Origin of the sequence: Cysteiniphilum sp. JM-1 (assembly GCF_008711525.1) — a bacterium.
Taxonomy (GTDB): Bacteria; Pseudomonadota; Gammaproteobacteria; order Francisellales; family Francisellaceae; genus Caedibacter.
On the sequence record NZ_VXKS01000024.1, the window covers coordinates 1 to 40,799 of the forward strand.

Consider the following 40,799-nt stretch of genomic DNA (forward strand, 5'->3'; position numbering starts at 1 on the left):
TCTTTTAATCGAGCATTTTCACGCTCAAGCGTGTCGATTCTAGCCAATAGCTCTTGAATCATTTTTTCTAGTTTCATATCCATCGATCAAATTACGCCATATTTATTTGCAAATGAAAATATCAAATCTGGAAAAATTTCCAAAAATTACTGTTTATCAAAATCTAACCTGCTGGGTAGTTACAGGAGAAACAGAGATGTCTACTCGACAAAAATCATCGTGTACAGAGCGTGACTGTTTATTTTTGCGGGAACTTGGTCTAAAGTGACTCTGTGATAAGGATAATAGAATGAGTATTTAGAAATAATCATGTTAAAGTCAGCAGTTTCAATAAAATGGCTAAGAAGCTTTTATGCATTGGTCTACTATAAGAGTATGACATTAACCGCAAAGCATCTTGGGATGTCGCAATCTTCTATAAGTTATCATATTTCAGAGCTTGAAAGAGAATTAAGTGTTGAATTGCTGCAACGTTACAATTCAGGGGTTGCACTAACTGAAGATGGCAAGATTTTGTTTGAGCAAGTCAATCGTTTTATAAAACTGGATAGCTTAACAAAACATTTTACTAAAGCTGAGCCTAAAGTTTTGACTGCTTGCGTATTACATGACTCATTGGTGGATTTTGTAGTGTGCAATAATAACAGAAAAGATAAGCTAAATATTGAGTTTCACCCAATGTTTGCTGATAAGGATATTTTTGATGGACTCGAGGGCAGTAAATTTGACTTTGTGGTCACGCCTTATATTAGGACAGCTCAAAGGTTTAAACAGGTGAAAATATGCAAGGCAGATTACTATCTTGTTGCTTCAAAATGTATTGATATTGATACGTTAGCACTCGAGGATATTGCAGAAAACTATCCATACATCAAGTATTATTGTAGGAAACCTTTTCAAAGAGAAATAGCCACATTATTTAAAGAGTCTCTCGAATGTATAGCGACTGTAGCAGATAAGTATCAAGCGCTTATGCTATGTGAGCAAAGTAATGCTTGGACAGTTTTTGCTATTCCTGATGGGCTTAAGCATTTTAAACAAAAAATAGCTCAATATACGCATATCAAGAAGCTAGATTTGGTGGCAGTTGATTATTATATGGTTTGCCAGTCAGACCTTGAACAAAATGTCTATAATAATATCTATCAGTTAGTGCATGATTGTTATGGTTTATAAGGTAATAATATGAATAGCATAGAAAAAAAATTGCAGATTTTAGAGCAGTTACCTCAAATTGACTCGATGAATATTTATATGGAATTCTGTGCATGTCAGGGTGATAAAAATGAAATCTTAAGACGTCTGGATATCGAATGGTCTACCGTGCAATACCATCTTAAGAAGCTTGCAAAATTCCAAGGAGGAGATTTATTTGTATCTCAAGGGAAGTTTTCACTAACAAATTTAGGCTTAGATACGTTGCGATTATGTCAGATGTTTGCTCAGACATTTACCATGCTAAGGCGCAAAAAAAATACGGAATTGCACTTTAGGGTTGGGAGTATTGAAAGTGTTTTAACTAAGCTCATTGATGCCATGGATGTGATAAAAAACCAGCAGTATGTCAGCATGGACTTAAAGTTTGCATCATTGGACAAGCTGTTGCAGGAATTAGAAAATAACTCTCTTGACTATGTAATTTCCCCTTATTCATCTTACCAGGTTAGAAATCAGTTTAAAGAGGGGCTTTTAGGTTTTTATCATTTTGTTTGTTTGTACCACCCTCGATGGGCGGGAGCTAGCTTGCAAAATTTAGCTAAAAAAGCACCGTTTATTGCATTTGATTATGATGGTGCGAAGCAGATGGTAAAACGATTTTCATTGAGTAATAACCTAAGTTTTAACACTGTTTTAACCTGTAATAACTTTCATATTTTCCTTCGTGGATTGTTCACGCTAGAAGGTTGGGGCATTATACCAATGCATGATATTCCAGGTGGCGTTTTAGAGGATTATCTTCAGTCGGATAAGTTACGTTTTTTTAAATTGGAAGACATAGATGCTCAGCCTTTTTTCCTTTACGCTAGGAAAACAACTTCAGATCAAATTTTTTCTAATGCTCTTAAAATTTTTAAAGACATATTTAGTTAACTAGTTAAAAGAAATGCTTGGATTTATTTTAACCAAATTAACTTTAAATAGTTCTGTACCTTTTTGTTTATTCAGGTACAATGTCGCCTTGAATTTATCAACAACATACTCGTCGCGTATCGTTTGTAGTCGTTTAAAACGCAGAAGGGGCAGTGATGGGTATCATAACTTTTGGGTTTTAAATCACTATGAGTACCGAGAATAATGAATCTCAAGAATTAAGCTTTCATAATTTGGGCTTAAACGACAAGATATTGTCAGCTATTGAAGCAATGGGTTACCAAACACCCACACCGATCCAAGCAAATACGATTCCTTTTGTATTGCAAGGTCGTGATGTATTAGGACAAGCGCAAACTGGAACCGGTAAAACCGCAGCATTTGCATTGCCACTTCTAAATAACATGGATTTATCTGGCAAAGAACGTATGCCACAAGTATTGGTGTTAACCCCAACACGTGAGCTTGCGATCCAAGTGGCTGAAGCATTTGAATCTTTTTCTAAAAATATTGCCAAGCTTGAAGTTGCTTCTATTTATGGTGGTCAAGAATATGGTCGTCAAATTCAGGCATTACGTCGTGGTGTGCAGGTTGTCGTTGGTACCGCAGGTCGTGTAATGGATCACATGCGTAAGGGCACATTAAAGCTAGATGCATTAAAAGCATTAGTATTAGATGAAGCGGATGAAATGTTACGTATGGGCTTTATTGATGATGTTAAATGGGTATTGTCACACACGCCGGAAGCATGTCAGCGTTTGCTGTTCTCAGCAACCATGCCGCGTGATGTGTTGGATATTGTTAATGAATATCTACGTGAACCATGTAAAGTACAGATCAAAACAAAAGCAGCAACCGCTAAGACAATTCATCAACGCTTTTTAGTGGTCAAAGGTTTATCTAAATTAGATGCGCTTGATCGCGTATTAGAAGTTGAAGATACCGATGGTGTAATGGTGTTTGTTAAAACCAAAACATCAACCATCGAAGTAGCTGATGGCTTAAAAGCGCGTGGTCACTTGGCTGCAGCGATTAATGGTGATATGCAACAAAACCAACGTGAATATATAATTGACCAGTTGAAAGCCTCTAAAATTAATATTCTTGTGGCAACAGATGTTGTGGCACGTGGTTTGGATGTCGAGCGTATTAGTCACGTGATTAACTATGATTTACCACAAGATAATGAAGCATATGTACACCGTATTGGTCGCACGGGGCGTGCTGGACGTGAGGGTGATGCAATTTCATTGATTTACACCAGAGATTTGCGTCAACTACGTATGCTTGAGCGTGTTATTCGTCATACTTTGGAAGAGATGCAGTTACCAAGTGCTAAAGAAATTACTGAAAAGCGTGTTACGCGCTTTAAGCATGAAACAGCTGAGATTATCCGTCATAAGGACTTAAGTAAGTTTAAAGAGTTAATGCAAGAATTTGCGACTGAATATGGTGCTGAAGCCGATGATATGGTGGCAGCACTTGCCTTTTTAGCGCAAGGCGACAAAAAGCTTTTTGTTAAAGAAATTCAGGTTCAAGAGTCAAGAAGGTCAGAAAGATCTGATCGTTTTGATCGCTCAGAGCGTGGCGGACGTGGTGATCGTGATGGTCGTAGAAATGATCGTGATAGCAGATTTTCACAACGTCGTGATGAGCGTGGCGGACGTGGTGATCGTGATAGAGGATCGCGTCGCTCACCAGATATGGATATGACTACTTATCGCATCGAAGTGGGTCGTAGTGATGGTGTTGAGCCGCGCAATATCGTTGGTGCTATCGCCAACGAAGCGGGTATTAATAGCCGTAATATTGGACATATCAAATTATTTGATCAATTCAGTACCGTTGATTTACCAAGCGATACCCCGAAGAATGTTATCGAGCATTTAAAGAAAGTGTGGGTAGCTGGTAAGAAGCTTGAAATCAAAGAAGATAAAAGATAATTGTTAAGACATAGGGCATATGCAATACGTGGGCGTATGCCATACGCCCCCACGGAAGCGTTGGCTGAGCGTTAGTTGAAGCCAGAGTACGCAAAGTAACTCTTCTTCTAGTTTGTAGAATAATTTCCTCTTTAAAATAATTTCAATATTTTTTCACCTTTTCCGTTGTGATCTGGATGCAAACCCAGCCAAGCTATGCTATGTTAACGCCACTTAAACGGGGTGCTTCCTGTATATACTTAACATAATTCAGTGAGTTACTATCTGGAGTATTCCGTTTTGTATTGATTTTTCATTATGTCTATGCCCACCTTCAATTATTTGATGATGGGTGTTGCAGCAGCAAGGAGATTGGAATGAGTAAAATGGATATAACGACAAATCCAGCGGGAACACGTGGATTTAGTTTCTTGGAATTTGTCAGCACAACGCCGCAAAAAATGCGTGATTTATTTAGCCTTTTGGGTTTCACTTTGGTTGGACAGCATAAAACTAAAACCATTGAACTATGGCAACAAAATGATATTTTCTTTTTGTTGAACAATGAATCACAAGGTTTTGCTAAAGCGTTTAAAGAAACGCATCAATCGGGCGCATGTGGTATGGGCTTTGTGGTTGAAAATGTTGAGCATGCCTTAGCTCACTGCATTAAAAAAGGTGCCAAATTGAAAAAACACAATACGGATGATTGGCATGGTCAAAGTATCGAGGTCATCCATGGTATTGCTGACACAAAGCTTTATTTGACGGATTATTCGTCAATTATTGACAGTGGGTTGTTTGAGATGATTCCTGATGCGAAAGCTCAGATGCAAGACAATGAGTGTGGCTTATTATATATCGATCATCTGACACATAATGTCTTTCGCGGCAATATGGATAAATGGGCAAATTACTATATTGATCTATTTAACTTTCGCCAAATTCGTTACTTTGATATCGAGGGTAAACTCACGGGATTGCTGAGTCGCGCGATGACGAGTCCGTGCTTGAAAATTAAAATTCCAATCAATGAATCTGCCGATGATCATTCGCAAATCGAAGAGTTTTTACGTGAATTTAATGGTGAAGGGATTCAGCATATTGCTTTGGAAAGTCAGGATATCTTTGCAACGGTCGAAAAGCTCAAAGATTCAGGTGTTGAGTTTATGCATACGCCTGATAGCTATTACATCAAGACGCATGAACGCCTGCCGTATCATCCCGAGTCCGTTGAGCGCATGCACAAAAATCGTATTTTAATCGATGGCGCACCAACTAAAGATGGTGGTTATTTATTGCAGATTTTCACCAATACTGTGATTGGTCCGGTATTTTTTGAAATCATTCAACGTAAAGGGGATGATGGGTTTGGTGAGGGTAACTTCCAAGCCCTGTTTGACTCCATTGAGCTTGATCAAATCGAGCGTGGTGTGTTAAGTACGCAAGAGCATAAATAAGTAGCCGAATACTTTTTTAGTACTAATGGATATTCGGGGCAAGCCAGAATATGACGATTTGTTGTCATTCTCGGACTTGATCCGAGAATCCAAGAAATGCCGGAGAATATTTGCATAATAACCAAACTTAAGGAAATGAGATGATTTTATATGATTATTTTCGTTCATCCGCAAGCTTTCGCGTGCGCATTGCTTTGCAACTTAAAAAAATAAGTTATGAATCAAAAGAGATTCACTTAATTAATCATGGTGGCGAGCAATTCTCAAGCGCCTATAAAGCGATTAATCCGCAATCACGCGTGCCCGCGCTACAAGATGGTAATGTCATTATCACGCAATCTTTGGCGATGATTGATTATTTAGAAGATAAGTATCCTAAGCATTCAATCTACCCAATTGATCCTGTATTAAAGGCTAAGGTTAAAGCTTTTGCTTTGACGATAGCTTGTGATATTCATCCACTGAACAACTCAGGCACACTTAATTTTTTGAAATCTGAGTTTGCCGCAAATGAGGCACATATTAATAAATGGTACGCACATTGGGTGCAATTAGGCTTTTCAGCCTTGGAGCAAACTCTACAGCAAACGGCGGGCATGTATTGTTTTGGTAATGAGATTACCTTGGCAGATATCTGCCTTATTCCACAAGTGTTTAATGCCAAGCGTTTTAATGTTGATATTAGTGCTTTTCCTGTGGTTCAGAGAATCTATGAGCATGCCATGAAGCATCCAGCATTTTTCAATGCCTCACCCGAGCAAGTCATGCTAAAGGAGCATGAATAAAATGGTGGATTATCAGCTAGGGTTTCATAGTTATTTTGCAAGTGAAGCGCTTAAAGGTGCATTACCTAAAGATCGTAACTCACCACAAGTAGCGCCCTTTGGCTTATACGCTGAGCAAGTCAATAACAGTGCGTTTACTGCGCCACGCGCGCAAAATTTTAAAGCATGGCAATATCGTATTCGCCCATCGGTGTTGCATAGCCCAAAATTTTCATTGATTAAAGAGAGTTTATTGCGTAATCACTACCATCAAGATGATGTGTTGACGCCTCCTGAGCAGATGCGTTGGAGTGCTTTAGCTACGCCACATGAGAAAACAGATCTCATACAAGGGCTTGTGACCATGATGTATAATGAGGCAGCAGCAGTGCACCTGTATGCGATTAATCAATCGATGAAGAATCGTTATTTTTACAGTGCGGATGGTGATTGGCTGTATGTATTGCAACAAGGGCGCTTGCGCTTCAAAACAGAATATGGCGTGATTGAGGCAAGACCACATGAGGTGGTCGTTATTCCACGCGGTGTACGTTATGCTGTTGAACTACTTGATGAGCACGCACGTGGTTATATTTGTGAATCTAATTCAAGTACGTTTTATTTACCAGAGCGAGGACCTATAGGTGCGAATGGTTTAGCAGAAGAGCGTCATTTCTTAACCCCTGTTGCCTCATTTGAGGATAAGACACAAAGCGCCTTATTATATTGCCAATATCAAGGGCGATTGTGGCAAGGTCAGATTAACTACTCCCCTTTAGATGTCGTTGCATGGCATGGCAATTTATATCCGTATAAATACGACCTTGATTTATTTTGCCCTGTGAATACCGTGCTTAAAGATCATGCCGATCCAAGTATCTTTACAGTACTTACCGCGCCATCATTAAATACCGGCACGGCAAATGTTGATTTTGTCATTTTTCCACCGCGCTGGGTGGTTGGCGAGGATACCTTTAGACCACCTTATTATCATCGCAATATCATGAGCGAATGCATGGGATTATTAACGGGTGTTTATGATTCTAAAGGTGAAGGGTTTCAGCCAGGAGGTATCAGTGTACATAATCCGATGTCAGCGCATGGTCCTGATTATGATACATTTACTCATGCATCAGAGATGACACTTAATCCTGTACGTTATCAAAACACCATGGCATTTATGTTTGAATCACGCCTGCCATGGCAATTAACCGAATTTGCATTAATGAGTGAGCTGCGTCAGCCGAATTATCTGAATTGCTGGTCATCATTAAAAGCAAATTTTACAAAAGAGGTCACTGAATAATGTTAACAATCAAAGCAAATAACCCTAACTTAAAATCATTTATTGCAGTTGATAAAGACTGTCATTTTCCCATTCAAAATTTGCCTTTTGGCATTTTTAGCAAAACGGGCGAAGATAAAAGTAAAAAGCGTATTGGTGTTGCAATTGGACAATATATTTTAGATGTAAAGGCAGCTTATAACGAGGGCTTGTTACATGAGTTTACTGTGGACTTAGCACAAATGAGCGCTTTAAATGATCTGTTTCAACATGGGCGCGAAAAGGTGCGTGAATTAAGACAGATCATCAGTGATTTACTCAATAGCGAGACAGCAACCTTACGTGATAACAAGTCATTAAAAGATAAAGTGTTAATAAAGCAAAGTGATTGCACACTTTATTTGCCGATTGAGGTTAAAGGCTTTACGGATTTTTATTCCTCACGCGAGCACGCTGAGAATGTCGGTAAGATGTTTCGTGATAAAGATAATCCATTACTGCCCAACTGGTTACACTTACCGGTTGCCTATGATGGACGAGCAGGAAGCGTTGTTGTTAGTGGCACAGAAGTCGTGCGCCCAAAAGGTCAAATTAAACCAAATCCTGATGAAGCACCGATCTTTAGTCCATCTAAAGCCTTAGATGTTGAGGTGGAAATGGGTGCGATTATTGGCATGCCTTCGCAACATGGCCAACCGGTTACTATTGATCGAGCGCCTGAACATGTAATCGGTATGGTATTGGTCAATGACTGGAGTGCGCGTGATATTCAAAAATGGGAATATCAGCCATTAGGACCTTTTTTATCGAAAAATTTTGCTACCTCTATTTCAGCTTGGGTTGTGACCTTGGATGCGCTAGAGCCATTTCGTGTACCATCACCAAAACAGGAGACTGAAGTCTTAAATTATCTTAAACGTAAAGAACATTGGGCAGTGGATGTTGAGCTGCAATTATCGATTAAACCCGCTAAAGAGCCAAATTATGAAGTCATCTCAACCACCAATTATAAATACATGTATTGGGATATGATGCAGCAGCTAGCACATCACAGTGTCAATGGTTGCCCGATGATGACGGGAGACATCTTGGCATCAGGAACCATAAGTGGCAAAACAAAAGATAGCTTGGGCTGTTTCTTAGAAATTACCGAAGGTGGTAAGCACCCAGTTGTCTTGAAAAATGGCGATAAGCGCGTGTTTTTACAAGATGGTGACGTTGCACGTATAGCAGGATTTTGCCAAGGACAAGGGTATAAAGTCGGTTTTGGCGAGCTGACTGGCGAAATTGTGCCATTTTCAGCTACACTTACAAACAACAACGCTCAAAGGGAGAATGAGCATGAAAACAAACAGCAAGTATGTTTCTAAAAAGCCAGATTATCGTGGGTTTGTTGTCTATGATGAGATAGAGAACAACACGTGGCAAACACTCATGGAAGCGCAACTTAAGATTATTCAAGGGCGAGCTTGTGATGAGTATTTAAAGGGCTTGGAATTTCTTAATTTTCCAGTTAATCGTATTCCACAGATCCCTGATGTTAATGAAAAACTGCAGAAGGTCACGGGGTGGGCTGTGGAGCCAGTACCTGCATTGATTGGCTTTGATCGCTTTTTTAAATTATTATCTGAGCGTAAATTTCCGTGTGCAACCTTTATTCGCATGCCAGAGGAGCTTAAATATTTACAAGAGCCTGATATATTTCATGAGCTATTTGGTCATTGTCCAATGTTGGCTCATCCGGTTTATGCTGACTTTATGCAGCGTTATGGAGAACTAGGTGTTGGGCAAACACCGGATGTTCAAAGATTGTTGGCGCGCTTTTATTGGTTTACTGTTGAGTTTGGTTTGATTAATACCCCAGAGGGATTGCGTTGTTATGGCGGTGGGATTTTATCATCAATGGGTGAGACGGTTTATGCGTTGGAAGACCCTAAGGTGCGTTATGAGCGATTTGATGCTTTAAATATATTAAGAACGCCATATCGCATTGATATTTATCAACCGGTTTATTATATCGTCCACTCTTATGAGAGTATTTATAACGTACTAAAGGACGATTTTATTGATTTAATTAAAAAATCGCAGAGCTTGCCTGAATTTAGAGCGCTGTTTCCCAAAAAGGAAAAGCCTTTGGAAAATGAAGGACTTGAGTTGATTGAATAACTCCAGTGAGTAAAAGGCGCTAGGTAGTTGATGTGAGGGCGTATGCAATACGCCCCTACGATTTTTGAAAGGTTAAGGAAATGTTATGGAAAATTTACTAGATAAGAAATGCCAAGTTTGTGAGTATGGTGACTTTACACCATTTACAAAAGTTGAAGCACAAAGCTACTTACAGAAGTTGCCATTATGGCAGTTAAGTGTATGTGGCAAGAAAATAACACGCATATTTGAATTTAAAGGCTTTTATAAAACCATGGCATTTGTCAATGCCGTGGCATGGGTTGCCAATAGTGAAGGGCATCACCCAGATCTAGAGGTCAGTTTCAATCGTTGTGTGGTGCATTTTACAACACATGCCGTTGATGGCTTGACGGAAAATGATTTTATTTGTGCCGCTAAAGTTGATGCTCTGCTAGTTTAATTGCTGAATATGTAATGAATCAAGAATAAGTTGCAATGCCTGGCACCTCTCCCCTTGTGGGATTGCTCGTGCAGCTTAAGCTGCGCGGGTGAGGGGTAGTTGAAGTTTAACTTATCTTTGCATTATTACTACATGTCTGAGGGTGTATAGATACAAGGGCGTATGCAATACGCCTCCTACGGTTAGAAAAGGAAATTTTAGTAAAGTTTAAAAAGCAAAAGGAATAAAGGGAATAAAAATGAATTTAACGGATTTTCAAAATAGTGTGGTTGATCGTTTACAGCATTTCTCACAACAGGAACCAGAGATTACTTTTCAGTGGAAAGACAAGCGATCTACGGCACGTGGGTTTTTAGTGATTAACTCGTTGCGTGGCAATGCCGCAGGTGGTGGCACACGCGTGCATGAGCACATTACTTTAGAAGAGGTGACGACATTAGCTAAAATCATGGAGATTAAATTTGCGCTATCAGGACCGGCAATTGGCGGGGCTAAAACAGGTATTCGTATCGACCCAGATCACCCTGAGAAATATGCGATTCTTGAGCGCTGGTATGAAGCCATTCGCCCACTATTGACGGAGTATTATGGCACCGGTAGTGATTTAAATACTGATATTCATAAGATTAACCATTTGCTGCGTGGTTTGGGGATTGATAACTCGCAGCAAGGAATTATTCATGCCTTTTGTCAAGGGGATCACTTTAGAACGCAAGAAGCTTATCACAATATGCATTTGCTAAATGCCAGTGTTAAAGTGGGGCAGGCAGATATTAAACTTGCTGAAATGGTCACAGGTTTTGGTGTGGCGCAAACGGCTATTGCTTATTATCATGCGCGCAATGAAAGTATTCAGAATAAACGTATTTATATTCAAGGTGCGGGCAATGTAGGTGCAGCTGCTGCTTTTTATTTGCATCAGGCAGGCGCTCTAATTATTGCTATGACTGATCGAGATGCAGGGGTGATTCGTGATAAAGGGTTAAGCGAGCAGGAAATTAATCAAGTTGTTAAAAGCCGCAGAGTGCTTAATGTATTAACCGATAATCTGACGCATCAACAGTTTAACCAACAACTAGTATCCGCGAATATTGATGTATTAATCCCTGCAGCTGGATCTAATATTATTGATAAAAATTTCATTGATCAAATGCAAAAATCAGGACTTGAGCTTATTGCATGTGGTGCAAACCATCCGTTTGTTGAAAGTGAATATTGTTATGGGCTTTGCTCGCAATACTTGGATGGTAAACTTGCAGTGGTGCCTGATTTCCTTGCCAATATGGGTATGGCGCGAACCTTTTATACGATGATGTCAACGCCTGAAGATAAAATATCAGTTGATTATATTTTTGAAGATATAAAAGCCATTATGCATAATGCGATAGACAAAGCGTTTACGATGACTGGTGGACGCTTACTCACCGCGAGCCTTTATGATCTTGCGTTAACGAATATTGATTTACCAGATAAAACAGCTAATTTCCTAAAGCAGTCGGCTAAGAAAAACCAAGACAACCACACACCAGGCATTGCAATCCTTTAGTCGTCTAATCCACTTCCTAAAACCCATAATTAAGCTGATGCTCGCAAGCATAAGCATTGGCAAGACGCTTGATGAGTAACAGGTTTCTAAAGGTGGTTTCAACAAGGTTCATATCGAGTTTTTTATCAATACACCACTGTTTAAAGACCTCACCATCATTCAGTCCAAGGTTTAAACGAATGATATTAAGTGAACGCATAAAGCCAAGATCGGTTAATGCGATGCCTGTATGCTTTAATTGACGTAGTGCAAACTCACAGATATTGATTGACCAATGCGTAAGCTTGTGAAGTTCTTGCGCTTCATGAGAAACCTTTAAATCAGAATGTTTAAGATAATCTTTATCCTGCATTTCCTGCATTTCTTGCAAAACAAATAAAAGAGCGGCAAATTCACCACTGCAAAAGGTGTCTTGTTTTAGTTTGTTAAGTGGAATAGTTGATGGCGTTGTAAACGATGTAATCTCTTGTATTTTTGCCTTATTGATAATGTCAGCTAATTGCGTAATACACTGATAGGCATCGTTATATTTTGCATTAACATAATGCGTTTTAAGCAGGTTAAAGGCATCAGCGGTTAACGTGCTTTGTAAAGCCTGCCAAGTGCGACGTTTATAAAAGATATTATGTGTACTATTAAAAAGCTCATGAGCAGCTTGCTGTGTGCATAATTCATTTTTGATAAGAGCATCACAGGTTGCGCGAATATTAATGCTGGGAATCGTTTGTATCATGTTATCACCCAATCGATAGTAGTTTATTGCGACCTCACTATCATCATCGGTGATATTGTTTTTATAACATTCATAGGCAAAGCCAAAGCCAATCATGCCAAACACATCAAGCTCAGCAGCACGCAAAGCACCCATTGATGAGGCACCAATAACGGTAATCCCTTTCTCAAGTGCACAAAGGATTTCTTTATGCCAAACTGAGTTGGTGAAATCAAAATTGCCATCAATAAGAATAATCATGTTACTCTCTGGAATGACGCGCAATATATCGCCTGTTTTTGCCGAAGTGTGTAGGCGTGCATGTGGCAGGTTCGTTTTAATCTCAGCATGCGTGATGCTTGTCTCAGCAAAAATATCGATCTGAAGTTTGGTTAGATCAAGCATTATCAAGCACCTCCTGTTTGACCAAAATGGATTTTAAAAAGGTGAGTTTCTCGCTGTGGTAAACATGAATAAGCGCATCTTGTTGGGCTTTGTGAAGAGCGTCCTTAAGTAGCGCTAGTGCCTCAGTTATGCTGTTGGTGTTATGCTCAGAGATTTCATTAAAGCTGATTTCATAAGCGTCCGAGTTAAGCTTAAGGTTTGATTTTTCGTAAGCATGTTTAAATAAATCATCACGAGACCCGGCAATGGTGGTAACTTTGGATTGGATGGCTTCAGTCAGTGCACGATTAAGAGCTATCTCTTTGTTAAGATGTGCGCCATAGCCTGAGAAAACCATTTGATTGGCTGTTTTATCTTTGCTTTGGATTAAGCAACCAATGACGGGGATGCCATAAGGGTTCGGATAATACTTTAATTCAACATGATGAAGTAGGGCGATTTTGTCATAAAAGATATGCTCAATATCAAGTTTGAATTGTTGATTCTTTAAAGCAGTGCTTTTGCGTTCAATGCACTCCAGTAAGCTGTGCACTAGAGCCTCATCATAACTATTACCTGATGCAATGCCTGTGGTGTCCGTGGCTTGAATCACAACATCGGGGTGCCCCGAGTCAATCGATATGAATTGAAAGGGAACATAATAGTTTTGATTGCTTAGAAAGCTTTTACTTTGGCACCAGTTATGCTCTTTATCGTCTTGGTAAACAATATTGCTAGAGAGTTGATTGGGTGAAATAAAGTGATTGTTTTGCTCAAATCGCTTGTCATATAACTCAGCCTTAACTTCTTCAGCAAAGTATAGCTCTAGTGCTTCCATATAAGCGCTGACTTTTGCAGCGTCATGTGAAAATGACTTGCCTTGACTGGTTGATAACGATTTACCTAATGGGCGAATGGAGGTGTATACAGGGATTTTGCTATCATCAAGATCAGTTAAATTAGCCAGACGGGTAATCTTTGCTTGCGGTAAATAAGCTTTAATGACTGCAAGGGTCTCGCTAGGTGTTTTAATGCGTAGTGCGCTATCTAAAGTCGACATATTATGCGTGTCTTTCACTATATTAAGAAGTGATCATTATACATGAGTTATAAACAACCTTTATAACTAAACTGGCAAAAGCTTGAAGTTAGTTGTTTTATAAGGGTTTGGTAAATGTTGAAAATATGAAAAAATGGTTGGAGTTCAACGCTGATCCTTGCCGTGTATTCCGTTGCTTGCTAACTGGGGGAGGGGCAGTTTCGCGGCAGATTGATTGGGGATCAATCTCATTCGCTGAACTCATGACTCGAGTATAACGATCATTAATGTCTAAACAAGCAAAAAGTTGCAGAAAGACCTTAAATACCAGTAAAAAAAGTGAATATGATCGTAATCTAATCTTTTTTGCATTGATTGTTGATCGTTTTGCAGTCTGTATTATATTGCACCGCAAAATAAAAATACAAACGACTATCAGCATTCCTATGTTGATAGTCATTCGCGAACACTGCCCCCAGTGTTATTGCCCCCACGCTAATTTTTAAAATCTAGCAAGCAAGTTTCTTGGTGAAGAAACAAAGATAAACGGATGGTAGCATGCAATTTCATTTATGGCAATAAAGTTATCTGATAAATCTCATTTTAATTTTAATTCAATCAGCTACTTATCGCTCTTATGCTTTAATTACTCGTGTTATTTGAGAGTGGTTGAGTGATAAGCCAATCGTTCAGTGCTTTAGATAAATCTGCAGCAAGCTCGTTAGTGGCGTTAGCAAAGCTCTTGGCATTTGCCTCAGCTGATTTGTTTAAAGTAAATGTCTTAATGGCAACAGCTTGACCACTATTGGCATTTGTTAGCGTGAAGCTCACAGATAGAATGACATTGCTTTCATTGGCTTTGATGACTTGAGTGAGTTGGTTTAGGTTACCTGTTAATCGATAATCAGCGTACCCAATAAAATTACTCGAAACGATATTCTTAAAACTTTGATAGCCTTGCAGGCTTTGCAGTAAATTTTTACTAAGCATCTGCTCAGGATCAGCTGCCCATAAGTTATGTGTGTAGCTTGCCAATTCATAATTATTTTCACGATAGTACATTTGGGTTGAGTTGTATGGCTGATCTGCCGTTAAAGGCGCGATAAACAGTGTCAAATCAAATCGTTTTTCAGTTTTTTGAATTGTTGATTCAGTGCCGGTGGCATTACGTGTCATTTGTAAGTTTGGTGCAATAATCTCATATTGTTTAACTTCAGGACTTTTTACTGGGGATAAAATACCACAGCTGGTGATGATGCTAACACTTGTTACAATGCTTAATATTTTAAGAAGTCGAGTAGGTCTATACATTATTGTTCTCCTGGGCCAGGCTTCCTTGGCAATTCACCACGCACAAGGATAGATGGGTTTTGATTTATTTTCTTTAATAGGTCAGATAGCTGAACGGATGTTTCGTTAATATTGTTAAGCGTTTGCGCAAGCTGAGGTAATAAAATATTATTAACCCCTTGTAGGGTTTGATTGTTAAAGCTGGTAATTGCTTTACTGACATCTTCAGAGGCGCGGGCAACTGCTTTTGAACCATGGTTAATGTTGTGAGCAATCTGGTCAAGCTCGGCAGAGCTTTTGGCAGCATTTTTTAATATGATGTTTAATGACTCAATACTTTGATGAATATTTTGGCTACTAGTGGCAAGCGAGTTAGAAATATCTTCAACGTTGCTAACGATATGATTTATTTTTTGAACATTGTCATCACTGATGATCTTAGCGACACGTGTTGAGATCAAAGTGACTTGTTCAGCAACCGTGCTCATTTGGTTAACAATATTTGTTAAAAACGAAGGCTTGGTTTTAACCACTGGAAACGGTGGCGCATCTTGAGGTTTAACAATGTATTGATTTGGGTCACTTGAGAGAGATAAGGTAATAAATACTTGACCGGTAATCCCTTGTGGCACCAAGCTTGCATAGGTTGTATTGTAAATGGGGATTCCTTGTTGAATTTGCATAACGACAATGACAATGCTGGGATTCTGTTTGTCGATATTAATGCTTTCGACCTTGCCGACATTAACACCATTGTAATTAATTGCGGCATTGACATTTAATCCCGTCACGGACTCATTAAAGCGTGCGATATAAGTGTCATATTTGATATCTTTTAAGCCAAAAGCAAGCCAAAATCCAATAAAGATCATCACTATGGTGGTAATGATAATAAACAAACCTGCAACAAAGTAACGATTGTTTTTCATGGCTATGATCCTAGTATTGTTTTTTCTTCTTTAGTGGTTTTAGCACCATTAAAGAAATTATTAAGGTTTTCATATTGTGTCATTTTAGCAGCATTCTCAACGCTATCATGAATAAGGATGCGCTTTTGATCAATATAGACGACTTCATCAACAATGCGCCAGATACTTTCTAAATCATGGGTAATCATAATAATAGAGAGATTCAAATCCTGCTTTAATTTTAAAATCAATTGATCCAGTTCATAAGTGGAGTGTGGATCAAGACCTGCTGAAGGTTCATCAAGAAATATAATCTCAGGATCAAGTGCTAAAGTGCGTGCAAGTGCTACGCGCTTAAGCATTCCGCCACTTAATTGCGAGGGGTATTTAGCATAAGCATCTTCGAATAAACCAACCATTTTAAGTTTTAAGCGTGCCAGATCAATGACAATATCACGGCTGAAACTGGTGTACTCTTGCAAAGGAAACATGACATTCTCAAGTGCAGTTAAGGCGCTAAAGAGTGCACCACCTTGAAACATCATGCCCATATGACTTGCAAACTGGCGGCGTTTTATCTCATCATCACATAGATCAGAAATTTTTTGCCCTAATAAAAAAATCTCGCCTTCAGTGACTGGCTGCAGCATCAATATTTCGCGGATTAATGTTGTTTTACCGGAGCCACTTCCTCCAATAATTGAGGTAATGCGATGGGGATAAATTGTCAGATTTAAATTTTTATGTACCCAGACGCCATCAAAGCAAGTGCCTAGGTTTTTTACTTCAATAATCGGTTGTTCTGTTATTTCCGGCATCACTTATATCCCTATCGCACTAAATAAGATGGAAAATAGTGCATCGGTCACAATAATTAAAAAGATCGCATAAACGACGCTTTTAGTGGTTTCTTGACCGATGCTTAACGAATTATTTTTAACAACAGTGCCACGATAGCAGCCAACAGCACCAATAATAATCGCAAAAAATGGTGCTTTGATCAGCCCTGTCAGATAGTTATTAAATGAAACTGCTGTAGAGAAGCGTTGTAAAAAGTCATAAAAGCTAATGCCAAGCGATGTTTTTGCCATAATCATACCGCCAACACAGCTGATAATATCAGCAATAACGATGAGTAGGGGAAGGGAGATCATCATGCCAATAATGCGTGGTAATATCAGACGCTTAATCGGGCTAATACCAAAAGTTTTAAGGGCATCAACTTCTTGCTGGACTTTCATTGAACCAAGCTCTGCAGTATATGAGGAAGCAGATCTGCCTGCGACAATAATCGCTGTGATCAAAGGTGCAAATTCACGCAGTAGTGAAATACCCAGAAGATCAACGACAAAAATATTAGCACCATAAATTTTAAGCTGTGAGCCAATTTGATAGCACAATACAATTCCGATCAAAAAGCACAGTAATGAGACAATGGGAATGGCCTTGACGCCCGTTTGGATAACGATATCTAATAATAAGCGCCATTGAGTAGCAAAAGGTGTGCGAATCACTTGTAAATAACTCATCACTGTGGCGCCAATAAAAGCGATGAGATTTTTACTATCTTTAATATAGCTTGTTGTTTGCTCACCAATTTGATAAACCTTTTCATAGGTATTTAAAGGTTGTAATCGACTGTCATAGTTGGTGTAGTTCTTATGAACCAAATTAATTAAACTTCTTTGTGTATGAGTAACTTTAATGGCAGCTTTTAAAAAAAGTTGTTGAATTTTATAGATAAAGTAAGCACCAGAGATATCTAGCTTTTCAATTTGCTGTGCATCAATGCACATAATGTGTTCTTTAAGGTTTTTAATTTTTGCTAAGATACTTTGATCAAGCGATTGCCAGCGCCACTGTCCTGTTAATATAAGGGTTTCAGCGCTTACATAAAATTTTGCATTGTCTTTGCTCATCTTAGTAGTTTTTGACTTATTTTCTTTTTTCATCCTTGGCGCCAACATAACGAACAACTGTTCCAAAGTATAGAGGGTTATCGCTAATATTGGAAAGATTAAAAAAATTAAAAGGAATTAAGAGGATTAATATTAAAGTGATTAATCAATGCGTTATTAAGCATAATAAGTGGCAAACCAATGAGACTGTTGAAATCATCACCTTCAAGGCGTTCAAATAAACTGATGCCCAAACCTTCAACTTTAAAGCTTCCAGCACAGTTCAAAACATCTTCTTGTGCTAAGTAATTAAGAATCTCCTGAGCACTTAGGTCTCTAAAATGAACATTAAACTGGGCGTGATCAATAAATTCATGATGGCTTTCTGTGTCTACAAGATAAAGGCTTGTCATAAATTTAACACACTGTCCGGAGAAAGATTGAAGTTGGCTAAAGGCACGATCTTTTGTATGTGCTTTAGTAATGATTTCTCCATTGAAAACACCAACCTGATCACTGGCAATAATGATCGTGTTATTTGGCTTGACTCTTTGTAAGATCGCTTGTGCTTTGGTTTTAGCTAGGCGTTTAACAAGCGCTTGCGGTGGTTCACCTTGCAATATCGACTCATCAATATCAGGCGCATAGGATTTGACATTAGGTAAAAGTGTCTTGATTAAGTTCAAGCGGTAGGGTGAAGAAGATGCAAGAATAAATCTTTTAGGCATAAAATGTGGTATTAGCTTTTGATTAATCGCTACATATGGCGCAAAATAGCAACGTTTAAAATAAAAATCGACCCCAAAGACCAAAAAAACTAAAAAAACTAAAAAAACCAAGAAGATCAAAAATATGTTATTGAAAGAAGCTGGCAGTTTAAACAGTGAAGTGGGTGTATATGCAGCACCTAAGGTACTTTATTCAAGGCGTGAGGAGTTTTTAAATACCCTGACGCATTTTATCGGCGCATTATTTAGTATTGTGGCGCTTATTGTCTTGATTGTTAAAGCCCTAACAACAGGACATACCATTAATGTGGTTGCCGTCACAATATTTGGCGTGAGCTTGATCTTAATGTATGGTGCTTCAAGTATTTACCATGGAGTATCTAAGCCCAAACTTAAAAAAGTATTGCGCAAAGTGGATCATTTAAACATTTATTTCTTAATTGCTGGCACCTATACGCCGATTGCATTGATTGCTTTATCAGGTGTTTATGGTTGGATTATTTTTGCGCTTTTATGGGGTGCGGCAATTGCCGGATTTGTCTATAAAGTACTGTTTTTTGGCGACGGTTGGTTATCAACAGCACTTTACGTCATCATGGGCTGGACAGCGATTGGTTTTATTGTACAAATCGTTGAGGCATTGCCTGGTGGGTGCTTGATGTGGATTATCTTAGGTGGTGTGCTTTATACCAGCGGCGTGGTTTTTTATATGCTTGATGAGAAAATTGAGTTTTGTCATTTTCTATGGCATTTATTTGTACTCGCTGGCAGTATTGCGCATTTTTTTGCAATTTATCTTTATATTGCGGGTATGAGCTAAGCGCTGGCTAATGACTTGAGTTTAGGTTTTATATTATTGTAAGCGTTACTTATGCTTGACCGCGGGAAATTCACAAGAAAAATTTATGAGCGAAATAATATGAATATAATACACCTAACCACCAATAAAGAACGCCCAGACGCTCTCAGATTTTATGAAAAGCTGGGATTTAAAGCCAGCCATGAAGGTATGAAATTATATCTGGAGCAAAAATAATGGGAAAAATGATTATTGATCAAGAATACAATAAATTGTTTCTAGAGCTTAAAACGCGTGTAACTGCATCAAGATATAGGGCTGCTGTTAAAGTTAACAACGAGCTAATTAATCTTTATCATCACATAGGCAATATTATTTTGCAGTCGCAAGAAAAAGAAGGATGGGGAGCTAAGATTATTAATCAGCTATCAATGGACTTAAGAGCAGAGTTTCCAGATATGAAGGGTTTTAGTCCCCAGAACCTTAAATATATGCGTAAATTTGCAGAGGAATTTAGCCAAACTGAAATTGGTCAACAAGCTGTTGACCAAATCCCTTGGGGTCACATCGTACTCCTTATGTACTCAGGACTAGATAAAGATCAAATAAATTTCTATGTAAATCAGACAGTTGAAAACGGCTGGTCTAGAAACGTACTGTCAATGCAAATAGAAACCAAATTACATAAAAGGAAAGGCACGGCGGTTACCAATTTTGATAAAAAATTACCCTTACCTCAATCAGACTTAGCACAATCAACATTAAAAAACCCGTATTTATTCGATTTTTTAAGTCTAGGAGATAAAGCTCAAGAACGTGAAGTCGAAAAAGGTTTAGTAAAGCACATAGAAAAATTCCTTTTAGAGCTGGGTGAAGGATTCGCATTTCTAGGAAGGCAATATCACTTGCAGGTTGAGGATCAGGATTTTTATATTGATATGCTTTTTTACCATATAAAACTGCGCTCCTTTGTCGTTTTAGAGCTTAAGTCAGGTCAGTTTAAACCAGAATATGCAGGCAAAATGAATTTTTACTTATCTGCTGTTGATGATTTATTAAAACATTCTGGTGATAACCCATCTATTGGCTTAATTCTGTGTCGATCAAAGGTGGGTATTTTAGCAGAATATGCATTGCGTGATATGACAAAACCAATAGGGCTTGCTGAATATCGCCTAGAAGATTCATTACCTGATGATATTAAAACATCACTACCAACGATTGAAGAGCTTGAATCTGAGTTGTCGAAAAGAATTAATTCTGATGAGGACGGTGATGAATAAGATTACTTTTGAAAAAGAAACAAAATTAATTGATTTCGACAAAGATCAACCTAAGAGAATTATTTTTAGTTTTAATAGCGAATCAGCTACCCCAGATGAAAATGACGAGAGTGTTGTTTATGAATGCAGAAAGAGATAATTTTTCAAAATCTAATACGAGATAAAGTATCAATGACAAAGAGTGGAATGAGATCACAAAAGATGAAGCAAGATGTTAGTGCAATGATACTGGCAGCAGGGCGTGGACGCAGAATGGGTGATATGACCAATCACACACCAAAACCACTGATTAAAGTCAATGGCAAGTCATTGATTGAGTGGCAAATAGAGCGCCTTGTTAGCGCAGGGGTAACCAATATTGTGATTAACGTTGCTTATTTAGCTGAGTTAATTGTTGATGAGGTTGGTTTTGGCGAGCCTTGGGGGATAACTATTTGCTATCTATATGAGCCTCTAGATGCCTATGATACCGGTGGCGGTATTGCTCGAGCGCTACCATGGCTTAGTGATCCCTTTATTGTGGTTAATGCCGATGTGATGACTGATTATGATTTCTCGCATCTTATTCACTATAGTCAAGCCATGAAATCATTAGCGCATTTAATCCTAGTGCCTAACCCTAAACATAATCTAAAGGGTGATTTTTGTTTGGATGGTCAAAGCAATATTATCGATAAAACCGATAAAATAGGGCAAAGCTATACTTATACGGGCATTAGTGTGTGCAGGAAGTCACTGTTTGCCAATGTTTATGTTGGAGAGAAGGTTTCTCTGCCAAGCATTTGGCAGTCTTTCATTGAGCAAAAAGCAATAAGTGGTGAGGTTTATCATGCCAATTGGTGTGATGTTGGCACGCCTGAACGTTGGCAGGAGGTTAGTAATGGCTACTAAACCAGTTATTAACAGTAAAAAAGAGTTATTTGCATCACGCTTATTCAAAGTTGAAGCACTTGATTTAACGTTTAGCAATGGTAATACACGTACTTATGAACGTATTGCGCCTAAAAGTGATGGGCATACTGCTGTATTAATCGTCCCTATGCTTGATGATGATACCGTTTTGCTTATTAAAGAGTATTCATCAGGTGTCGAGGATTATACTTTAGGTTTTCCAAAGGGGGCGATTGACCAAGGGGAAGATCTCTATCAAGCAGCAGATCGGGAGCTAATGGAAGAAGCTGGCTTTAGCGCAAAGCATTATACATATCTGAAAGACGTTTATTTGTCGCCTAATTATATGAAACAGCATATCTCATTAGTCGTCGCTGAAGGTCTTTCAGTCAAAACTGCTCAAGGCGATGAACCAGAAGATTTAGAAGTTGTGCCATGGAAATTATCAGATATTGACGCACTCATTACGCACCCGCAGTTTATCGAATGTCGTAGCTTTGCCGCTTTATTATTTGTCTGGAAAAAATGGCTAGGAAAATAATTGCTAATAAAAATGAATCAATAAGTTACGCTAATGCTTACCTCACCCCTTGTGGGAAAGCTCGTGTAGCGTAAGCTGCACGGGTGAGGGGTGATTGAAGTTTAACTACTTGTGATAGAGCTCATACATTTCTTTAGCATGTTGTAATGTTTTATTGGTAATATCAACACCACCAATGATGCGTGCCGTTTCATTAATGCGCTCTTCTTTATTAAGCTCTAGCACTTCTGAAATCGTATCATGTTCAAGATGCTTTTTGCTAATATGTAATTGCTGGTCACCTTGAATAGAAACTTGTGCTTGATGGGTAATACAAAGGATTTGCGCGTTTTTAGCGACTTGCTTAAGGAGTTTACCCACAATCTCAGCCGTGCCGCCACTAATGCCAACATCAACCTCGTCAAAGATAATGGTTGGTGGGGCGATTTTTTTTGAGGATACAACATGTATCGCAAGACCAATACGACTTAGCTCACCACCTGAGGCGACCTTATCAATGGGGGCAGGTTGTTGTCCTGGGTTAAAGTTAATTAAAAAATCACAGTGATCAATGCCATTGGCATGCTTTGTTTGACCTTGAGTAATACGTGCGTAAAACTCACCTTTTGGAATATTTAGTTGACGAACATATTGTTCAATTTCACTGGCGAATACTTTGCTTGCTACTTGACGTTTGTTGCTTAGTGTTTTGGCTTTGCTTAGATACGTTTCTTCTAAAAGTGATTTGTCTTTAGTTAATTGCAGAAGTTTCTGCTCGTTTTGCGCATGAGCATTAATTTTTTGCTCAAGCTCAGCAATATGCAGATAAAGCTGTTTAGGGTCAACCTTGTGTTTACGCGCTAGCTGATAGATCTCATTAAGTCGCTGATCAATCTGTTGTAATTTTTCAGGGTTAATCTCCAGATGATCTAAAAGGTACCTTGCCTCATGTTCAGCTTCTTTTAAATAGACTGTAGACTCTGTTAGTAGGTTGTAAATGTTTTTAAACGCTGAATTGTCGCTATATGTACTTAATTGATGTATTAGGTTATCGATTGTGCCTAATAGGCTTTGCTCATTATCATTGATGCATTCAACAACTTGGGCGATGGTCTGAATTTGTGCCTCGGCATTCGCCAGTGACTTGTGTTCTTGATCTAGGTCATTTAGTTCATCTGCGCCAAGATTTAATTGAACCAGTTCATCATATTGATATTGCATTAATGCTAAAGCCGTTTTGTCTTTTTCAATACGTTCTTGCTCTTCGCTAATGAGTGAATTTATCTCAGATAATTTTTTAAAAATTGTACTAATTTCATCAATTTCAGCGCTTAAACCTGCATAAGTATCAAGGCGTATTAGCTGGTTGGCAGGATCTAATAAACTGTGATGAGCGTTCTGACCATAGATGCTAATTAACTGCTCACTTAATTGTTTAAGCTGTGTCAAGGTCACTAAACTGCCGTTGATGAATGCACGTGTTTTGCCATCTTTTTGAATCACGCGACGCAATAAACACTCATTGTCTTCGGCGAGCTCAAAGCTTTTTAATAGCGTTTTGGCATTAGGAATTTTGCTGATATCAAAAATAGCAGAGATTTCACACGCCTGATCATTAGTTAATGCTGATTTATCAACGCGCGCGCCAAGAACGATATTAAGGGCATCTAATAAAATAGATTTTCCAGCGCCGGTTTCGCCTGTAATTGTGGTCATGCCCGATTTGAAATGGATTTCAGAGTTTTTGATAATGGCAAAGTTTTTGATTCCAAGAAAGTTAAGCATTATTTAGTGGTCTTAAGACAAAGTATGGTGAAAATGTAGCATATCCTGCTCTAAAAAGCTTTTAAAATAACATTGTCTTAAGCGTCTTTTTTTGTCATGATGCGTCTTAAGTTTTAAGCGCTTAAAGTAGTCAAAATAACTCATATGAGCAAGTTAATCGACATTCCAGTAAAAGTTGAAAGCGGTAAAAAATACCAAACCGAGCAAGGATTTTCCGCAGTTAAAGACGGTATTAAAGATAAGAAAATCAATGAGATCCGTATTCAAAAGCCTGATTGGTTAAAGGTGGCAAAGCAAGATTCAACAAAGACATATCTGCAGGTGAAGTCATTAACTAAAAAGCATAAGCTATCCACCGTTTGCGAAGAGGCAAAATGCCCTAATATCAATGAGTGTTGGTCACATGGCACTGCCACGATTATGTTGATGGGAAGTGTCTGCACAAGAGCATGTAAGTTTTGCTCGGTTGATACGGGTAATCCCAAAGGTTGGTTAGATGTCAATGAACCTAAGAATGCTGCTGAAAGTGTTAAATTAATGGGGCTTCAATATGTGGTGTTAACGTCAGTAGATCGCGATGATCTATCAGATGGCGGGGCGGCACATTACGCGCAAACCATTAATGAAATAAAAGCACTTATTCCTGAGATTAAAGTTGAAGCCTTAACACCGGATTTTCAAGGAGACACAAAGTCGATTGATAAGCTTATCGCGACAGAGGTGGATGTCTTTGCACAAAACGTCGAAACGATTGAGCGCTTGACAACTAAGGTACGTGACCCGCGTGCTGGCTATTGGCAAACGATTAAAGTGCTTGAATATGTCAAATCACAAAAACCTGAGATTTTAACGAAAACGAGTTTAATGTTAGGTTTAGGGGAGACGCATGACCAAGTGCTCAAAGCGATGGATGATTTGCGTGCTGCCAAAGTTGATATTTTGACTCTAGGGCAGTATATGCAGCCAACAAAACATCATTTAGCAATCGATCGCTTTGTCACACCCAAAGAGTTTGACGACTATCGTCAAATTGGTTTGGAAAAAGGCTTTCTTGAAGTTGCTTCTGGCCCCATGGTGCGCTCAAGTTATCGCGCCGATCGCGTCTTTAAACGTAATAATTTAGATTTGTAATTTTACCATATGATTTCCAAGTTGATGCTCGTTTGTTAAGACGTGCGTTAATAGACAATGGTTATAGTGAGCTACCTATTTTGAGTGAACATGTCGTTGAAGTGAATACGCTGCCAATGATTCATAAAGACCCGCTTGATCGTATTTTAATTGCCCAATCGATGGTGGAGGGAATTATGCTAATGACTGCCGATGAGTCCATTTGTCAGTACCAACAAGCAATGATCAAGAAAGTATAGGGTTAAAAGAGTTTTGAATATCATGTAAGAAGCCTATAAAACCTGTTAATGCTGTTATATAATGCGCAGCAGTTTTGCAAAAAGTAAAAAAGTAAAAAAGTAAAAAAGCAAAAGAAGATATTTATAAGGAGACAAAATGGCATTATCAGTAGTGATCTTGGCGGCAGGTCAAGGCTCTCGCATGTGTTCTAAAAAATCCAAAGTCTTACAAACATTAGCAGGGAAAACCTTAATACAGCACGTTGTTGAAACGGTGGAGTCACTGCAAGCAGATAATATTATCGTGGTGCAGGGACATCTTGGGCAGCAGGTGCAATCCTCTTTGGAGGATAAAACAATCACATGGGTTGAGCAAACTGATCGTTTAGGTACAGGACATGCTGTTTTACAAGCTTTACCTTATATTGATAAAGAAGATAAAGTCTTGATACTTTATGGTGATGTACCTTTAGTGTCTTTTGATACCTTGAATCATTTGATTGAGGTAACACGTGCTGATGACTTAGGTATTTTGACCGCTGAGCTTGATAATCCTCAGGGACTTGGACGGATTTTACGTAATCGCTTCGGTGAAATTGAATCGATTGTGGAAGAAAAGGATGCTTCAGATATTCAACGTCAAATTAAAGAAATTAATACGGGTATTTATTGTGTTAGTGGTAAACACCTACATCAGTGGTTGCCTGCCATTGAAAATAACAATAAACAGAAAGAGTATTATCTAACCGATATTGTTGCCTTTGCTTGTCGCGATAAAGTTAATATTCGTGCCGCACATCCAGCGCATAACTTTGAGATTTTAGGCGTTAATACCCGTGCGCAATTGGCAGATCTTGAAAGAATGTGGCAAAAAGCGGTGGCTGAGCGCGTGATGGCAAAAGGTGTTTCTTTAGCCGATCCTAACCGTTTTGATGTTAGGGGCTCTGTTGAGATTGGGGCCGATACATGGGTGGATATTAATGTATTAATCAAAGGTAATGTTGTTATTGGTGAAGACTGTGTGATCGGTGCTAATTGTATCTTAAAAGACTGTGTGATCGGTGATAACGTTAAAATAAAACCCAATACGATTATTGATGGTGCTGATATTAAAACCAATGCTGTTGTTGGACCTTTTGCGCGTATTCGTCCTGGGAGTGTGTTGGATGAGGGTGCGCATATTGGTAATTTTGTTGAGATTAAAAAGTCAACGATTGGCAAGGGCAGTAAAGCCAATCATTTAACGTATATTGGCGATAGCACGGTAGGTTATAACTGCAATATTGGTGCGGGTGTGATTACCTGCAATTATGATGGAGCTAATAAGCATCAAACGATAATTGGTAACGATGTATTTGTCGGCTCTGATTGTCAGTTGATTGCACCTGTAAGTATTGGCGATGGTGCTAATATCGCCGCAGGGTCAACGATTACTAAAGATGTACCAGAAGGGAAACTTACGATTAATCGAATGAATAAGCAAACAGTTGTCCCCGGTTGGCAGCGCCCTGTTAAAAAGTAGCAAATATGATTTAGGGACGTATTGCATACGCCCAAAAAAAATCAAGAAAGTAGGGGCGTATTGCATGCGCCCAACAAACAAAAAGCGAGAAAATTATGTGTGGTATTGTTGGTGCGGTTTCAGAGCGCAATGTATTAGCGATTTTACTTGAGGGGCTAAAGCGCCTTGAATATCGTGGATATGACTCAGCCGGTGTGGCGTTATTAGATAATAAAGGCAAAATTGAGCGTATACGTGCTCTGGGTAAAGTTCAGATGCTTGCAGAGAAAGTGGCTAAAGACAGTGGCTTTAAAGGATCTACTGGCATTGCACATACCCGTTGGGCAACGCATGGCGAACCATCAGAGCAAAACGCGCATCCACATGTCAGCCAGTCAGGTAAAATTGCGATTGTACATAATGGTATTATTGAAAACTATATGTCCCTCAAGGAGCAGCTTATTGCAGAGGGTGTGTCATTTCAATCACAAACAGATACTGAGGTGGTCGCGCATTTGCTAGAGCATCATTGGAATACTAAACATGACTTTATTAGTAATGTGCAGGCAGTAATTAAGAAGCTCAAAGGTGCGTATGGTCTGGCAGTTATGCATGAGGATCACCCGTACAGTATCGTTGTGGTGCGTTCAGGCTCCCCTATTGTAATAGGCTTCGGCATTGGTGAGAATTTTATTTCTTCTGATACTTTGTCATTATTGCCTGTTACCAATCGTTTTGCTTATCTTGATGAGGGTGATATGGCACTTGTCACACGTGAAAAAGTGGAAGCCTATGATCAAGCAGGGATTAAAAAAGTCTTAGATATTAAAGAGCTAGATCAAGCCCAAGATGCTGCCGCTAAGGGTAAGTATAAGCATTATATGCAAAAAGAAATCTTCGAGCAGCCGCAAGTGATTGCCGATACATTTGCTAATTGTATTAGTGTGGATAATGAGATTATTATTGAGAAGTTTGGCTTGGAAGCCAAATCACTTTTTGCTGATGTTGAGCATGTTAAAATCGTAGCTTGTGGCACCAGTTTCCACGCCGGATTGATCGCTAAATACTGGATAGAGGAATATGCACAAATTCCTGTTGATGTTGAGATTGCCAGTGAGTTTCGTTATCGCCAGAGTGTGGTGCCAAAAAATAGTTTATTTATCACGGTATCGCAATCAGGAGAAACCGCAGATACCTTGGCAGCATTGCGTCAAGCCAAAGTGCTTGGGTTTATGAAGACATTGAGTATCTGTAATATGCCTAATAGCTCAATGGTGCGTGAAGCTGATTTGGTGTTTATGACGCAAGCTGGTCTTGAAATGGGGGTCGCTTCAACCAAAGCATTTACCACGCAGTTAGTTGGTTTTCTGCTTCTTGCAGTTGCCTTGGGTAAGTCACGAAAAGTGTTGAGCTTAGCGCTTGAGAAAAATATTTTGGCATCACTCAAAAAAGCACCTGAAATTGCTAAAAATATCTTGGCTTTAGATGCTGAGATTGAGCAGCTTTCTTATGACTTTGTTGAGAAACATCATACCTTGTTTTTAGGTCGTGGTGTGCAATATCCAGTGGCATTAGAGGGAGCACTTAAACTCAAAGAGATCTCTTATATTCATGCTGAGGCCTATCCTGCAGGTGAGCTTAAGCACGGTCCATTAGCTTTGGTGGATAAAGATATGCCGATTGTCGCGGTTGCACCTAATGACACGTTACTTGAGAAACTTGAGAGTAATTTGCAAGAAGTGCAAGCACGTGGTGGCAAGCTCTATGTGTTTGTTGATCATGCGATTAGTCAATCACTACATATTGATTCTAAGCACACTTTTATTATTGAGAGTGTGCCAGAGGTTGTCTCACCGATTATTTTCACCATTCCATTGCAGCTTTTCTCTTATCACGTGGCAGTGCAAAAAGGTACAGATGTTGATCAGCCGCGCAATTTAGCAAAATCAGTAACGGTTGAGTAATGAATATTCTGGCAATTGATACCTCAAGTGCTTATTGCTCGATAGCACTCTTTACAGAAGATAAACAGTGCTTTAGCGTAACGCGTCATATTCCGCGTAAGCATAATGAGCAGCTTTTACCAATGATTGATGAGCTAGTCATGCAATCAGGTATAAACAAAAGAGATATTAATTTACTTGCTTATGGTGTGGGACCTGGCAGCTTTGTTGGTGTGCGTTTAGCTGCAGCGGCTATTCAAGCAATGGCATTAACACTAGATTGCCCCGTGGTTGGTTTCTCATCAATGCAAGCAATTGCAATGAGTGCTTATCATCGCTATAAGGCGGAGCATATAACTGTCATGCTTGATGCGCGTATGTCAGATGTTTATTTTGGGCAATATATCTGGGATAAAGATTTTAAGATCATGAAAATCATTCAAGAAAAATGCCTTAAAGTTGCCGCATTTAATCAGGCGATTGAAGAGCAAAACTTAGGATTTATTATTGGCGAGGTGATCAATGATGTGGATATTGAGCTTAATGCCATTGATTACTGTCCGGATGTCAGTTTGTTGCAAGAAGTGATTCTGTATAATTATCAACAGTCTAAATTTGATCACCAGTCTCAAACTATCGTCCAGCCTGTCTATTTGCAGGGCACTTCTCAATGGAAAAAGTTGTAAATTTAGCTTTTAAGTTTGATATTACTTTTATCGAGTTGAAATCCTAACTGTTCAAGGTTTTTAATCTCAGGATTCGCTTTTAATGAGGTGTAAATTTCATCGATTTTTTGTGCCTTTTGTTGTTGAATGACCTGTGCAGGTGTCACTTGTGTTGCCACAGGAGGAATTGATGTTTCAACGGTATGATCAATTGGTGATATAACAGTAACTGCTGAAGTAGTATCTGCTGTTGATTGCTTAGCCATTTGCTCAGCAGCTGGCGCTAATGTGATATTAGTATTTGCTTTAGTTGGTGCTTGATCTTGGTTTAAATGGCTAAAATTAACCTTAATATTACGCCCTTGTTTAAGACTTAAGGCATCTTCAATTTTCTTAATCGCATTCGTTGTAATGAGCGCTTTAATCGAATCAGAAGTTTGTAACGTATAGATATTATCACTGTTATCAAGCAAGCTTGAGTTCAAGACAATTTGTAATGTTGTGCCTTTAAGTCCAAGGCTTTGACTTAGGTGGTACCAATCAATTTTACTATTGTTGATTAGCGAATTAGTATCATTAACAATTGCATCAGCCTTTGGTGCGGTAATTGTATTATTGTCTGCTATTGTTTCGGCTTTTTCAGCTTTTTTGGCCGCCATATGCTTGGTGTCAGATTTAGGCTCTTCGGCAATCATTGACTTGATTGGTTCATTAAGCGTTTTGCCTTCTGTCACAAGGCTTGGTGTGATAGCTTTATCGGTAACAGACGCAATAACAGTGGGTTTATGCGCTTGACTAGCAGAATGAGATTCACTTGGCGCTGCAAGTGCTATTTTAAGTGCGCTTAGATCAGGTTTTTTATTTAGGCTTGGCGCTGTCTTTGTATTTGTCAGCGGTACTGTTTTGTTTGCCGCTTGTGACACAGGCAGCAAATCCAGTGAAAAAGCACACAAGCGTAATAATGCCATGCCTAACCCACATTGGGCGTTTGGCGCCAGATGAAGATCTTCTTTAGCCTTGATTGTTAGCTGGTAATAAAGCTGCAATGTATCTTTACTGTAATGTTCTGATATGGTTTTAAGAATTTCATCTGAGCATGGAATGCTTGATAAGCCTTGATAGCTAAAACCAATAAGGCTTGCGTAATAAAAGCATTCTGCCAGAGCGTTTAATACGGACTGTGGTGATTTCCCCGCGAGAATAATCTCATCTGAAAAGTTAATAATGGCGTTAGTATTTTCCTCTAACAATGCAATCACTAGTTTATCAATCATTTCCTTATCAACAATGCCAAGCATCGTTTGCACAGCATGTGTTAGAATCTCACCTTTGCTATAAGCAATTGATTGATCAGTTAAACTCAGTGCATCACGCATACTGCCATCAGCAGCGTGAGCAATAATTTTTAATGCATTTTGCTCAAAAGTAATTGCCTCAAGCCCAAGGATTTCAACGAGTTTTTGCTCAATTTGCGTCTCACTTAAGTGCTTTAAGTTAAACTGCAAACAGCGTGATAAAATCGTGATAGGTAGTTTATGTGGATCAGTTGTTGCTAACAGAAACTTAACGTGCTCTGGTGGCTCTTCAAGTGTCTTAAGAAGTGCGTTGAAGCTGTGTTGCGATAACATATGTACTTCATCAATTAGATAAATTTTATATTTACCTTGGCTTGGCATGTATTGGACATTATCAAGAATATCGCGTGTGTCCTCAACTTTAGTGCGTGATGCAGCATCAATCTCAATCAAATCAACAAAACGACCTTGCTCAATCGCAACACAGTGCTCACATTGTCCACAAGGATGAGAGGAGACACCATTTAAACAATTGACCGATTTTGCCAGAAGGCGTGCCAAAGAGGTTTTACCAACGCCTCGAGTTCCTGTGAAAAGATAAGCGTGATGTAAACGATTTTGATCCAATGCATGGATTAAGCTATTTAAAACGTGTTGTTGACCAACGACTTCGGAGAAGTTTTTAGGGCGATATTTACGGGCTAAAACCTGATAAGACATGTATGCACTTTGCTAACTCAAATTGCCAACTAGTATAACGACAACCTTGCCTAATGCACAGTGCGTTTGTTGGTTTTTATGCGTTGATTGATAGTTTTCTAGTGCCATGGTTTATAGAGAAAATTATCGGCATTTATTTCTTTTTTTAATCTTTGCTTGATATGTATTGAGGGGTATTTGCAGCTAACTTTATATGGGACTAGCTTAATTTTGTATTTAGCAAACCATTTCCTAACTGTACTTTCCTTGAAGCCCAATTGGTTTGCCAGTTCTTGATAACTTAACTGCGAAGCTTTGATCTTCTCAAGAGCTTCATTTACATCAACTTGATAAACGACCTTTATGCTGTCCGCAAAGCTTATAGTACTATATTGATTTGCCATAATCCTTCCTTATTTATATATAACTCTACCAATGAGTAGTTGGACAGTGACCACCAGTAAAGGAGCTAGAAAGGCAATACTGACCCAGTGTGCTATCAAACGTCCATCGAGTATTGGAAAACCCATAAGGCGCGGACCTAGTTTCTAGCTGACTGAAATATTCGGCAAGCTGATTGGGGGAGTCGTCATTAAAGATATCTTCCAATGCATTTTTAGTAGTCTCATCAGCAACGAGTTTATGAGCCCAAACATCAAAATCATTTCCTGGATCGAAGGAACGAAGCATGGGAGCTGGACCCAAAATCAAATTGGGCGTTAACCATGTTAAATAGCTATTGGTTAAAGCGCTGCAGTTGTTTACATTTCCACCCCTGAAATCATCTATTACAGTCTGTGGGGCACCAGAATTAGCCAAAATTGCTATAATTTTATTTACACCATCTCTATATTCATTTCCTCTAGGATGACCAGAAAAAGCTTTATTTATTCGTTCAATTAAAACCGCCTTATCCAATACGTGATGCCTCGTGGCTGATAGGGCTCCAGCAGCATGGCCAGCCGTTGGATGACATCCGTTGATATTGCATGGAATATATGTCCCTCCAGGAATGTTAGCTGGTCTGTTATTGTTTACACTCGCTCTACAAGTTGCTGATAATATATTTACTGATACTATTGATAGTAAAATGGTAAAGATATATATTTTTCGATTAAGCATTGATACCTCGCTTTTTATTAAAATTTGTGGGAGAGCCAAGGGGCTCAGAAAATATTGAAATTACAGTGTCAGCTAAAATAATACTTATTAACGATCTGTTGGTAATTCCTCTAAGGCATATAAAATTTGTATAGTAGCTAACTCAGCATCTATATCACTAAGTGGCCCAAAGTTTTTAATCAACTTTGTTTTCGCAGTGATATTGCACTTTGCAAATGTATCAGAGTATGGATCAGGATCTCCATGTGGCTGACAGTATTCGATCAGGTACAGACTTCTGTCTGTATAATCATCGTATAATTTCATCAGTTCAATGGAGCTTATAATTTTCTGTTTCCACTTTTGAAAGCTATCAAAATCAGCCTTTTTAGCATCTTTACATGTCTTAATCGAAGGATCATTAAAAGCTGCTAAATTATATGCAGCTCTTGAAAGTGGTAATTCATCATCTGTGAAATTGCTTCTAATACCAACATTATATTTGCAAGCATTATACATATCCATGTTTTTGTCTTCAGACATCCCATTGCTATAAACAAGTGATAAAGCAAATGTAATAATTAAATTTTTTAATTTCATATTTTCATCCTATTTGATTTTAATTGATATTTTTATATTTATGGCAGTTGTCTTTTTACTACAGAGTACACCAACGCAGGCGAAATAAAATCTAAGTTAACAACCTGAGGAGTATTTTCTACAGTAGCTAATAGCGTAGGATAATAGGAACCAAATCTAGCATTTACGCTGTTGGCAATATACCTGATATCTTTTGTTCCAAAAATTTGTCCAGTAAAAGTCCAGCTTACTTGGAAGCCTAAATCTTTAGGTCGATGATTATCCATGTTTTCAAGTTGCTTATAAAACATTTCCTCAAAATTTTGAGTGTTCGCATATCCACCAAAAAGATTACCATAAACACCATCCTTAGGGTCATAGGTGGTGGGATCTTTAACTTTTTTCCCTAATGCAATATATTGATCTAATTTATAGTGACTCACTAATTCAGCGTACTCAGGGTCTACTATAATGATGATTTTTCCTCGGACGTCACCCACTTTAAGCCCGCCCCAGATAGGTTTTGTAACTTTAGCAAGCTTGCTTTTATATTTGGTGTTAACTAGCTTTAAAAAAGCGTCCATTGAGCTTTCTTCTGTGTGACTAATTCTCAATACTACGAACTCTTTATTGTGACTCGATAGAAACTGAGACGTGTCTTTCAAAATATTTTCGACTATTTCTCCTTGGCATCCTATTTTTAATGACTTATGAAACGTCACTAATTTATTAGAAGTGTTCGTCTCAATTCGTACATCAAAAATGCGAGAACCAGAGCGCAATTGATCAGCAACATCACTAGTTTGGGTGATAACCCAGCTTCTTGCCACGCCGCTAGTGCAGCTTGTCGCTTGGCTCATTCCTGCATCATGCGACCCTGGCAGGGTAATATCACTAATAAGCGTACTATCTTTGAGCTGAGACATCCACTTACTCATCGATAGCTGTGTTGCCTTATCCATAATGCTCACATCGATATAGTTATTTCCTGTTCTGATAAAAGCATCATGAAATAAATCTAAACTTTTATCTTCGTTATAAGATTTCTTCTGAATATCTGCTCCTAAAAGAATATTGTTGATTTCTTCTTTGGTCTCATCCTTTACAATGACAACAGTACCCGCTTTATTATCAAACTCTAAACATTCTGCTTCTGCAGGATTTAGTTTGATATCGGCCTTTGTGCCTAGAACAGAAAATATCAATGTATTAGCACTGGTGTTATTAATGCAAAGACTTGCAGTAGCTGCATAAGCCCCAGTTGACATAAGTGCAAAAGTAGAAGCAGCAATGAGTTTTTTGGTTAATGATTTTTTGTGAGGCATGATTTTCTCCTTGTGTTGTTAGAACTTGTAATAATAAATTTGCTGTAGTTAAATTTAGTACTTTAAGTTAATTATGGTTAAAAATTATTTATAAATGATCGGGTTTACTCTTTCAGTAGATGAGCTTGCATTATGATTTCAAGCTGTTATAAAATTATTTTTGAATTGTAAATTTTTTGTAAATATAGAGCCTTACGATTATGGTTTGAATTTAAATAATATTAGACTCTATGAATTTCAATTTATTCCTATATCCCTCGTGTGTTTCAACAAAAGCTTGAAGTTTAAAATTACCCTTTTTACTATAAATGCGAATCACTCTCCCTGAGGTTTCATCAGCATAATCAATTACTAGGGCAGGAGAGCTCGCCAAGTTAGTAATCAACTGTCGTTGATTACTATTTTCATGAAAATTATAGAATATCTGTTGATATAACCAGCCAAAATCTTTATCACGTGGATCTATCCAATAGGCGTTATGATTTATGTGAATTTGAATCTGCAAAAGATAATCTGTAAAGATCTCTTTAGCTCCAGCTTGTTGTGAATTATTAGTTCGACTTAGGTGTAGCTTAGTGATTTGGTAATGCTTTCTTGTAGTTACCGTTTTTGTATTGGTGATAATAGGGACGACCCCAGAGTAAACATTAATCCCATAAGTCGAAATGCTATAAAGGTGATCATCTCCTATTTCGACAACGGGCACAAATAGTGGCATGCTATGGGCATCAGTCAGTGCTTCTGGAAATGAAAATGGATAATTCTTACCATTGATGCTCAGCACATACTCCCCCTCAAGGCTAATATCTGATAGATCAAATTTGTAAAGCCCTGGTTTACCAATTCGCTCTTGCTTAACAGGCGTTAGATTCAGTGGTTGAACAGTGACCCCGTAAGAGATGAGCGAATTTGTGAGTAATATAGACAAAGAAAGATATTTAACCATCATATTTCCTTTATTTTTAAATTTTATATTAAACTTCTCACCTCAAACCTATAGAGTTATAGGCTTGAGGCAAATATCACTACCAGACAAAAAATTAGAATGGTGACTGAGTATCAAAATAGATTCTCATAGGTGTATGCAAGACATTATTATACGCAGTTTGATCGGAAGTAATGTATCGTGCTTCTTGAATTGCATTGTTAAAAAAAGTTCTTGTAATGGGAGCAATGATGATTTCTGATCCTATATGATTATTCGCTGATTTATTTAGCTCTAGTAATACAGGATATTCAGATACTATATCCAAAGAAGGACAATCATATATAGCGTACCACTGCTGGAAAGGCTTGGAGCAGTAATGGTAAAGGGAAGGAGTCTTGGGTAAATAGAGTGAATAGATATCTTTTACAGAGTTGTAAAAAGCTATAGTTTTATTATTATCCATAGATTCTATTACTAGTCGATATTTTGGCATTAATCCACTTGGATCTTCGATGGCTTCAAATTTTACGGGAGAGCGCTTAAGATCTGCGGCAATCTCTTGAGTGACACTGCCATATCTTGCCGGCAATTGGCGTAGAAAAACCTTACCATCCCTATCGATTGCGTAAGAAATCTGATAATAAAACGGTTGTTCATCTTTAGAAAAAAGTTTATAAATTTCGTAAAAACTTAATGTATTAATCTTCAATGAAGTGGTATTTTTATAAGTATCTGGTGGTGTTACATCGTTATTATAAGGAGGATTTGGTAAGAGTCCTATATGACTAGCTTCCCACACTTTACCTTTAGCAAAGTCCTTGATTCCAAATAGATAAGTATTATCGCCATAGTAAGATGTGGCAGAGAAAATTGCACCACTACCATTGAGTAAACCTTTGGTGTTTAACTCATCATAAGTTTGATAAAAGTTAGTATACTTAGGGTTGTTGCGTGTTGGTAACGCCATTAAATGTGTTTGTAAAGCAGTGATCAAATCCACTATACCTTTCTCATTTGCATCCTCATTTCCATTTAATGACTTAAGGTCATAGCTATTCCCTTTAAAATTGATCTCTCCATTTCGTACTTTGTTTGAACTGCCTGTTTGCGCAAAATAATGACTTAAGTCAATAAATAGGTTCTGCATATTTATATAAGGATGTTCTCCATCAACTAGCACGTTTTCATCGTTAATATACTCATCATAACTCACAAAATAATCTTTATTGTATTTGATAAACGAAGTGAGCTTAATGTATTCTGCTGCTGTATCACGCAATTTTTGAATGGCAAGCTCTCGTGCACTTTGCGTTAAATCTTCTGGATCAACGGTGAGTTCTGGAAAATAATATTCCCAAGGGGTAACACTAAAGTCGATTGCCAACTGTCCACTTTCAGGCAAAGGATCATCGCTGCTGGTGAGGTTTATGCTTTCACTTCGTACTGCATTTTGCGCCATATTAGACTTTAATTGTTGTAACTGTTTGCGTTGACTCTGATCAATATTAAAATAATGATAGAGCTTATCCTGATAAGCTTTAAATAATTCATCAAAGTCTTTGATCGGTAAAGTCAAAATTTTAGCTCTTATTTCATCAATTTCCTGATTAGATAAGGTAAGTATTGGATTTTGTGCGAAATCATTATTTAATGACGTCAAGACAGCTGGTTTAGATTGTTCAGCAAAAAACTGCTCTAGCGAAGGCGTGTTATATAATTTTTTGGATTGTGCTTGCGCTTTTTCATCGTTATTTATTTTTTCTTTATATTCATTACGTTGGGTTTGGTAGAGCTCAAAATCGTTGCTAAAAATTTTACCATCCTTATTAGGAATCAATGCGGATATATCTATTATATAATTAAGCTGATCATTATAACTACCCGTAAGTTTATTATACTGAGTCACGTCTCCATACTCACTGTTATATTTGTCAATGAAAGCAGAAACTCTATCTCTTAAGATTTGGGTTTGTAAAAATTCTTTTTCAGGTACGCCAGCGTCGCTCTCTTTATATTTTTCATACAGCCTGAGCATGATATTATATAGCCTATCCTCATTGGCATAACTATCTTGAATCAACAATTTAAGCTTATTTGTCATTTCTGTTTTTTCTTTAATCTTTTCCAGTCCTGCATTATCAAATTCAATTGCATCTGGCAATGTAGCGGCTTTTACTTCAATATGTTCTAGAGAAAAAGAATTCTTAAAATAATCTGACGTGCCTTCAATAACTTCTTGAATTTTTGCCTTAATCTCGCTTTCTATGCTAGCAAGTGCACTAGCATCACCAATAACATTACCAAATGTCCCCGTGTTACTAGACATCTTGTAATCTGATCGCTTGATCGATGCAGCCTCAGCATGACCATATGAGGCACTGACAGAACCAGAGTTAATCAATCCATTATACTTATAAGAGGCACTAGCTGACAAAGCCCAATCTGATTCTTTTTGATCGGTTGTTGCTGTCGCTGTCACTTGCCCAAAGGCACCAGCGGCATAGGTTACGCTACTCACAAAATGCGTGCCATATTTTTGCTTGAATTCTGCAATCAAAACAGGTTTTAGTTCTGATTGTGCTTGTGAAATCTTATTAAGCGCATTACGTAGCCCAGGATTTGCTGTAAACATGGCCTCCCTAAGATTCTCGCGAATGCTATCATTGATGTTAATAATATTATCTACCAGTGGAATGTTTAATTTATATTCTCTTGTGTATAAATAGCCTTCATTATAGGAAGTGGATTGCTGGCCTTGAAGCGATTTGCTATTTTGTTCAAATGCGCTTTGTAATTGTGCTTGATGAAAGCCAATGCTTAAACCAGCACTTAAACTGGCGTTGTTTTTAACGGAACCTTTTTCTTCAGCCTTACTTTCTTGCAGATCAGTGTAGCTTGCAGTTCTTGTCATGGTCTCTATCCATAATGGTGTAAAGTCATCATCATTAGATGAGTGCATATAGACAAGCTTCCCACTTTTTAAATCTCCCCCTGATAGTATGCTGTTAGTTTTAATGTCATAGGCAGCTCCTAGATGGATGTTTTTATAGACAATCGTACCACCTACTTTCTCTGTTTCCAAAGCAGCATAAAGTTCACCACCGCCAAACGTGCTACTTAATGCTAGTATAACGGGCATCACTTTCCTTTTAAATTTCATTTGTAGTCTCCTTGTTAATCGATAATTTGCTGTGATAAAAAGAAATCAGCAAAAGAAATTTTGACTGTTGAATGTTTGGATATTTTTTCCAATTTGTAAATATTTTGTAAAGGTTTAGAATAACATGACAAAAACACTCTGTTTCTATAGAAAAAAAGGATGCTTTCATATAAAGTCTTTTTTAAAAACATACATATATAATCTGGAGCTTACTAACTACATGAGTGCCATATTTATTTTAGATGATGACCAAGAATGTCTTGATTTGCTAAAAAGCTATTTTGAGCAGTTTTACTCCGTTGAGACTTTTTCTAAGCCAGAATTATTTTTGCAGCGATTTGCAAAGGAGGTTAGCAATTGTAGTCTGTTGCTTTTGGATCTAAATCTGAAATCCAACCTTATGGGAACCGATGTATACAAAAGCATCATAATGCAGAAGAAGATCCCCACAATCGTTATTTCAGCTCTACTTGACCCTATTGATAAAGTGATTTGTCTAGAACTTGGCATCAATGATTATGTCACTAAACCAATTCACATAAGAGAGCTTCATGCAAGAATAAAAAATCTGTTGAATTTATGTAATGAGAATCCCTTTAATCAGCATGAAAATAACAACGCTGCCAAAGGTGAATGCTGTAAGTATTTTTTCTCAGGTTGCGTGCTTGATGTGAGCAAAAAAATATTAGTGGGAAAATCAGGTGAAGTATTAGTCTTGACAAAAACATTGTACAATTTGCTGGTCATATTTCTAGAAAACCCTAAAAAAGTAGTTTCGCGTGAAATCTTACTCAAAAGACTTGGCAAAGACTATGATATTTACGATCGATCAATAGATGTACAAGTTAGTGGTTTGCGTAAAAAAATGACTAAGTTTATAAAAGATGAAATCATTCAGACAAGGCATGGCATGGGTTATTGCTTTGACTCGGATGTCATAAAGGAATGATATGCTTTACGCACTAAAACATGCAATCAAAACGCCCATTCTTAGTATTACATTAGGAGTTATTGTGATTGCCATTATTATTCAATCGATCCTAGGTATTTATTTTCTTACTGAGTATTTACCTTCGGAACAAAATAAAAAGCAAATTGCAGAATTAGCAGAAAGAGTCAAACGATTCGGGCAAAATTTATCATCTGAGCAAGATTTTATTGATCATGTGGAAATACTGCAAAAAAATAACATTCGCGTTGGGGATTATAGCCTAAAGATAGGCCTGACAAAAGAGAGTTTATGTGGCGATGATGATGGATTTAATAATGTAGTACTTGCCTTGGATAATGAAAAATGTTTCTTTTTCCAATACAATAAAAATATTGGTGCAACCTTTCTCTTTAGCAAAGACTCGCCAGTTAATGTGACCATATGGCTGCCGCTTATATCTTTGCTGTTTATACTCGCATTGATATTGATCTATATCTTTGTGATATACAGAAGTTATTTCTATAGTATTTTTTATGCCAACTATCTATACCGCTATAGTAATAACTTTGAGAATAAGCAACTACTTCAGCTAAATGGCAGTCATAACAAATTTTTATCCTACTTAAACCGAAAAGTTATATCTTCAACGACAAACATTGAATCAATTATTAAGTCGCGCTCGAAATTACTATCAAGCACTTTGCATGACATACAAGGGCCACTAAATCGAGTTCGCTTAAGGATGGAGATCGAAAAAGGAGAGGTTAGTATAAAAGATGAAAAAGATTTTAATGAAATCAAACAAATATGCTCAGCATTAATTTTATATGGGAAGACCGATTGGTTGACCTCTGAAAATAATCAGTTGTTTGATTTGATTAGTTTACTGACGGAAGTTGAAAAAGACTATTTGTCTGTTGATTGCAATATCACATTCCATTTTAGCGGGAAACGAATACAAATATATGGCAAACAAACTGCGCTAAAAAGAGCCTTTAATAATTTGATTGACAATGCCTTTAGTCATGGAGATACAGTACAACTTAATTTAGTGACGGTCCAGAATAAAGCATTACTTACGATTATTGACAATGGTCCTGGCATAGATGAAAAATTAAAAGGTGTGATTTTTCAATATGGGGTTTCGATGAAAGGTTCATCTGGTTTGGGGTTGGCGATTGTTAGAGAAATCATAGACTATCACAAAGGTGATATAAAAATATTAGGTGACAATTAGCTTTACCGGTCACGACAACTAGAATTGCCGGTTAAATCATGTAGGCTATTCCTTAATCAATAAAGCTGCAGATAGTTAAGATTAAGGTATGGCAAGAAAACGAGTCACAACAGAACAGGTAAAGCTATACATGAAACTCAGACAAGAAGATAAACTCACCCAGATTGGCTGCGCTGCTAAATCAGGCTTTAGTG

37 protein-coding genes are annotated in these 40,799 nt (G+C 38.0%); 22 read left to right on the forward strand and 15 right to left on the reverse strand.

The genetic code is table 11. The annotated features are described in order from the left end of the window. Positions 1–309: 309 nt before the first annotated feature. From F3D68_RS09610 to F3D68_RS09655, 10 genes are all read left to right on the forward strand, one after another. Positions 310–1,176, forward strand: a complete 867-nt coding sequence (locus F3D68_RS09610; protein WP_151194224.1) for a LysR family transcriptional regulator — start codon at positions 310–312, stop codon at positions 1,174–1,176. Positions 1,177–1,185: 9 nt separating this feature from the next. Next, positions 1,186–2,091 carry a hypothetical protein gene (locus tag F3D68_RS09615; RefSeq protein WP_151194225.1) on the forward strand — a complete coding sequence of 302 codons (906 nt, stop codon included), beginning with the start codon at positions 1,186–1,188 and terminating at the stop codon, positions 2,089–2,091. Positions 2,092–2,279: 188 nt separating this feature from the next. After that, on the forward strand, positions 2,280–4,034 hold the full coding sequence (locus F3D68_RS09620) for a DEAD/DEAH box helicase (protein WP_151194226.1): 1,755 nt from the start codon (positions 2,280–2,282) through the stop codon (positions 4,032–4,034). Positions 4,035–4,390: 356 nt separating this feature from the next. Then, the gene (gene hppD / locus F3D68_RS09625; protein ID WP_224728285.1) at positions 4,391–5,473 is read left to right on the forward strand and encodes a 4-hydroxyphenylpyruvate dioxygenase; all 1,083 of its coding nucleotides are present in this window, start codon (positions 4,391–4,393) and stop codon (positions 5,471–5,473) included. Between the two features lie 140 nt (positions 5,474–5,613). Beyond that, positions 5,614–6,258, forward strand: a complete 645-nt coding sequence (gene maiA, locus F3D68_RS09630) for a maleylacetoacetate isomerase (protein WP_151194227.1) — start codon at positions 5,614–5,616, stop codon at positions 6,256–6,258. Further along, on the forward strand, positions 6,251–7,543 hold the full coding sequence (gene hmgA, locus F3D68_RS09635) for a homogentisate 1,2-dioxygenase (protein WP_151194228.1): 1,293 nt from the start codon (positions 6,251–6,253) through the stop codon (positions 7,541–7,543). Before maiA ends, hmgA begins: the two co-directional genes overlap by 8 nt. Further along, a complete protein-coding gene (fahA, locus tag F3D68_RS09640) occupies positions 7,543–8,892 on the forward strand; it encodes a fumarylacetoacetase (RefSeq protein WP_151194229.1) in 1,350 nt (449 codons plus the stop codon). Before hmgA ends, fahA begins: the two co-directional genes overlap by 1 nt. Beyond that, a complete protein-coding gene (gene phhA / locus F3D68_RS09645) occupies positions 8,864–9,688 on the forward strand; it encodes a phenylalanine 4-monooxygenase (protein ID WP_151194230.1) in 825 nt (274 codons plus the stop codon). The genes fahA and phhA overlap by 29 nt, the downstream gene beginning before the upstream one ends. Positions 9,689–9,773: 85 nt before the next feature. After that, positions 9,774–10,109 carry a 4a-hydroxytetrahydrobiopterin dehydratase gene (locus F3D68_RS09650; protein WP_151194231.1) on the forward strand — a complete coding sequence of 112 codons (336 nt, stop codon included), beginning with the start codon at positions 9,774–9,776 and terminating at the stop codon, positions 10,107–10,109. A 238-nt stretch (positions 10,110–10,347) separates the two neighbouring features. Beyond that, positions 10,348–11,655 carry a Glu/Leu/Phe/Val dehydrogenase dimerization domain-containing protein gene (locus tag F3D68_RS09655; protein ID WP_151194232.1) on the forward strand — a complete coding sequence of 436 codons (1,308 nt, stop codon included), beginning with the start codon at positions 10,348–10,350 and terminating at the stop codon, positions 11,653–11,655. 16 nt (positions 11,656–11,671) lie between these two features. Here the strand turns inward: F3D68_RS09655 and F3D68_RS09660 are convergent, their stop codons facing one another. The 7 genes from F3D68_RS09660 to F3D68_RS09690 form a co-directional block, all read right to left on the reverse strand. Next, on the reverse strand, positions 11,672–12,772 hold the full coding sequence (locus F3D68_RS09660) for a TfuA-like protein (protein ID WP_151194233.1): 1,101 nt from the start codon (positions 12,770–12,772) through the stop codon (positions 11,672–11,674). Further along, a complete protein-coding gene (locus F3D68_RS09665; protein WP_151194234.1) occupies positions 12,765–13,811 on the reverse strand; it encodes a YcaO-like family protein in 1,047 nt (348 codons plus the stop codon). Before F3D68_RS09665 ends, F3D68_RS09660 begins: the two co-directional genes overlap by 8 nt. 621 nt (positions 13,812–14,432) lie before the next feature. Beyond that, on the reverse strand, positions 14,433–15,101 hold the full coding sequence (gene lptE / locus F3D68_RS09670) for an LPS assembly lipoprotein LptE (RefSeq protein WP_151194235.1): 669 nt from the start codon (positions 15,099–15,101) through the stop codon (positions 14,433–14,435). Beyond that, positions 15,101–16,009 (reverse strand): MlaD family protein, encoded by a 909-nt coding sequence (locus F3D68_RS09675; RefSeq protein ID WP_151194236.1) that lies wholly within the window; start codon positions 16,007–16,009, stop codon positions 15,101–15,103. The genes lptE and F3D68_RS09675 overlap by 1 nt, the downstream gene beginning before the upstream one ends. 2 nt (positions 16,010–16,011) lie before the next feature. Then, the gene (locus tag F3D68_RS09680) at positions 16,012–16,806 is read right to left on the reverse strand and encodes an ABC transporter ATP-binding protein (RefSeq protein WP_151194237.1); all 795 of its coding nucleotides are present in this window, start codon (positions 16,804–16,806) and stop codon (positions 16,012–16,014) included. Between the two features lie 3 nt (positions 16,807–16,809). Next, complete coding sequence (locus F3D68_RS09685) at positions 16,810–17,940, reverse strand: MlaE family ABC transporter permease (protein ID WP_191092787.1); 1,131 nt, start codon at positions 17,938–17,940, stop codon at positions 16,810–16,812. A gap of 74 nt (positions 17,941–18,014) precedes the next feature. After that, positions 18,015–18,614: a Maf family protein gene (locus tag F3D68_RS09690; RefSeq protein WP_151194239.1), complete on the reverse strand. Its 600-nt coding sequence runs from the start codon at positions 18,612–18,614 to the stop codon at positions 18,015–18,017. Positions 18,615–18,738: 124 nt separating this feature from the next. Between F3D68_RS09690 and trhA the strand changes: the two genes are divergently transcribed. The 5 genes from trhA (at position 18,739) to nudE (ending at position 22,128) form a co-directional block, all read left to right on the forward strand. Then, positions 18,739–19,434: a PAQR family membrane homeostasis protein TrhA gene (trhA, locus tag F3D68_RS09695; RefSeq protein WP_151194240.1), complete on the forward strand. Its 696-nt coding sequence runs from the start codon at positions 18,739–18,741 to the stop codon at positions 19,432–19,434. Between the two features lie 215 nt (positions 19,435–19,649). Further along, positions 19,650–20,696, forward strand: coding sequence for a YhcG family protein (locus F3D68_RS09705; RefSeq protein ID WP_151194241.1), 1,047 nt, complete (start codon positions 19,650–19,652; stop codon positions 20,694–20,696). After that, a complete protein-coding gene (locus tag F3D68_RS11295; protein ID WP_191092788.1) occupies positions 20,689–20,835 on the forward strand; it encodes a hypothetical protein in 147 nt (48 codons plus the stop codon). The genes F3D68_RS09705 and F3D68_RS11295 overlap by 8 nt, the downstream gene beginning before the upstream one ends. Before the next feature lie 62 nt (positions 20,836–20,897). After that, on the forward strand, positions 20,898–21,587 hold the full coding sequence (locus F3D68_RS09710) for a nucleotidyltransferase family protein (protein ID WP_191092789.1): 690 nt from the start codon (positions 20,898–20,900) through the stop codon (positions 21,585–21,587). Further along, positions 21,577–22,128, forward strand: coding sequence for an ADP compounds hydrolase NudE (gene nudE, locus F3D68_RS09715; protein ID WP_151194243.1), 552 nt, complete (start codon positions 21,577–21,579; stop codon positions 22,126–22,128). The genes F3D68_RS09710 and nudE overlap by 11 nt, the downstream gene beginning before the upstream one ends. A gap of 105 nt (positions 22,129–22,233) precedes the next feature. On the opposite strand, the gene recN is transcribed toward nudE, so the two are convergent. Further along, complete coding sequence (recN, locus tag F3D68_RS09720; RefSeq protein WP_151194244.1) at positions 22,234–23,892, reverse strand: DNA repair protein RecN; 1,659 nt, start codon at positions 23,890–23,892, stop codon at positions 22,234–22,236. Between the two features lie 144 nt (positions 23,893–24,036). On the opposite strand from recN, the gene lipA reads away from it, so the two are divergent. From lipA to tsaB, 5 genes are all read left to right on the forward strand, one after another. Further along, positions 24,037–25,023, forward strand: a complete 987-nt coding sequence (gene lipA, locus F3D68_RS09725) for a lipoyl synthase (protein WP_151194245.1) — start codon at positions 24,037–24,039, stop codon at positions 25,021–25,023. Between the two features lie 32 nt (positions 25,024–25,055). Continuing rightward, entirely contained in the window at positions 25,056–25,262 is a 207-nt protein-coding gene (locus tag F3D68_RS09730; RefSeq protein ID WP_151194246.1) for a type II toxin-antitoxin system VapC family toxin, read from the forward strand. Positions 25,263–25,398: 136 nt separating this feature from the next. Beyond that, the gene (gene glmU / locus F3D68_RS09735) at positions 25,399–26,763 is read left to right on the forward strand and encodes a bifunctional UDP-N-acetylglucosamine diphosphorylase/glucosamine-1-phosphate N-acetyltransferase GlmU (RefSeq protein WP_151194247.1); all 1,365 of its coding nucleotides are present in this window, start codon (positions 25,399–25,401) and stop codon (positions 26,761–26,763) included. 95 nt (positions 26,764–26,858) lie between these two features. Beyond that, positions 26,859–28,706 (forward strand): glutamine--fructose-6-phosphate transaminase (isomerizing), encoded by a 1,848-nt coding sequence (gene glmS, locus F3D68_RS09740; protein WP_151194248.1) that lies wholly within the window; start codon positions 26,859–26,861, stop codon positions 28,704–28,706. Then, entirely contained in the window at positions 28,706–29,371 is a 666-nt protein-coding gene (gene tsaB / locus F3D68_RS09745; RefSeq protein WP_151194249.1) for a tRNA (adenosine(37)-N6)-threonylcarbamoyltransferase complex dimerization subunit type 1 TsaB, read from the forward strand. The genes glmS and tsaB overlap by 1 nt, the downstream gene beginning before the upstream one ends. Before the next feature lie 2 nt (positions 29,372–29,373). Here tsaB and dnaX read toward each other — a convergent pair whose 3' ends face one another. The 7 genes from dnaX to F3D68_RS09780 all read right to left on the reverse strand — a co-directional run bounded on the left by dnaX (position 29,374) and on the right by F3D68_RS09780 (position 38,437). Beyond that, positions 29,374–31,365 carry a DNA polymerase III subunit gamma/tau gene (dnaX, locus tag F3D68_RS09750; protein WP_151194250.1) on the reverse strand — a complete coding sequence of 664 codons (1,992 nt, stop codon included), beginning with the start codon at positions 31,363–31,365 and terminating at the stop codon, positions 29,374–29,376. Positions 31,366–31,463: 98 nt separating this feature from the next. After that, positions 31,464–31,748, reverse strand: a complete 285-nt coding sequence (locus F3D68_RS09755; RefSeq protein WP_117001130.1) for a hypothetical protein — start codon at positions 31,746–31,748, stop codon at positions 31,464–31,466. A 25-nt stretch (positions 31,749–31,773) separates the two neighbouring features. Further along, positions 31,774–32,466, reverse strand: coding sequence for a hypothetical protein (locus F3D68_RS09760; RefSeq protein WP_151194251.1), 693 nt, complete (start codon positions 32,464–32,466; stop codon positions 31,774–31,776). Positions 32,467–32,553: 87 nt separating this feature from the next. Next, entirely contained in the window at positions 32,554–33,045 is a 492-nt protein-coding gene (locus F3D68_RS09765; RefSeq protein ID WP_151194252.1) for a hypothetical protein, read from the reverse strand. A 38-nt stretch (positions 33,046–33,083) separates the two neighbouring features. Next, positions 33,084–34,349: a hypothetical protein gene (locus F3D68_RS09770; RefSeq protein ID WP_151194253.1), complete on the reverse strand. Its 1,266-nt coding sequence runs from the start codon at positions 34,347–34,349 to the stop codon at positions 33,084–33,086. A gap of 211 nt (positions 34,350–34,560) precedes the next feature. Next, complete coding sequence (locus F3D68_RS09775) at positions 34,561–35,298, reverse strand: hypothetical protein (protein ID WP_151194254.1); 738 nt, start codon at positions 35,296–35,298, stop codon at positions 34,561–34,563. A gap of 91 nt (positions 35,299–35,389) precedes the next feature. Beyond that, positions 35,390–38,437, reverse strand: a complete 3,048-nt coding sequence (locus tag F3D68_RS09780; RefSeq protein WP_151194255.1) for a hypothetical protein — start codon at positions 38,435–38,437, stop codon at positions 35,390–35,392. A gap of 124 nt (positions 38,438–38,561) precedes the next feature. Between F3D68_RS09780 and F3D68_RS09785 the strand changes: the two genes are divergently transcribed. Together F3D68_RS09785 and F3D68_RS09790 are read left to right on the forward strand one after the other, a co-directional pair. After that, positions 38,562–39,386: a response regulator transcription factor gene (locus F3D68_RS09785; RefSeq protein ID WP_151194256.1), complete on the forward strand. Its 825-nt coding sequence runs from the start codon at positions 38,562–38,564 to the stop codon at positions 39,384–39,386. A gap of 64 nt (positions 39,387–39,450) precedes the next feature. After that, complete coding sequence (locus F3D68_RS09790) at positions 39,451–40,605, forward strand: sensor histidine kinase (protein ID WP_191092790.1); 1,155 nt, start codon at positions 39,451–39,453, stop codon at positions 40,603–40,605. Positions 40,606–40,799: the final 194 nt, after the last annotated feature.

Coding starts and splice junctions, on each gene's coding strand:
- F3D68_RS09650 (WP_151194231.1), top strand. CDS start 9,774: ATGGAAAATTTACTAGATAAGAAATGCCAAGTTTGTGAGTATGGTGAC.
- trhA (WP_151194240.1), top strand. CDS start 18,739: ATGTTATTGAAAGAAGCTGGCAGTTTAAACAGTGAAGTGGGTGTATAT.
- F3D68_RS09775 (WP_151194254.1), bottom strand. CDS start 35,298: ATGATGGTTAAATATCTTTCTTTGTCTATATTACTCACAAATTCGCTC.
- F3D68_RS09660 (WP_151194233.1), bottom strand. CDS start 12,772: ATGCTTGATCTAACCAAACTTCAGATCGATATTTTTGCTGAGACAAGC.
- F3D68_RS09765 (WP_151194252.1), bottom strand. CDS start 33,045: ATGAAATTAAAAAATTTAATTATTACATTTGCTTTATCACTTGTTTAT.
- F3D68_RS09705 (WP_151194241.1), top strand. CDS start 19,650: ATGGGAAAAATGATTATTGATCAAGAATACAATAAATTGTTTCTAGAG.
- F3D68_RS09685 (WP_191092787.1), bottom strand. CDS start 17,940: ATGAAAAAAGAAAATAAGTCAAAAACTACTAAGATGAGCAAAGACAAT.
- F3D68_RS09760 (WP_151194251.1), bottom strand. CDS start 32,466: ATGCTTAATCGAAAAATATATATCTTTACCATTTTACTATCAATAGTA.
- hppD (WP_224728285.1), top strand. CDS start 4,391: ATGAGTAAAATGGATATAACGACAAATCCAGCGGGAACACGTGGATTT.
- hmgA (WP_151194228.1), top strand. CDS start 6,251: ATGAATAAAATGGTGGATTATCAGCTAGGGTTTCATAGTTATTTTGCA.
- tsaB (WP_151194249.1), top strand. CDS start 28,706: ATGAATATTCTGGCAATTGATACCTCAAGTGCTTATTGCTCGATAGCA.
- maiA (WP_151194227.1), top strand. CDS start 5,614: ATGATTTTATATGATTATTTTCGTTCATCCGCAAGCTTTCGCGTGCGC.
- lipA (WP_151194245.1), top strand. CDS start 24,037: ATGAGCAAGTTAATCGACATTCCAGTAAAAGTTGAAAGCGGTAAAAAA.
- F3D68_RS09755 (WP_117001130.1), bottom strand. CDS start 31,748: ATGGCAAATCAATATAGTACTATAAGCTTTGCGGACAGCATAAAGGTC.
- F3D68_RS09675 (WP_151194236.1), bottom strand. CDS start 16,009: ATGAAAAACAATCGTTACTTTGTTGCAGGTTTGTTTATTATCATTACC.
- recN (WP_151194244.1), bottom strand. CDS start 23,892: ATGCTTAACTTTCTTGGAATCAAAAACTTTGCCATTATCAAAAACTCT.
- F3D68_RS09785 (WP_151194256.1), top strand. CDS start 38,562: ATGACAAAAACACTCTGTTTCTATAGAAAAAAAGGATGCTTTCATATA.
- F3D68_RS09680 (WP_151194237.1), bottom strand. CDS start 16,806: ATGCCGGAAATAACAGAACAACCGATTATTGAAGTAAAAAACCTAGGC.
- F3D68_RS09780 (WP_151194255.1), bottom strand. CDS start 38,437: ATGAAATTTAAAAGGAAAGTGATGCCCGTTATACTAGCATTAAGTAGC.
- F3D68_RS09615 (WP_151194225.1), top strand. CDS start 1,186: ATGAATAGCATAGAAAAAAAATTGCAGATTTTAGAGCAGTTACCTCAA.
- dnaX (WP_151194250.1), bottom strand. CDS start 31,365: ATGTCTTATCAGGTTTTAGCCCGTAAATATCGCCCTAAAAACTTCTCC.
- lptE (WP_151194235.1), bottom strand. CDS start 15,101: ATGTATAGACCTACTCGACTTCTTAAAATATTAAGCATTGTAACAAGT.
- F3D68_RS09710 (WP_191092789.1), top strand. CDS start 20,898: ATGAAGCAAGATGTTAGTGCAATGATACTGGCAGCAGGGCGTGGACGC.
- F3D68_RS09620 (WP_151194226.1), top strand. CDS start 2,280: ATGAGTACCGAGAATAATGAATCTCAAGAATTAAGCTTTCATAATTTG.
- phhA (WP_151194230.1), top strand. CDS start 8,864: ATGAAAACAAACAGCAAGTATGTTTCTAAAAAGCCAGATTATCGTGGG.
- F3D68_RS11295 (WP_191092788.1), top strand. CDS start 20,689: ATGAATAAGATTACTTTTGAAAAAGAAACAAAATTAATTGATTTCGAC.
- fahA (WP_151194229.1), top strand. CDS start 7,543: ATGTTAACAATCAAAGCAAATAACCCTAACTTAAAATCATTTATTGCA.
- nudE (WP_151194243.1), top strand. CDS start 21,577: ATGGCTACTAAACCAGTTATTAACAGTAAAAAAGAGTTATTTGCATCA.
- F3D68_RS09655 (WP_151194232.1), top strand. CDS start 10,348: ATGAATTTAACGGATTTTCAAAATAGTGTGGTTGATCGTTTACAGCAT.
- F3D68_RS09610 (WP_151194224.1), top strand. CDS start 310: ATGTTAAAGTCAGCAGTTTCAATAAAATGGCTAAGAAGCTTTTATGCA.
- F3D68_RS09690 (WP_151194239.1), bottom strand. CDS start 18,614: ATGCCTAAAAGATTTATTCTTGCATCTTCTTCACCCTACCGCTTGAAC.
- F3D68_RS09770 (WP_151194253.1), bottom strand. CDS start 34,349: ATGCCTCACAAAAAATCATTAACCAAAAAACTCATTGCTGCTTCTACT.
- glmU (WP_151194247.1), top strand. CDS start 25,399: ATGGCATTATCAGTAGTGATCTTGGCGGCAGGTCAAGGCTCTCGCATG.
- F3D68_RS09665 (WP_151194234.1), bottom strand. CDS start 13,811: ATGTCGACTTTAGATAGCGCACTACGCATTAAAACACCTAGCGAGACC.
- glmS (WP_151194248.1), top strand. CDS start 26,859: ATGTGTGGTATTGTTGGTGCGGTTTCAGAGCGCAATGTATTAGCGATT.